37 protein-coding genes and 9 pseudogenes are annotated in these 49,759 nt (G+C 65.2%); 12 read left to right on the forward strand and 34 right to left on the reverse strand.

From position 1 onward, the window contains the following. The 23 genes and pseudogenes from OWR21_RS08990 to OWR21_RS09100 all read right to left on the reverse strand — a co-directional run. Positions 1-1,235: pseudogene (locus tag OWR21_RS08990) on the reverse strand (acyl-CoA dehydrogenase family protein); the annotation flags it as partial. A 51-nt stretch (positions 1,236-1,286) separates the two neighbouring features. Continuing rightward, positions 1,287-1,877 carry a TetR/AcrR family transcriptional regulator gene (locus OWR21_RS08995; RefSeq protein ID WP_021196492.1) on the reverse strand — a complete coding sequence of 197 codons (591 nt, stop codon included), beginning with the start codon at positions 1,875-1,877 and terminating at the stop codon, positions 1,287-1,289. 404 nt (positions 1,878-2,281) lie between these two features. Next, positions 2,282-3,946, reverse strand: a complete 1,665-nt coding sequence (locus tag OWR21_RS09000) for an acyl CoA:acetate/3-ketoacid CoA transferase (RefSeq protein ID WP_332395039.1) — start codon at positions 3,944-3,946, stop codon at positions 2,282-2,284. 45 nt (positions 3,947-3,991) lie between these two features. Further along, a pseudogene (clsB, locus tag OWR21_RS09005) lies at positions 3,992-5,259 on the reverse strand (cardiolipin synthase ClsB). Next, entirely contained in the window at positions 5,256-6,002 is a 747-nt protein-coding gene (locus tag OWR21_RS09010; protein WP_027678228.1) for an endonuclease/exonuclease/phosphatase family protein, read from the reverse strand. Before OWR21_RS09010 ends, clsB begins: the two are co-directional and overlap by 4 nt. 1 nt (position 6,003) lies before the next feature. After that, positions 6,004-6,489: a dihydroneopterin triphosphate diphosphatase gene (gene nudB, locus OWR21_RS09015; RefSeq protein ID WP_027678229.1), complete on the reverse strand. Its 486-nt coding sequence runs from the start codon at positions 6,487-6,489 to the stop codon at positions 6,004-6,006. Positions 6,490-6,590: 101 nt separating this feature from the next. Next, positions 6,591-7,451 (reverse strand): hypothetical protein, encoded by an 861-nt coding sequence (locus OWR21_RS09020; RefSeq protein ID WP_332395040.1) that lies wholly within the window; start codon positions 7,449-7,451, stop codon positions 6,591-6,593. Positions 7,452-7,598: 147 nt separating this feature from the next. Further along, positions 7,599-9,425, reverse strand: a complete 1,827-nt coding sequence (gene aspS / locus OWR21_RS09025) for an aspartate--tRNA ligase (RefSeq protein WP_332395041.1) — start codon at positions 9,423-9,425, stop codon at positions 7,599-7,601. A 94-nt stretch (positions 9,426-9,519) separates the two neighbouring features. Further along, on the reverse strand, positions 9,520-10,257 hold the full coding sequence (locus tag OWR21_RS09030) for a DUF502 domain-containing protein (RefSeq protein ID WP_012761157.1): 738 nt from the start codon (positions 10,255-10,257) through the stop codon (positions 9,520-9,522). A gap of 31 nt (positions 10,258-10,288) precedes the next feature. Continuing rightward, positions 10,289-10,636 carry an FmdB family zinc ribbon protein gene (locus tag OWR21_RS09035; RefSeq protein WP_332395043.1) on the reverse strand — a complete coding sequence of 116 codons (348 nt, stop codon included), beginning with the start codon at positions 10,634-10,636 and terminating at the stop codon, positions 10,289-10,291. 246 nt (positions 10,637-10,882) lie between these two features. Next, the gene (locus OWR21_RS09040) at positions 10,883-12,322 is read right to left on the reverse strand and encodes a sodium:solute symporter family protein (RefSeq protein WP_027678234.1); all 1,440 of its coding nucleotides are present in this window, start codon (positions 12,320-12,322) and stop codon (positions 10,883-10,885) included. A 229-nt stretch (positions 12,323-12,551) separates the two neighbouring features. Next, positions 12,552-13,181 carry an SAM-dependent methyltransferase gene (locus tag OWR21_RS09045; protein ID WP_332395044.1) on the reverse strand — a complete coding sequence of 210 codons (630 nt, stop codon included), beginning with the start codon at positions 13,179-13,181 and terminating at the stop codon, positions 12,552-12,554. A 23-nt stretch (positions 13,182-13,204) separates the two neighbouring features. Next, positions 13,205-14,782: a ubiquinone biosynthesis regulatory protein kinase UbiB gene (ubiB, locus tag OWR21_RS09050; RefSeq protein ID WP_147217245.1), complete on the reverse strand. Its 1,578-nt coding sequence runs from the start codon at positions 14,780-14,782 to the stop codon at positions 13,205-13,207. Beyond that, positions 14,779-15,435, reverse strand: coding sequence for a ubiquinone biosynthesis accessory factor UbiJ (locus OWR21_RS09055; protein WP_332395045.1), 657 nt, complete (start codon positions 15,433-15,435; stop codon positions 14,779-14,781). Before OWR21_RS09055 ends, ubiB begins: the two co-directional genes overlap by 4 nt. Before the next feature lie 146 nt (positions 15,436-15,581). Next, on the reverse strand, positions 15,582-16,631 hold the full coding sequence (locus OWR21_RS09060; protein WP_186829332.1) for a Tim44 domain-containing protein: 1,050 nt from the start codon (positions 16,629-16,631) through the stop codon (positions 15,582-15,584). A gap of 127 nt (positions 16,632-16,758) precedes the next feature. Further along, complete coding sequence (ubiE, locus tag OWR21_RS09065; RefSeq protein WP_012761151.1) at positions 16,759-17,490, reverse strand: bifunctional demethylmenaquinone methyltransferase/2-methoxy-6-polyprenyl-1,4-benzoquinol methylase UbiE; 732 nt, start codon at positions 17,488-17,490, stop codon at positions 16,759-16,761. Between the two features lie 52 nt (positions 17,491-17,542). Continuing rightward, positions 17,543-17,959: a gamma-butyrobetaine hydroxylase-like domain-containing protein gene (locus OWR21_RS09070; protein WP_092973318.1), complete on the reverse strand. Its 417-nt coding sequence runs from the start codon at positions 17,957-17,959 to the stop codon at positions 17,543-17,545. 32 nt (positions 17,960-17,991) lie between these two features. Then, complete coding sequence (locus tag OWR21_RS09075) at positions 17,992-19,836, reverse strand: ABC transporter ATP-binding protein/permease (protein ID WP_332395046.1); 1,845 nt, start codon at positions 19,834-19,836, stop codon at positions 17,992-17,994. A gap of 113 nt (positions 19,837-19,949) precedes the next feature. Continuing rightward, positions 19,950-20,401 (reverse strand): annotated as a pseudogene (locus OWR21_RS09080) (HIT family protein). Beyond that, positions 20,398-24,433, reverse strand: a pseudogene (locus OWR21_RS09085) (DUF3683 domain-containing protein). The pseudogenes OWR21_RS09080 and OWR21_RS09085 overlap by 4 nt, the downstream one beginning before the upstream one ends. Before the next feature lie 200 nt (positions 24,434-24,633). Beyond that, on the reverse strand, positions 24,634-25,215 hold the full coding sequence (locus OWR21_RS09090; RefSeq protein WP_027678243.1) for a YqaA family protein: 582 nt from the start codon (positions 25,213-25,215) through the stop codon (positions 24,634-24,636). A gap of 57 nt (positions 25,216-25,272) precedes the next feature. Further along, on the reverse strand, positions 25,273-26,520 hold the full coding sequence (locus OWR21_RS09095) for a nucleoside recognition domain-containing protein (RefSeq protein WP_332395047.1): 1,248 nt from the start codon (positions 26,518-26,520) through the stop codon (positions 25,273-25,275). 31 nt (positions 26,521-26,551) lie between these two features. Beyond that, positions 26,552-27,469, reverse strand: a complete 918-nt coding sequence (locus tag OWR21_RS09100; RefSeq protein ID WP_332395048.1) for an ion channel — start codon at positions 27,467-27,469, stop codon at positions 26,552-26,554. Positions 27,470-27,619: 150 nt separating this feature from the next. On the opposite strand from OWR21_RS09100, the gene ilvA reads away from it, so the two are divergent. From ilvA to OWR21_RS09115, 3 genes are all read left to right on the forward strand, one after another. After that, a complete protein-coding gene (gene ilvA / locus OWR21_RS09105) occupies positions 27,620-29,140 on the forward strand; it encodes a threonine ammonia-lyase, biosynthetic (protein ID WP_147214029.1) in 1,521 nt (506 codons plus the stop codon). Beyond that, positions 29,140-29,976, forward strand: a complete 837-nt coding sequence (queF, locus tag OWR21_RS09110; RefSeq protein WP_332395049.1) for an NADPH-dependent 7-cyano-7-deazaguanine reductase QueF — start codon at positions 29,140-29,142, stop codon at positions 29,974-29,976. Before ilvA ends, queF begins: the two co-directional genes overlap by 1 nt. Positions 29,977-30,197: 221 nt before the next feature. Next, positions 30,198-31,520, forward strand: a complete 1,323-nt coding sequence (locus OWR21_RS09115; protein ID WP_332395050.1) for a transporter — start codon at positions 30,198-30,200, stop codon at positions 31,518-31,520. A gap of 1 nt (position 31,521) precedes the next feature. Here the strand turns inward: OWR21_RS09115 and OWR21_RS09120 are convergent, their stop codons facing one another. The 5 genes and pseudogenes from OWR21_RS09120 to OWR21_RS09140 all read right to left on the reverse strand — a co-directional run bounded on the left by OWR21_RS09120 (position 31,522) and on the right by OWR21_RS09140 (position 37,059). Next, on the reverse strand, positions 31,522-32,049 hold the full coding sequence (locus OWR21_RS09120) for a hypothetical protein (RefSeq protein ID WP_332395051.1): 528 nt from the start codon (positions 32,047-32,049) through the stop codon (positions 31,522-31,524). A 45-nt stretch (positions 32,050-32,094) separates the two neighbouring features. Next, positions 32,095-32,776: pseudogene (locus OWR21_RS09125) on the reverse strand (C39 family peptidase). A gap of 16 nt (positions 32,777-32,792) precedes the next feature. Then, positions 32,793-33,226: pseudogene (locus tag OWR21_RS09130) on the reverse strand (hypothetical protein). Positions 33,227-33,351: 125 nt separating this feature from the next. Beyond that, complete coding sequence (locus tag OWR21_RS09135; RefSeq protein WP_332395052.1) at positions 33,352-34,641, reverse strand: hypothetical protein; 1,290 nt, start codon at positions 34,639-34,641, stop codon at positions 33,352-33,354. Positions 34,642-35,343: 702 nt separating this feature from the next. Then, a complete protein-coding gene (locus OWR21_RS09140; RefSeq protein WP_332395053.1) occupies positions 35,344-37,059 on the reverse strand; it encodes an AMP-binding protein in 1,716 nt (571 codons plus the stop codon). A gap of 232 nt (positions 37,060-37,291) precedes the next feature. Here OWR21_RS09140 and OWR21_RS09145 point away from each other — a divergent pair, with 232 nt between their 5' ends. Continuing rightward, complete coding sequence (locus OWR21_RS09145) at positions 37,292-37,801, forward strand: gluconokinase (protein WP_332395057.1); 510 nt, start codon at positions 37,292-37,294, stop codon at positions 37,799-37,801. Between the two features lie 16 nt (positions 37,802-37,817). Here the strand turns inward: OWR21_RS09145 and OWR21_RS09150 are convergent, their stop codons facing one another. Together OWR21_RS09150 and OWR21_RS09155 are read right to left on the reverse strand one after the other, a co-directional pair. Next, positions 37,818-38,612 (reverse strand): hypothetical protein, encoded by a 795-nt coding sequence (locus tag OWR21_RS09150; RefSeq protein ID WP_147218574.1) that lies wholly within the window; start codon positions 38,610-38,612, stop codon positions 37,818-37,820. A gap of 54 nt (positions 38,613-38,666) precedes the next feature. Next, positions 38,667-39,638 (reverse strand): alpha/beta hydrolase, encoded by a 972-nt coding sequence (locus OWR21_RS09155; RefSeq protein ID WP_332395054.1) that lies wholly within the window; start codon positions 39,636-39,638, stop codon positions 38,667-38,669. 204 nt (positions 39,639-39,842) lie between these two features. On the opposite strand from OWR21_RS09155, the pseudogene OWR21_RS09160 reads away from it, so the two are divergent. From OWR21_RS09160 to OWR21_RS09170, 3 genes and pseudogenes are all read left to right on the forward strand, one after another. Beyond that, positions 39,843-40,276 (forward strand): annotated as a pseudogene (locus OWR21_RS09160) (YeeE/YedE family protein). 1 nt (position 40,277) lies between these two features. Beyond that, positions 40,278-40,691, forward strand: coding sequence for a DUF6691 family protein (locus OWR21_RS09165; RefSeq protein ID WP_147217153.1), 414 nt, complete (start codon positions 40,278-40,280; stop codon positions 40,689-40,691). A gap of 49 nt (positions 40,692-40,740) precedes the next feature. After that, positions 40,741-41,550 carry a c-type cytochrome gene (locus tag OWR21_RS09170; protein ID WP_147217155.1) on the forward strand — a complete coding sequence of 270 codons (810 nt, stop codon included), beginning with the start codon at positions 40,741-40,743 and terminating at the stop codon, positions 41,548-41,550. Between the two features lie 109 nt (positions 41,551-41,659). Here the strand turns inward: OWR21_RS09170 and OWR21_RS09175 are convergent, their stop codons facing one another. Then, positions 41,660-42,493 (reverse strand): hypothetical protein, encoded by an 834-nt coding sequence (locus tag OWR21_RS09175; protein WP_147217157.1) that lies wholly within the window; start codon positions 42,491-42,493, stop codon positions 41,660-41,662. 151 nt (positions 42,494-42,644) lie between these two features. Then, positions 42,645-43,226: a tetratricopeptide repeat protein gene (locus tag OWR21_RS09180; RefSeq protein ID WP_147217159.1), complete on the reverse strand. Its 582-nt coding sequence runs from the start codon at positions 43,224-43,226 to the stop codon at positions 42,645-42,647. Between the two features lie 330 nt (positions 43,227-43,556). On the opposite strand from OWR21_RS09180, the gene OWR21_RS09185 reads away from it, so the two are divergent. Continuing rightward, positions 43,557-44,135 (forward strand): TetR/AcrR family transcriptional regulator, encoded by a 579-nt coding sequence (locus OWR21_RS09185; RefSeq protein ID WP_147217161.1) that lies wholly within the window; start codon positions 43,557-43,559, stop codon positions 44,133-44,135. 14 nt (positions 44,136-44,149) lie between these two features. Here OWR21_RS09185 and OWR21_RS09190 read toward each other — a convergent pair. Together OWR21_RS09190 and OWR21_RS09195 are read right to left on the reverse strand one after the other, a co-directional pair. Next, a pseudogene (locus OWR21_RS09190) lies at positions 44,150-44,918 on the reverse strand (glycosyltransferase family 2 protein). 54 nt (positions 44,919-44,972) lie between these two features. Then, positions 44,973-45,233: a phosphopantetheine-binding protein gene (locus OWR21_RS09195; RefSeq protein ID WP_147217165.1), complete on the reverse strand. Its 261-nt coding sequence runs from the start codon at positions 45,231-45,233 to the stop codon at positions 44,973-44,975. A gap of 404 nt (positions 45,234-45,637) precedes the next feature. On the opposite strand from OWR21_RS09195, the gene OWR21_RS09200 reads away from it, so the two are divergent. From OWR21_RS09200 to OWR21_RS09215, 4 genes and pseudogenes are all read left to right on the forward strand, one after another. Continuing rightward, complete coding sequence (locus OWR21_RS09200; RefSeq protein WP_316888622.1) at positions 45,638-46,312, forward strand: hypothetical protein; 675 nt, start codon at positions 45,638-45,640, stop codon at positions 46,310-46,312. Between the two features lie 25 nt (positions 46,313-46,337). Next, positions 46,338-48,032: pseudogene (locus OWR21_RS09205) on the forward strand (AMP-binding protein). After that, the gene (locus OWR21_RS09210; protein WP_332395056.1) at positions 48,029-48,991 is read left to right on the forward strand and encodes an LpxL/LpxP family acyltransferase; all 963 of its coding nucleotides are present in this window, start codon (positions 48,029-48,031) and stop codon (positions 48,989-48,991) included. The pseudogene OWR21_RS09205 and the gene OWR21_RS09210 overlap by 4 nt, the downstream one beginning before the upstream one ends. Beyond that, positions 48,988-49,584: a LolA-related protein gene (locus tag OWR21_RS09215; protein WP_442968612.1), complete on the forward strand. Its 597-nt coding sequence runs from the start codon at positions 48,988-48,990 to the stop codon at positions 49,582-49,584. Before OWR21_RS09210 ends, OWR21_RS09215 begins: the two co-directional genes overlap by 4 nt. Positions 49,585-49,759 lie beyond the last annotated feature (175 nt).

A 49,759-nucleotide genomic window follows, 5' to 3' on the forward strand; every position in this document is an offset into this window, starting at 1 on the left:
TGCCTTCGTTGGTGGCGATAAATGCGTTGTCGCTCAGGAAGGCCTTGGCGATCGGCGTCAGCAGCGCCACCAGATCCGCCGCGTCCTTGCGCACGGACTCGTCTTCGTGCGACAGCTCGCGGTCAATCTGCAGGGCGATCCAATAGCTGAATGCGCGGCCGCCTTCGGCAAACGCACGCTGGGTCAGCAGCATGCGACGCACGTCCGGGTGCACGATGATCGGGTCAGCCGGCTTGTCCGGTGCCTTCGGGCCCGAAAGGCTGCGCATCTGCAGGCGTTCCTTGGCGTAGGCAGCGGAATTTTGGTAAGCGACTTCGGTCAGGCCCAGGCTCTGCATGCCGACGCCCAGACGCGCGGCATTCATCATCACGAACATGGCGTTCAAGCCCTTGTTCGGCTCGCCGACCATCCAGCCCTTTGCGCCATCCAGGTTGATCACGCAGGTGGCATTGCCGTGGATGCCCATCTTGTGTTCGATCGAGCCGCACTTCGCCGTTGCGCTCGCCCGGGTTGCCGTTGGCATCGGGAATGAACTTCGGCACCACGAACAGCGAGATGCCCTTCGTGCCGCCCGGCGCGTCCGGCAGACGTGCCAGCACCAGGTGAATGATGTTCTCGGCCAGGTCGTGCTCGCCCGCCGAGATGAAGATCTTCGTGCCGGTGATGGCATACGAGCCATCGGCCAGCGGTTCAGCCTTGGTGCGCAGGATGCCCAGGTCGGTGCCGCAATGCGGCTCGGTCAGACATCGTGCCGGTCCACACGCCCGACACCAGCTTCGGCAGATAACGCTGCTTGAGCTCGTCGGTGCCGTGTGCGTGCAGGCTTCGTACGCGCCATGCGACAGGCCCGGATACATCGTCCAGGCCTGGTTGGCCGAGTTCAGCATCTCGTACAGCGCGTTGTTGATCAGGATGGGCAGGCCCTGACCGCCGTACTCCGGATCGCAGCCCAGCGAAGGCCAGCCGGCCTCGACATACTGTTGATACGCTTCCTTGAAGCCCTTCGGAGCGGTCACCACGCCGTCGCCGTGGTACGTGCAGCCTTCGCGATCGCCGGACTGGTTGAGCGGGAAAATGACTTCGGAGCAGAACTTGCCGGCTTCCTCGATCACCTGGTTGATGGTGTCGGCATCGATCTCCGCGTGCTGCGGCATCTCCTTCAGGTGGTTCTCCACGCCGAGAAGCTCGTGGAGAACAAACTGCATGTCACGCAGCGGTGCGGTGTATTGACCCATCTTGCAACTCCTTGGTGTGTACTGCGCGACCGCTAGGTGTGCGATGCCGCGTCAGGTTCGGTAAGACTGAATGAGTTTGTTGAGCGCCACCATGGCCAGTTCGGCACTGTTCGGCAACCGCAGGAAACGCGCATCGTGATGCAGACCCAGCTCCAGGCTGTACATCTCGAAGAGCATCAATTGCGGGTCCGCTTCTGCACGCAGATGGCCTTCTTCCTTCGCCTGTGCGATCGCGCGGGCCAATGCTGCACGCCAGATCGTCACGCTCTTGACGAGTTCGTCGCGCACCGGGCTTTCGGCACGATCGTCGTACTCCACCGCGCCGCTGATGTAGATGCAGCCCGTGGTGACTTCCTGAATGCGGCGCTCCATCCAGCGTCGCACCATGCTCCACAGGCGCGGCAGACCGCGCGGTTCCGTCAAGCTCGGGTAGAAGACTTCCTGCTCGAACCGTTTGTGATACTCGCGAACCACTTCCACCTGCAGGTCCTCACGCGAGCCGAAGTGCGCGAACACCCCGCTCTTGCTCATCTGCATGCGCTCCGCGAGCACACCGATCGTCAATCCTTCCAGTCCGTCGCGCGAGGCCAGTTCCAGCGCGGCATCGAGAATCGCTGCACGTGTCAGCTCGCCCTTGCGCATTGGCGTAGCTGCTGCGTGATTCGATTCGAGACGAGCGGTCGGGTGACGCATGATGATTTCTCTCCGTTCTTTTCTGGGGCGTGACACGCGAGAAAATTGGCTTGCTGCAGGGCGCCTTTTGCGTGCCGGGCAGGACTGTAAACCAGCCTGCGCGAACACTCTAGCCAAAATCGAACGGTCGTTCAATTATTTACAGGGGCCCTTGGAGCGGCAAGTGTTTTATTAGAAAGCGGCATCTAAATGGCAATGCGGAATCGCCATCTTTCGCGGTGCAGCGCGAATCCCGTAAAGCCTTTAGATAAAAGGCTTAGCGGGGTGTGCGCCGCACCCATAAAACGCGAGCGGCGCAGCATGGTGGAGGGGTTTTCTAGTGCTACCCATCAGTAAATAAACGGGTCAAAAAATCAGGCCGGTGGAATGCCTGTACACATGGCACCACGGCGGAAGATGCGCGCATCCATTTCCCGCAAGTCGGCTGCTACGGCCACCTCGGCAGCGCACTGGTCTAAGACGTCACGCTGCAGGTCGATGCCCGGGGCGATTTCCGTCAGCGTGAGCCGCCGGGCGCCGCGGCCATCGTCGCGCATCTCGAAGACGGCGCGCTCGGTCACATAGCGCACGGGAATGCCCGATTGCGCCGCATATTCACCGTTGAAGGTCAGGTGCGACACGGCAGGCACGATCTTCTTGAGCCGTCCTTCGCGCACGATGCGCAACTTGCCGTCTTCGGCTTCGACTTGGAGGCCCCCGGCGGTGAGCGTGCCCATGAACACGACCGAACGTGCGCTCTGCGTGATGTTGATGAAGCCGCCGACGCCCGCGACGACGGTATCGCCGCCCTCGCCGAACAGGCTGACGTTGACGTTGCCGGCGCCGTCCAGTTCTGCCAGACCGAGGATGGCGAGATCGATACCACCGCCTTCGTAGAAGTCGAACTGCGCGGGTTGATCGACGACCGCTTCGGGATAGGCCGACGCGCCAAAGCTGAGGCCATCTGCCGGGGTGCCGCCAATCGGGCCTGCCTCCACGGTAAGGGTGAAGCCGCGCGCGCCTTCCTGTTCAGCGAGGGCGCCGACGGCCGCGGGCATGCCGACGCCCAGGTTCACAACGCGCGGTTGCTGCGCGATCAGTTCCAGCACGGCGCGGCGTTGCACCAGCGTGCGGGCATCGAGCGCCCCGTGTTGGCTCGTCTCCAGCGCCTCGCTGGCTTCGATGGCGTCTTCCTTGAGCTGGATCGCCTCGCCTTGCCATGGGCGGATGTAAGTCGGGTTGAACGCCTCGCCGAAGGTCATCTGGTGTTCGGCTTCATCGTCGGCAACGACCACGTAATCGACGAGGATGCCTGGCACGTGGACCGCCTGCAGGTTGTCATGCCGATCGACCAGCCGGCGCACCTGCGCGATGACGATGCCGCCCGAGTTGCGGGCGGCCTGCGCCATGGCCAGCAGCTCGTGATGAAAGGCTTCTTCGTGCGTGCTGATGTTGCCGCGCGGGTCAGCAGCGGTGCCGCGCAGGAAGACGCAGTGCAGCGGGAAGCTTGGGTAAAAGAGATAGTCTTCGCCGCGAAAGCGTTCGTACTCGACCCACGAGGCTGTGCCCGCAGCACGCGCCGCCTTGGCGCGGGCGTTGATGGCGGCGCCGTGGTAACGCGCGTCAAGCTCGGTGCGGGGGTCGACGAAGGTGTGCAGGCCCATCTTCGTCAGCACGCCGGGCTTGCCGCCTGCGATGGCCCGGTACAGATGCGTGAGCACACCTTGCGGCAGGTTGAACGCGTCGCACTGCTCGGCAAGCGCCATGTCTGCGAGCCGCGTGGCCGAACGCCAATGGCCACCGACCACACAGCGCGTCATCCCGGGATTGCCGAAGTGGTTGACACCGCGCGTGGCGCGATCGCCCTGTCCGGCGGAGTAGACCAGCGTCAGATCGCGCGGCTCGCCCGTGGCCAGGAAGCGGCGCTCCAGCGCATGCGTGACGGCCTCCGCATGCCCGGCGCCGACAAACCCCGCGCATGCCACCGTCCATCCCGGCTGTACCAACCGCGCGGCCTCATCCGCTGTGATGACTTGCATGTCTCCTCCGTCTTGTTGTCTCTTGTAGGTATTAGATGTGTGCCGCTAATACTGCGCTGCGCGCCCGCTGATGACCACGCCAAGGCGCACGAGGCGATAGGCGCACCAATCTGCCAGGCGCCACCACCACCGGCGTGCAGCATGCGCGTCGGCCAGAACGCGGCGTGCGTGATGGGCGATGGCATCTTCCAATGCGGCGCGCAATTCGTTGGCCACGGTTGCGTCCCACGCGACCACGTTGGCTTCGCGCGCCAGCAGCAGGCTGAATGGATCGATGTTGCTGGAGCCCACCGTCGCCCAGCGGTCATCCACCACGGCCACCTTGGCATGCAGGAAGCTGGCGGTGTATTCGTAGATCTCGACGTTGTCGCGCAGCAGCATGTGATACAGCGAACGCGTCGCGTAGTGCTGCAACCGGTATTCGACCTGGCCCTGCAGCAACAGCCGCACGCGCACACCGCGCCGTCTGCATGCGGCCAGTGCGCGCATGAAACGCACGCCCGGCAAGAAGTACGCATTGGCGATGATCACCTCGTGTCGTGCGGCGCCCAGCGCGCGCAGATATTCGCGTTCGATCGCACGCCGGTTGCGGACGTTGTCGCGCAGCACCAGCGAGGCCAACACGGTGCCCGGCGCACGCTCGCTTTCTCGCCCCGACGCTCCGCGATGTCGAGGCCGCGGCGTATCCGTCATCACCGGAAACTCGGCGGCGACGCCGGTGACGCCCACCTCCCGCATGCCGGCGCGCACGCCCATCTGCCACCAGAGCCGGTCGACGGTCAGCGCAATCTGCGCGACCAGCGGCCCGCGGACCCGCACGGCGAAGTCGTAGCGCGGCCCCAGGGCGGTGTCGTTAAACGGCGCGTGGTTCAGGTCGTCGATGATGTTGATGCCGCCCACGAACGCCACATCGTCATCAATGACGGCGATCTTGCGATGCAGCCGTCGCAAATGGCGGCGTTGCAGGCGGAAACCCCGCAACGGACGATAGATGCGCAGACGCACACCGGCCGCTTCCAGCATCGCGGCGATGTTGGCTGGCAGCAGGCCCGTGCCAAAACCGTCAATGGTCAGGTGGACATCCACGCCGCGCTGTGCAGCGCGGGCAAGCGCTTCCGTCACGCTGTGGGCGGTGGCGTCGTCGGTGTAGATGTAGGTTTCGAGTGCGACGCGGCGTTGCGCGGCGTCGATGGCTTCGATCAGGGCGGGGAAGAACTCGGCACCGCCGCACAGCAGATCGACGTCGTTGCCCGGCAGGGCTTACCCCGCCGCCACTCGGAGCGCAGCGGACCCGCATCGCGCGCGACCTTCATGGATGTGCCAGTTCAGCCAGCAGGGGCACATGGTCGGAGCGCTGTGCCCACTCGCGACCGGTCAGCGCGTGCGCACGTTCGATATCGAAACCGCGCACATAGATGCGGTCCAGCCGCAGCCACGGCATATGGCTGGGGAAGGTGCGGACCGGGCGCGCATCGGCAGCCTTGTCGGCCACTTCGGTCGCACCCAGCGCCTGGCAAATCATGCGATCGAGGCGATTGTTCCAATCGTTGAAATCGCCCGCCACCACGAGGGGCGCATCCGGTGGTACGACGGAACGCACGCGATCGACGAGTGCCTCCGCCTGCCGCTGCCGGCTGCGTGCAAACAAGCCGAAGTGTGCGCACAGCAAATGCACCTCGCCAAAACCGAGGTCGGTCACGGCGTGGAGCAGGCCGCGCTGCTCGAAACGGTGGTCGGAGATATCGAGATTTTCCGACAGCAGGATCGGAAACCGCGACAGGATGGCATTGCCGTGATGCCCATGCTCGTACACGGCGTTGCGGCCATAGACCGTGTGCGGATAGACGTCCGTCGCGAGATAGCGCAGCTGCGTGTAATTCGGGTCGAACAGTTCTGCGGCGACGAGGCGGTCGTTGCGGTCCTGCACCTCCTGCAGGAAGACGATGTCGGCGTCCATGGTGTGCAGACCCTGCCGCACGTCATGCACGCGCACACGCCGCGCAATGCCGGTCACGCCCTTGTGGATGTTGTAGGTGGCAACGCGCAAACGCAGCATGTCAGGCCTGGTCCTTTGTCAGCGCCGCTTGACGCGCGTGATAGGCAGCAAGGCGTTCGGGCAACTGCAGAATGGCCTCGGCGTTGCTGCGCGAGAAGCACCGCGCGGCGGCCTCTTGGTAAGGCAGCCATTCGGCCTGCACATGCTCGCGCGGGGACATCCGCACCGGTACCTTGCCGCTCACCAGCAGGCCGAACCAGTGCTCCGTGTTGCGCGTCACGCCCGGCGCGTAGCGATGGCGCCAGCGCGGGTAGATTTCGTATTCGATGTGGTGGCCCCAGTCGATCAGATGATGCTGGGCCGCGTCGATACCGGTTTCTTCCAGCGCCTCGCGGCGGGCCGTATCGGCCAGGGGCTCGTCGAGTGTGTCGCAACTGCCCGTCACGGATTGCCAAAAGCCCGGATGATCGGCCCGCTCCATCACCAACACATGCAAATCGGGCGTGTGAATGACGACGAGAACGGAGACGGGAATCTTGTGCGGCATGGGTGCGTCTTCAATGGGCGGCGCGATCGCGCTGCAAGGCAATAGCTTACCGCAGCCAGAAGCGTGCCACCGTGAGGCTCGCTGCGCTGCCGTGACAGCAATCATGCCGCGCGCAGCGGCCCTTGTCCGGCGCGGGTGCGGGCGAGCCACAGTGCCGTCTCGTCGGTCGCCGTTTCGTGACCCAGCTCTCGGCGAGCCACCGCCAGCAGCGGATCGAGCATCGCAGCATAGTCGTCGGCCGCACGCTGCGATTGCGCCCACAACGCTTCCGTACGCTCGGCGAGCTGTTGGCGCAGCGCAGCGAGCTGCGCGGTCAACTCGCGTTCGCGATTGCCAAGCGTGTTGAATTTCTGGATGAGGAAACGCTGCACATCGGTCTGCTCCGACTGCGCATTGGCCTGATCGAAGCGCTCGACAATGGCCGAAGTTTCACGCTCGATGCGATGCAATTCGCTGGTGCCCTCACGCTCTGCAGTTTCCAGCGCTTGGAGGGCGCGGCGTTCCGCCTGCAGAACGCGCGCGTGATCGGCAAAACTGCGTTCTGCCGCCAAGTGGGCTTCGGCCAACGGACGCGGTGTGTCGTAGACGAGCGGATGCACCGGCACGCCCGGTGCGGCTGGCGGCAGTGCCGCCTCGGGCAAACGCAGGTTGGCAACCGCATGCAGCCATTGCATCCGCTCCGCGGCGAGGTGGCCCAGTGCGCGCATCGCCTCGGCCAAACCGGCAGACGCCGCCGATGCGGGTGCGCCGAGATGTGCGCTCTGCGCCGCTGCCGCAATTTCAGGCACGCAGGCCGCAACCGTGGTGGCGACAGCCTCGGTCATCGCCATGGCAGCGCGCCGGGTGGCACGGCGAATCTCGATCCACGCCAGCAGTATCACCACCAGCGCGGCGATCAGCCACGTCAGCAGGAACTCCGCGTGGGCGACGACCCATGTGCGCGCAAAGTCGATGTAGTCCATCTAAACACTCCTCCTTCGTTGTCACACCACGTGACAGAAACGAAAGATTCGGATTAGCACGCAATGTTCCCAATGGAGGCGCCCAAAAACAAACCGCGCCGCCCTTATCAGGCGGCGCGGTTTGTCGTGGAGCGTCAGCGCGGGCGCTTAGGCGGTCGTTGCAGCCGTCGGTGCGGCAACCTTTGCCTCGGCAGCGCGCAGGCGGATGTGCAGCTCGCGCAATTGCTTTTCGTCGACCGGGCTCGGTGCCTGCGTTAGCAGATCCTGCGCACGCTGCGTCTTCGGGAAGGCGATCACGTCGCGGATCGAATCGGCACCGGCCATCATCGTGACAACGCGGTCCAGACCGAACGCGATACCGCCGTGCGGGGGCGCGCCGTACTGCAGTGCATCGAGCAGGAAGCCGAACTTGGCGCGTGCTTCCTCATCGTTGATCTTCAGCGCGCGGAAGACCTTGCTCTGCACTTCTTCGCGGTAGATCCGCACCGAGCCGCCGCCGATTTCCCAGCCGTTGAGCACCATGTCGTAAGCCTTGGCGATGCACTTGCCCGGGTCCGTTTCCAGGTATTCCAGGTGCTCGTCCTTCGGGCTCGTGAACGGATGGTGCATGGCCACCCAGCGCGCGTCTTCCTCGTCGTACTCGAACATCGGGAAGTCGATCACCCACAGCGGCTTCCAGGCGTCTTCGAACAGGCCGGTGTTCTTGGCGAAGTCCGAATGGCCGACCTTCAGGCGCAGCGCACCCATCGCGTCGTTAACGACCTTGGCACGGTCGGCACCGAAGAACAGGATGTCGCCATCCTGTGCGCCGCTGCGCTTCAGGATCTCAGCGATGGCCGCGTCGTGCAGGTTCTTCACGATCGGAGATTGCAGGCCGTCGCGGCCCTTGGCCACTTCGTTGACCTTGATCCAGGCCAGGCCCTTGGCACCGTAGATTTCGACGAACTTGGTGTACGCGTCGATATCGCCACGCGACAGCGAAGCACCGCCCGGCACGCGCAGTGCGACCACGCGGCCGCCTTCAGCGTTGGCCGGGCCCGAGAACACCTTGAAGTCGACGTCCTTCATGGCGTCGGTCAGCTCGGTGAATTCCAGCTTGACGCGCAGGTCCGGCTTGTCCGAGCCGAAGCGGGCCATCGCCTCGCGGAACTCCATCACCGGGAACTTGGCATCCAGCTCGACCGACATGGTGTTCTTGAACACCGTGCGGATCATTTCTTCAAACAGGTCGCGGATTTCCTGCTCGCTCAGGAACGACGTTTCGCAGTCGATCTGGGTGAATTCGGGCTGGCGGTCAGCACGCAGGTCTTCGTCGCGGAAGCACTTGGTGATCTGGTAGTAACGGTCGAAGCCCGACACCATCAGCATCTGCTTGAAGAGCTGCGGCGACTGCGGCAGCGCGAAGAACTGGCCGGCGTTCACGCGCGACGGCACCAGGTAGTCGCGCGCGCCTTCCGGCGTGCTCTTGGTCAGCATCGGCGTTTCGATGTCGATGAAGCCCTTGTCGTCCAGGTACTTGCGCACTTCCATCGCGACCTTGTAGCGCAGGCGCAGGTTGTACTGCATCTGCGGGCGGCGCAGGTCCAGCACGCGGTGCGTCAGGCGCGTGGTTTCCGACAGGTTGTCGTCGTCCAGCTGGAACGGCGGCGTGACGGAGGCGTTGAGCACGGTCAGCTCGTGGCACAGCACTTCGACCTTGCCGCTGGTCAGGTTGGCGTTGGTGGTGCCTTCCGGACGGGCGCGCACAACGCCCTTCACCTGGAGGCAGAACTCGTTGCGCACGCCTTCGGCCACCTTGAACATCTCCGGGCGGTCCGGGTCGCAGACGACCTGCACCAGGCCTTCACGGTCGCGCAGATCGATGAAGATCACGCCACCGTGGTCACGACGACGATGGGCCCAGCCCGACAGCGTAACGCTCTGGCCGAGCAGTTGTTCGGTGACCTGACCGCAGTATTGAGTACGCATTTGCATGTTGTGGTTTTCCGCGAAGCGCGCCGCCACTACAGCGTCGCGCGTGAAAGTTGATTGGGGAGCCGGCGTCGGTTCGACTTGGTTCGGTCGCCGGCTAGGGTGCCGCGATGGCGCCGCCCTCTGCAGGCAGCGCGGTCGGATTCGAAGGGTCGCGCGGCCCTTGAGCCGGCGACCGGTCCTCCGTCTGTTGAGAGGCATCGGGCGGGTCCATGCGGCGCGGCAGCGCTTCAGGCGCCACCACACCCATCGACACGATGTACTTGAGCGCCGCGTCCACCGTCATGTCCAGCTCGATGGTGTCGGCCTTGGGCATCATCAGGAAGAAACCCGACGTCGGGTTGGGCGTGGTCGGCACGTACACGCTGACGTACTCGCCTTGCAGGTGGTTCTCGACATCACCGCCAGGGCGGCCGGTCAGGAAGGCGATCGTCCAGGAGCCCTCGCGCGGGTACTGCACCAGCAGCGCCTTGCGGAACGCATTGCCGTTGGACGACAGCAGCGTGTCCGACACCTGCTTCACGCTCGAATAGATCGGGCCGACCACGGGAATGCGGCCCACGAGCGCTTCCCACCACAGCACCAGCTTCTGGCCGATGAAGTTGTGCGCCAGAACGCCGACGATCAGGATGAACGCCAGCGTGAGAATCGCGCCGACGCCAGGAATGCGCCGGCCAAACAGCTGATCCGGCTGCCATGCCGACGGCAGCAGCGCCAGGCTCTGGTCCATCGTGCCGATGATGAGCGACAGCACCCACAGCGTGATCGCAAGCGGGACAAGCACCAGAAGACCGGTCAGGAACCATGTCTTGAGTGCGCTGGTTTTCTGTTTCATGAGGCGATGGACCGAAAGGTGAGCGATGCGATCAGTGGCAAGCGCACGACGTGCCGCAACCACCGGACGCCGCCGGGGTGCTGGCGCTGGACGACGCACTGTCCGACGACGCGGCCGGTGCAGCAGCGGCTGGTGCTGCGGCATCTGCCTTGGCCGCCGTACCGGTGCCGGCCGTGGTAGCCGATGCGCCACCCGAGCCGCCACGGAAGTCCGTCACGTACCAGCCTGAACCCTTGAGCTGGAAGCCGGCAGCAGTGAGCTGCTTCTTGAACGCCGGCGCGCCGCATGCGGGGCAATCCGTCAGCGGGGCGTCGCTCATCTTCTGCAGCACATCTTTGGCGTGGCCGCAGGCGTCGCATCGATAAGCATAGATCGGCATGGTGTCCTCACCCTGGAACAAACAAATGACAAGAAAGCGATGGATTGCCCGCGCAGGCCGCGAACGCGGTGCGAGAAACGCGCACGACAGGCTCGCGGAAGATTGGGGCAACTGCGCGCCGTACAAGTGCTGGCGCGCAAAGCCTTGAATTATAAACCCTTTTGAGGGAATTCCCGACCGCAGATTCGGGGCGGCCGATGGTGATGCGCGACAAAGTGGCACACCGCGCACGCCCTCACAAGACGCTCAGGCTTGCGTAGCCGCCTTCGTGGTCGGCGCGCGGTTCTCGATCCATTGGGGGCCGAGCGAGCCCAGGACCATGGCGCCAAAGCTGGCCAGCAGGCCAACCAATTGTGGCGGAAGCATCGCACCCGACAGGAAGACCTCGCACCAGATCCACGCCGCCAGACCGAAGATGATGGCCAGCAGACCGCCCTGCTTCGTCGCGCGCTTCCAGAACAGGCCGAAGGCCAGCGGCACGAACGCCGCCACCAGCGTCACCTTGTAGGCGCTTTCGACCATGTGGAAGATCGACAGATGCGAGTTCAGCGCAAACAGCGTCACCAAGACCGTGAATGTCAGCACCACCGCCTGCATCACGCGCAGGAAACGCTTGTCATCCATGTTGGGCAGCAGCGGACGCAGCACATTTTCGGCGAACGTCACGGAGGGCGCGAGCAGCGTTGCGCTCGCGCAGCTCTTGATGGCGGAAAGCAGCGCGCCGAAGAACATCACCTGCGCGAAGATCGGCGCATGCTGCAGCACCAGGTTCGGCAGAATCATCTGCGAATCGGTATCGATGTACTTGGCCACCATCTGCGGGTCGATGAGCGTGGCGGAATACGCCAGGAACATCGGCACGAACGCAAACATGAAGTACAGCACGCCGCCCAGCACCGACGCCGTGCCGGCGATGCGCTCGGTGCGCGACGACGTCACTCGCTGGAACACGTCCTGCTGCGGAATCGAGCCGAGCATCATCGTGATCCACGCCGTCACGAAGCCAATGATCTCGATCGGATTGAACGCCGGCCAGAACGAGAACTTGCCCGAAGCCGCCGCGTGCGCCACCACCGTGCCGACGCCGCCGGCCTGCCCTGACACTTCCCAGCCGATGTACAGCATGCCGATCACGATGATGATCATCTGGATGAAATCCGTCACCGCCACCGACCACATGCCGCCGAACAACGTGTAGACGAGCACGCTCCCCGCGCCGATCATCATCCCCAGGTCTTGCGAAACCGCGCCGTCAGACACGGTGTAGAACACTAGGCCCAGCGCCTTGATCTGCGCCGCCACCCAGCCGAGGTACGACACGACGATGCACAGGGTGGTCAGCGTTTCGGCCACGCGGCCAAAGCGGTTGCGATAGAAGTCGCCAATGGTGAGCAGGTTCATCCGGTACAGCGGCTTGGCGAAGAACAGACCCACCAACACCAGGCACAAGGACGAACCAAACGGATCGGCCACCACACCGTGCAGGCCGTCCTTGAGAAATTCCGCGGGAATCCCGAGCACCGCCTCGGAGCCGAACCAGGTGGCGAACACCGTGGCGGTCACGACATAGAACGGCAGGCTGCGGCCAGCCACGGCGAAATCGGCGGTATTGCGCACGCGCAGTGCAGCCCACAGGCCGATCCCGACGGAAATCACCCAGTAAACAATGACGAACCAGATCAGCATGGCAGCGCGGAAGGAAGCTGGAAAACCCATGGCGACCCGGTTTGGGCCCAGAGGCGCCGGGCAAAGTGGCCGGATTATAGCGATGGGACTGGGCGTCGGGGCATCGGTGCCAGCACGAATGCCGCCCCATTTGCCAGATTTTTGGGCGACGGCCCGCAACGGGCGTCAGCAGGCTTTTTGTTGACCGGGGCCCATGTTGCTTCGCACCAACACTGGCCAGGAAAACAGCTCAATCGGCGTGGCGGCGCCAGACTTGCCAGCGCTCGCGCCCGGCGAACACCGGAATCGAGTCCGTTTCCGCGATCGGCATATCGCTGATGCGCTCAAACGCGGGCGACAGCAGCGCGTCCAGTTCGGGCTGCGTGGTCTCGAACGGCGGTCCCTTGGGCACCGCCTCGCGGCCTTCCACGACGGCAAAGAAACCCGCCAGCAACCCGCCCGCCGGAAGCAGTTTCGCCACTTGGTCAGCGTAGTCGGGCCACAGTCGCCGAGGCATCGCACACAGGAATGCACGCTCGTAGATCCACTGCACCGGCCGAGGCGGCGAAAAGCGGAAGAAATCGGCCAATTCCACCACGTCGGCGTGCGGGCCCAGCACCGCCCTGGCCGATGCCACGGCACTCGGCGCAAAGTCGATCGCCGTGACGGGCCAACCGCGCTCGGCCAGCCAGCCGGCCTCGTACGCGTTGCCGCAGCCGGGAATCAGCGTGGAAAGCGGCGCAGGCTGCGCTTCGCAGAATTGCCGGAAGGCCACGGGCACGCCGGCCGCATCCCAGGGCGTGTGCTCGCGGCTGAACCGCTCGTCCCAGAAGGCGGGATCGGCGGCGTCACGGGATTGGAAGGCGGGCGGTTCGGCCATGGCGCTCGAAAGTTGACAGCGGATCAGTAGCGGCCCATCCAGGCCAGCACATGCGTCGCGATGATGCCGACGGCGAAGCCGCCGACGAACAACAGCGCAGCAGACAACAGCCGGTTCGTGCGCTTTTGCTCGGCAAGCAGTGCGGTCAGCGCGGCGGTCTGCGCGTTGCCGTCCTCGCGGGAGCGGCGATCCAGGATCTGGTGCAGCAGGCGAGGGAAGTCCGGCAGCTTGTTGGCCCACTGCGGTGCCTCCACCTTCAGGCGCTCGACAAAACCGCGCCAGCCGATCTGTTCGTGCATCCAGCGCTCCAGGAAGGGCTTCGCCGTCTTCCACAAGTCCAGATCCGGATCGAGCTGGCGGCCAAGACCTTCCACGTTGAGCAGCGTCTTTTGCAGCAGCACCAACTGCGGCTGCACTTCCACGTTGAAGCGGCGCGAGGTCTGGAACAGCCGCATCAGCACCAGGCCGAGCGAGATCTCGCCCAGCGGCCGATCGAAATACGGCTCGCAGCACGCGCGGATGGCGCCTTCGAGCTCTTCGACGCGCGTCTCTTCGGGCGCCCAGCCGGACTCGATATGCAGCACGGCCACGCGGTGGTAGTCGCGCTGGAAAAACGCGAGGAAGTTTTGCGCGAGGTAGTTCTTGTCGAACTCCGACAGCGCCCCGACGATGCCGAAATCCAGCGCGATATAGCGACCCAGCGTCTCGGGTGCCACGCTCACCAGGATGTTGCCGGGGTGCATGTCAGCGTGGAAAAAGCCGTCGCGAAAGACCTGCGTGAAGAAGATCTCCACGCCGTCGCGGGCCAGTTTGTGCATGTCGACGCCGGCAGCGCGCAACTCTTCGGTGTGCGAGATCCGCATGCCGTGCATGCGCTCCATCACGAACACTTCAGACGTGCACCAATCCCAGAACACTTCGGGCACCAGCAGCAGGTCGGACTTGGCAAAATTGCGGCGCAGTTGGCTGGCGTTGGCCGCTTCGCGCATCAGGTCAAGCTCGTCGTGCAGGTACTTGTCGAACTCGGCGACCACCTCGCGCGGCTTCAGGCGCTTGGCATCGGCCCACAGCTTTTCCATCCACGTGGCGAGGTCCCGCATGAGCGCGAGGTCACTGTCGATCACGGGCAGCATGCCCGGGCGCAGCACCTTCACGGCCACCTCGCGGCCGTCGTCGGGGCCGCCGCGCAACGTAGCGAAATGCACCTGGGCAATCGACGCGCTCGCCACGGGGTGATGATCGAAACGATGGAACAGCGCCGAGAGCGGCTTGCCGAGCGATTTCTCCACGATGGCCGCCGCCACCTTCGGGTCGAACGGCGGCACGCGGTCCTGCAGCTTGGCGAGTTCGTCGGCCACATCGGGCGGCAGCAGATCGCGGCGCGTCGACAGCACCTGCCCGAACTTCACGAAGATGGGCCCAAGCTGCTCCAGCGCCAGGCGCAAGCGCACCCCGCGGGGCAGCTTCGGCTTGCGGCCCAGCGTCAGCAGCCAGACCAACGCGCGAATGCGGCGGCTCTTGAAGCCCGACAACGCAAGCTGGTCCAGCCCGTAATAGAGGATGACGAAAACGATCTTGCCCAGCCGGAAGAAGCGCGTCATGCCGATTCACCCTGACGTGCGGTCCGGGTGGCCGGCTGCGGGCGTTTTTCGAGCCGCTCCAGCCGCTTGACCAGACGCGCTTCGGCGTCACGCAATGCCGCCACATCGGCGGCGAACTGCGCAAGGCGCGCGTGGCGCACGAGCGTGGGTTGCTCATCGGTCAGGTAAGACGCCACCGATTCCGCCAGCGAACGGCCCACGCGCGTGGCTTCGGTGCGGGCAGCCTGCGCACCGCTCACCATGCGCTGCGCGATCACATCGCCAAACACGCGCGAAAGATCTTCCGCCGCATCCCAGCGCAGGTTGCGCAGCAGCGTCGATAGCACGTTGGCAAATTCGGCCTCGCCCTCGATGCGCACGTGCTTGAGCACGGCGGCCTGCCCGCCTGCGGCGTAATCGGCAGCAGCGGCCGCAAGCGGCACGACAACGGTCACGGCCGGTTCAACGTCAGGCTCGGGAGCGGTCACCAGGCCGGCGGCGTCCACCTGCAACGTCATCGACATCGGCGCCAGGTCAAAGCGCGCCACGCGGCCCGCAAACGGGCGCAGCGTCTCTTGCGCCCAGGGCTCCTGGCGCAGCAGATGGTTGAGCGCGAGCAGCAGCGGCTGCATCAGCACAAGCGGAAATGAAGACGAAGTGGCTGTCGAAGACATGCGGTGATGGTGCGCTGAAACAGCAAGAGAGCAGCAAAAAGCGGGCTAGCGGCAGGCAACAAAAAGGGCCCGCACCAGACGGTCGGGCCCCATTTTACGGGGAATGCTGAAACAGCCGTTTTGCGCCGCTTCAAGTTGCTACAGCATCACTGCAACTGCTGAATACCCGCCAACACCCAGCCGCCCGCGCCCTGCGTCGGCTTGGTCAGGTTCCACACCTCGGCAAACGGCTGGGCGGGCGCATTGGCTTCTTCGCGAATCATGCCCGAGAAGCGGACGCTCGCCAGGTACTCGGCGGCCTGCGTTTCGATACCCAGCATTTCGGCTTCAACCGAGACCACGTCGGTCTTGTTGGGCGAGGTGCCGCGGTCAGCCAGGTCCATCTTGATCTCGGCGAACATCTCCGGCGTGGTGAACTCGCGGATGTCGTTGAGATTGCCGGCATCCCAGGCGGCCTGCAGGCGGATGAAGTAGACCTTGGCGTTGCGCAGGAACGCTTGCGTGTCGAAATCTGCGGGCACACCCCACGGCTGCTGCGGCGCAGCCGCAGCAGGTTGCGCGTGGGCATCGGGCGCGCCCGATGCGGCCGGACCGCCCAGGTTCCACGATTGTGCAGCCGTTGCGGCGCCAGCGCCCAAGCCCGACGTGTTGCCGGTGTTCAGCGATGCGGCCGCCGACGCAGAAGCCTGCGGGGCCGGCGCGGCAGGTTGCGGCACGTAGGGCTCACGATCGCCACCCAGCGACGGGCCGCCCGTGGCGTAGGCCGGACCTTGCGGACGGCTGCCTCGCACCTTGCGGATGATCCACATCACCACGAACGCGACAAGCGCGATCAGGATCAGGTTCGACAGCAACGAGGCAAGGCCCGCGCCCAGACCGAACTTCGACAGGAGATAACCGAGGCCCAGGCCGGCAGCCAGGCCACCCAGCATGCCGCCCCAGTTACGTCCGGGCTTTGCGGCCGGCGCGGCCGGAGCTGGTGCGGCCGGCGATGGTTGCGCGGCGGGCGCGGCCTGCTGCGTGGGCGACGGCGTTGTGGCCGGCGGCGTCTGCTGGCGTTGCGTCACCGTGGACGACTGCTTGCCGATGCTGCGGCTGCCGCCCATGCGCTTGGCGTTGGCGTCGATTGCCGTGCCCAGTGCGAGCGTCGCGACCAGCGCGCCCGCCATCAATTTTCCACCCCAATGCAAACTCATCGCTGTCTTCTCTCCAATGGCAGTGACGCCATTAGATGAAGACGTCAATGCCGAAATTCAATGTGAAGGATCGTGGCATATCGCCGCAGCGCGCTGCATCGCCCATCTGGCGGAACGACGGAAACACTTAGAGGCGACGGCCGACGTGCAGAGCCACGACACCTGCTGTCAGATTGAAGTATTCGACCGAGTCCAATCCGGCCTGTTCCATCATCTGCTTGAGCGTTTCCTGATCCGGGTGCATGCGGATGGATTCGGCCAAGTAGCGGTAGCTTTCGGGGTCGCCCGCCACTTTGCTGCCCAACCACGGCAGCACCTTGAACGAGTACAGGTCGTAAGCCTTCTCCAACGGCTGCCACACCTTGGAGAACTCCAGCACCATGACCTTGCCGCCTGGCTTCACCACGCGACGCATTTCGGCAAGCGCGCGATCCTTGTGCGTCATGTTGCGCAAGCCGAATGCCACTGTCACCACGTCGAAGTAAGCATTCGGAAAGGGAATGTGCTCGGCGTCGCACAGCGCGGTGGGGGTGAGCACGCCGGCATCGAGCAGGCGATCACGGCCGACGCGCAGCATCGACTCGTTGATGTCAGTCAGCCACACCTCGCCGGTGGGGCCGGCCTGGCGGGCGAACGCCTTGGCCAGGTCGCCCGTGCCGCCCGCGATGTCGAGCACCTTGTAGCCCGGGCGGACCGCTGCCTGGGCGATGGTGAACATCTTCCACACGCGGTGCAGGCCGCCGGACATCAGGTCGTTCATCACGTCGTACTTGCTCGCGACGGAATGGAACACGCCGGCGACCTTGCCGGCCTTCTCCTGCTCATCGACCTGCTGGAATCCGAAGTGGGTTTGGCTCATGACAGAAAAGGATGCGGATGCAGCGCACAGGCGCCGCAAAGTGAATCGGGAATCAGTGGCTGTGGCCGCAAGCGTGGCCAGCGTTCTCGGCCATCGGGGCGTCGCGGTCGACGCCGGCAGCGGCCAGGCGATCGAGATACGCCTGCCAGAGCGTGGCCTGCTCAACGCCGAGGCGGTACAGGTAGGCCCAGTCGAAGATGCCGGAATCGTGACCGTCGGAGAACAGCGGCCGGATCGCGTAATTGCCCACCGGCTCGACGCCGACAATGCCGACCTCGCGCTTGCCGGTCTGCAGCACTTCCTGGCCGGGCCCGTGCCCCTGCACTTCAGCCGACGGCGACAGCACGCGCAGATATTCGAACGGCAGGCTGAACTGTTTGCCATCGGCAAAGGCGATCTCCAGCACGCGCGATTGCGTGTGGACGGTAATGCCGGTCGGGTGCGGCGTGTCGGCGGAAAGTCCGGCCATGAAAACGTCTCGTCGAGTCAGAAAACGGTGTTTCAGGAAGCTGCCAGCGCAACGTGCGCGGGCTCTTCCACCACCCGATAGCTTACCGCAGTCAACGGGTCGCCTTCGGGGACGTAGCGCAGGCGGCGATGGTGGAATCGTGCCACGGTGCTGCGGTGCGCCACGCTCACGATGGTCACATCGGGCATCGATTCGAGCATCAGGCTGTACATGAACGCCTCGGTGTCTTCGTCGAGTGCGCTGGTGGCCTCGTCGAGGAAGAGGTAATCGGGGCGCTGCAGCAAAGCCCGTGCAAAAGCCAGCCGCTGCTGCTCGCCGGGCGACAGGCGCAGGCTCCAGTTGCTCACCTCGTCCAAGAGGCCGGCCAGCGCGGGCAAGCGGCAGGCGATGAGCACCTGGGTCAGACGCTCCGCGGTGTATTGGGTCGCCAAATCCGGATACGAAAGCGCGTCAGCCAGCGTGCCGGATGGCAGATAGCTGCGCTGCGGCAGGAACAGCACGCGGGCGTCCTCCGGGACTTCGATGCGGCCGCTGCCATAGGGCCAGATACCGGCCACGGCACGCACCAGCGTGCTTTTGCCGCAGCCCGACGGACCGTTGACAAGCACCCGCTCACCACGTGCGAGCGTCATGTCGAAGGGCTCGACCAGCACGTCTTCGGGCTTGCGGTTCGGCAGGTTCAGCGCGAGACCGCGCGCTTCGATGGCAGGTACGGCGGCAGTTTCCACCTCGACATCGCGGACACCGGCGCGGTGCTCTTCTTCACGCTCGGCGGCGCGGATGGCGCGCTGGAATTCGATCAGACGGTTGGTGGAGGCTTTCCACGTGACCAGCGTGCGGTAGTTGGTGACAAACCACGACATCGCATCCTGCACCTGACCGAACGCGGTGGCGACCTGCATCATTCCGCCCAGCGTGAGCGTGCCGCCAAAGTAGCGCGGCGCCGACACCAAGAACGGGAAGATGATGGCGAACTGTCCATAGCCGGAACTGGCAAAGGTCAGGCGCCGCGTATAGTCCATCAACTGGTTCCAGTTGGTGCGGATGCGCTCGAAGCGCCCGCGCAGGATGGCTTTCTCGGTCGGCTCGCCGCGGTACAGAGCGATGCTCTCGCTGTTCTCGCGCACGCGCACGAGCAGGAAGCGGAAGTACGCCTCGTAACGCTCCTGCTGGAACGACAGCCCGATCAGTGGCCGCCCCACAAAGTGGATGATCACCGAGCCCACGATCGAGTACAGCAGCGCAAACCACACCATGTAGCCGGGAATCACAAAGTCGTGGCCACCCAGGCTGAACGCCAGCGGCCCCGACACCGCCCACAGAATCCCGAAGAACGACACCAGCGTGACAGCCGAATTCAGGAAGCCCAGCGCCAAGGTGAGCGTTGCATCGGTAAACGTGCGCAGGTCGTCGGCGATCCGTTGGTCGGGGTTGTCGGCGCTGTGCGTCTGCTCCAGTCGATAGAACGCCTGCTTGCTAAGCCAGTCGTCGAGGAAGCTGCCGGTAATCCAGGTCCGCCACCGCATCTGCAGCATCATCGAGTAGTACAACCGCATGATGGAGCCAAAGATCAGCAATGCGGCGATCCATGAAAAGCGGCCCAGTTGCGTCCAGAATTCGCCGTAGTTCTTCTGCTCGAGCGCATTGTAGAAAAGCCGATTCCAGTCCGTGAACAGCACGTTCATGTAGACCAGAAACAGGTTCAGGGCGATCACCAGCGCGAGCAGCCCCCAGGCCTTGTGACGATCTTCCGAAAACCAGTACGGACGAATCAGTTGCCAGGTTTCCGACAAATTCAGCCGCCCATGGTGGACGGTCAGTTCGGAGATGGAATCCTTGTGGGAATCGGGCGTGGCGGCGGTGCGCGGTGTCGTCATGGCGAGGGCGTTGGCGCAACAGAAGAGAATCAGACGCCGTGCGCGTCACAGGGGTTCCGCGCACGACGGGGCGATGCGTTACCAGGCGTTACCCACCGTATCGCCGAGGGGGCTCAGGCGTCGGCCAGCGCCGCTTGCAGCGCGTACGACAGCGCCGGCAACTTGGCCGTGATCTCGGCCATGCGCGCGGTATCGGGCGCGCGTTGCTCGGGGCCCCACACGGCTTCCGGGAAATGCGTGTCCCACCGATAGCGCGGGATGACATGCCAATGCAAATGCGGCACGAAATTGCCGAAGCTGGCGAGGTTGATCTTGTCGGGCGCCAGTTCGGCGCGCAGCACGCGCTCAACCCGGGTGACGACGTCCATCAGCCAGTGGCGATCGGCATCGGACAGATCGGTCTGCTCGGCCACGTGGTCGTTCCAGATGACGCGGCAAAGCCCGGAAAGCGCGCGTGCTCGACCAGCACCACGCGCGCGCGGCCATTGCGCCAGACGGGCTCGCCGCCGTCCGTCTCGCACAGCGCGCAGCCGGGTGCCCGCTCGCCGGTCGTCGCAGTCGTCACACCAGAACCCGCTCGATGCCGCCGGCGTTGGCCTGCGCGACGTAGTCCTGCAGCCAGGTTTCGCCGAGCACGTGACGCGCCATCTCGACCACGATGTAGTCGGCCTGCACCGAAACATCTTCGGTGTAGCGCGACAGGCCCTGCAGACATGCCGGGCAGCTCGTGAGGATCTTCACGTCGCCGTTGAACGCCTCGCCGCCTTGGCCGCTGGTCTGGCCCAGACTGCGCAGCTTGTCGGCGCCCTTCTGCATCTCTTCTTCCTTGCGGAAGCGGACCTGCGTGGAAATGTCGGGGCGCGAAATCGCCAGCGTGCCCGACTCGCCGCAGCAGCGGTCATTCTTCTCGATCGCGCGAGTCTGGCCATCGGCGCCGATGTTGCCGCCCATCAGCTGGTTGACCAGCTTGGTCGGGTCCATCGTCTTGATCGGGGTGTGGCAGGGGTCGTGGTACATGTACCGCGTGCCCTGCACACCGTCGATCTTCACGCCCTTCTCCAGCAGGTATTCGTGAATGTCGATGATCCGGCAGCCCGGGAAGATCTTGTCGAATTCATACCCCGCGAGCTGGTCGTAGCAGGTGCCGCAGCTCACCACCACCGTCTTGATGTCGAGGTAGTTGAGCGTGTTGGCCACGCGGTGGAACAGCACACGGTTGTCGGTGACGATCTTCTCGGCCTTGTCGAACTGGCCCGCGCCGCGCTGCGGATACCCGCAGCACAGGTAGCCCGGCGGCAGCACCGTCTGCACACCGGCGTGCCACAGCATTGCCTGCGTGGCCAGCCCCACCTGCGAGAACAGGCGCTCCGAGCCGCAGCCCGGGAAGTAGAAGACCGCCTCGCTGTCGGGCGTGGTCGCCTTGGGATTGCGGATGATCGGGACGATCTCGTTGTCCTCGATGTCCAGCAACGCGCGCGCGGTCTTCTTGGGCAGGTTGCCCGGCATCTTCTTGTTGATGAAGTGAATCACCTGCTCGCGCACGGGCGGCTTGCCTACCGTCGCGGGCGGCCGGGCGGTCTGCTTCGGCGAACTTCTTCAGGATGTCGTTGCCCAGACGCTGCGCCTTGTAGCCCCAGTCGAACATCACCTTGCGGGTGAGGTTGATCGTCTCGGGGTTGGTCGCGTTCAGGTAGAACATCGCTGCTGCGGTGCCGGGGTTGAACTTCTTCTGCCCCATCTTGCCCAGCAGGTTGCGCATGTTCATCGACACATCGCCGAAGTCGATCTTGACCGGGCACGGCGTCACGCACTTGTGGCAGACCGTGCAATGGTCGCCCACGTCGGCAAACTCTTCCCAGTGCTTGACCGACACGCCGCGGCGCGTCTGTTCTTCGTACAGGAAGGCCTCGATGAGCAGCGACGTGGCGAGGATCTTGTTGCGCGGGCTGTACAGCAGGTTGGCGCGCGGCACGTGCGTGGCGCACACCGGCTTGCACTTGCCGCAGCGCAGGCAGTCCTTGATCGACTCCGAAATGGCGCCAATGTCGCTCTGCTGCATGATGATCGACTCGTGCCCCATCAGGCCGAACGACGGCGTATAGGCGTTGCGCAGATCCGCGGCCAGGCCTTGCGGGTCGTTGATGTCGCGCAGCAGCTTGCCCTTGTTGAAGCGGCCGTTCGGATCGACGCGGCGCTTGTAGGCAGCGAAATCGGCGATCTCTTCGTCGGTCAGGAATTCCAGCTTGGTGATGCCGATGCCGTGCTCGCCCGAAATCACACCGTCCAGCGAACGCGCCAGCGTCATGATGCGGGCCACCGCCTTGTGGGCGTCCTGCAGCATGTCGTAGTCATCCGAGTTGACGGGGATGTTGGTGTGCACGTTGCCGTCACCGGCGTGCATGTGCAGGGCCACGAACACGCGGCCGCGCAGCACTTTCTTGTGGATCGCCTGGGCCTCGTCGAGGATCGGCTTGAACTCGCCGCCGTTGAAGATCTTGCGCAGCTCGGCGCGAATCTCAGCCTTCCACGACACGCGGATCGTCCGATCCTGCAGCAGGTGGAACAGGTTGGCGTCAGGTTGATTCACCAGACGGTCGTCGATGGTCTGCGCGAGATAGCCCAGGCCAAGGCCGATGAGGCTCGCGCGCGCCGTGGTGACCGGCGTGTCGAGATGGTCCAGCAGATATTGCCAACGTGCGCGCGTGGCACGCAGCAGTTGCTGCGCCTGTTGCACGCGGTCTTCCAGCAGTTCAGCGCTGGGGATTTCGTTGGCGTCGTCGGTGCGGCCCAGCGGCAGGTTGCTGCCGGCAAAGAAGTCGAGCAGCGCGTCGGTCAGCTTGAGCTTGCTCTTGATCGACAGCTCGATGTTGATGCGCTCGATGCCGTCGGTGTACTCGCCCATGCGATTGAGCGGGATCACCACGTCTTCGTTGATCTTGAAGGCGTTGGTGTGCTTCGCAATCGCGGCCGTGCGCGAGCGGTCCAGCCAGAACTTCTTGCGGGCCTCGGGGCTCACGGCCACGAAACCTTCGCCGCTCTTGCCGTTGGCCAGGCGGATCACTTCCGAGGTGGCGCGCGCCACGGCGTCATCGTCGTCGCCGACGATGTCACCGATCAGCACCATCTTCGGGAACGCGTTGCGCTTGCTCTTGGTGGCGTAGCCGACCGCGCGCAGGTAGCGCTCGTCCAGGTGTTCCAGGCCCGCGAGGATCGCGCCGCCGGGCTTCTTGGTCTCGGCGTCGAGGTAATCCTTGATCTCGACGATGCTCGGGATCGCGTCACGCGCCTGGCCGAAGAACTCCAGGCACACGGTGCGGATCGACTTCGGCATACGGTGCAGGATCCAGCGCGCGCTGGTGATGATGCCGTCGCAGCCTTCCTTCTGCACGCCGGGCAGACCGGCCAGGAACTTGTCGGTGACGTCCTTGCCGAGGCCTTCCTTGCGGAACTTGCGGCCTTCGATGGTGAGCGTCTCGGTGCGCAGCAGCTTGGCGCCGAGGGGCGCATTGCCGTCGAACCACTTCAGCTCGAAGGTGACGACCGGCGCATCGTGAATCTTGCCGAGGTTGTGATTCAGGCGCTGGACTTCGAGCCAGTTGCCGTCCGGGTCAACCATGCGCCACCAGGCGAGGTTGTCCAGCGCGGTGCCCCACAGCACGGCCTTCTTGCCGCCCGCGTTCATGGCGACGTTGCCGCCGATGCACGACGCGTCGATCGAAGTCGGGTCCACAGCGAAGACGAGGCCGGCCTTGTCCGCCGCATCCGCCACGCGACGCGTGACTACGCCCGCGCCCGAATAGATCGTCGCCACGGGATGGTCAACGCCCGGCAGGTCGGTCATCTCGACCGCATCCAGACGCTCCAGCTTTTCCGTATTGATAACGGCCGAGAACGGCGTGAGCGGCACGGCGCCGCCGGTGTAGCCGGTGCCGCCTCCGCGCGGAATGATGGTCAGACCCAGCTCGAAGCAGCCCTTGACGATGCCGGCGATCTCTTCTTCCGTGTCGGGCGTGAGCACCACGAACGGGTATTCGACGCGCCAGTCGGTGGCGTCCGTCACGTGCGACACGCGCGACAGGCCGTCGAACTTGATGTTGTCCTTCGCGGTGACGCGGCCGAGCACTTTCTGGGCGCGGCGGCGCAGGTCATACACCTGGGCGAACTCTTCCTGGAAGGCCTTGACGGCGCGGCGGGCATGCACGACCAGTTGCTCGACCTTGGTGGCGCGCTCGTCGCCCACGGGGTCGTGATGCGAATCGTGGTCGGCCACACGGCGCTTCTCGATCTCCGCCAGGCGGTGATTGAGTGCGTCGATCAGCATCTGGCGCCGCTTCGGGTTGTCGAGCAGGTCGTCCTGCAGATACGGGTTGCGACGAACCACCCAGATGTCGCCCAGCACTTCGTACAGCATGCGTGCCGATCGGCCGGTGCGACGCTCGGCGCGCAGTTCGTCCAGGATCTGCCACGCAGACTCGCCCAGCAGACGGATGACGATTTCCCGATCCGAGAACGAGGTGTAGTTGTAGGGAATCTCGCGCAGCCGGGGCGCAGCGTCCTGCGCCGTGAGTTTGGCGTCGATCAGAAGTGGGGCATTCATGGCGTGCCGCTGGGGAGGAGGTCGCGGCAAGGAGGACAAGAGCCGCGCGGTCTTTAAAGGGCGATTGTACTGCAACGCGCGCCGTTGATGCGTTGCAGCAACGGTATCCCTGCGGCTGATATGGGCGGGAAAAGCGTCGCGTTTTCAATGGCTTGCGAAAAGCGCGGAGGCCTGCGAGTGCGCCCAACGCCACGCAAACGTCAGATCATCACAGCCTTGATCCAGCCAAAGATGCCGTGCCAGAAGCCATCGGGCAAGGTCATGAGCGCCGCGGTCATCGCCAGATAGCGCAGGAATTTGCCGATGGCCATGTACATGACGCTGGGCCAGAACTTCAGGCGCAGCCAGCCGGCCAGCGTGCAGAGCGGGTCGCCGATGCCCGGCAGCCACGACACGAGCAGCGACACCGGCCCGATGCGGCGCATCCAGCGGAAGTACTTCTTGTCGAGCGGAGGCTCGCGGTGGCGCTTGGGGTGCGGCACGTGCTGGGCGTGCTCGGCGTTGTGCTGGCGGCGGCGGCGCGCCAGGTGGTAGCGCACCAGCGCCAGCTTGGCCGCATAGCCCATCCACCAGTCGACCATGCCGCCCAGCGTGTTGCCGAGCGTAGCCACCACGATGGCCGGCCAGAACATGTCGGGATTGAGCTTGATGTACGCAAAGACCGCCGGCTCGGAGCCCAGCGGCAGGAGCGTCGCCGAAATGAAACTGACGACGAAGATGGCAGGCAGCCCGACCTTGGGCAGGGCGAGCGTGGCAAAAAGCGTGTCGATCCACTGTTCCATGCGATCGATTGTAGAGGGCGGGCGGCCGCGGCGTCGCTTGGGGGCCGCCCTAGCCGGTCAGGCGAAGAACAGGTAGGCGACAAGCACGGCGCCGATGAGCCCGATGAGGTCGGCCCACAGCCCGCAAGCCAGCGCGTACCGCGTGTCCTTGATGCCGACGCTGCCGAAGTACACGGCCAGCACGTAAAACGTGGTCTCAGTCGACCCCTGGATGATGGCGGCCAGCTTGCCCTGGAAGGAATCGACGCCGTAAGTGGTCATCACGTCGACCATCAGGCCGCGCGCGCCGGCGCCCGACAACGTCTTCATCAGCCCCACGGGCAGCGCCGGCACAAAGCGCGTATCGATGCCCAGGTGCGTAAACAGCGCAGAAAGCCCCTGCATCAAAACATCCATGCACCCCGCCGCGCGAAACACGGCAATGCCCACCAGCACCGCGACGAGATACGGAACGATGCCGATGGCGACCTGGAAGCCGTCCTTGGCGCCATCGACGAAGGTTTCGTACACATTGATGCGACGAAATGCCCCACAGACCAGGAACGCCACGACGATGGTGAGGATGGCGCCCGCGCCGATCAGGCCGATCCACGCCGCCATCTGGTGCGGCGGAAACTGGCGCAGCCACGCAAACAGCAGCCCCATCGCCGCGACAAAGCCGCCGAAATACGCCAGCAGCGCCGGCTTGAACAGATTGATGCGTTGGTACCACGCCACCGCGGCAATGCCCGCGCAGAAGCCGATGAACGTGGACAGCAAGGTCGGCAGGAAGATGTCCGCCGCGTTGAAACCCACCAGCCCCTGTTTGACAGCCATGGCCTGGCGGATGGCGATGACGGACGTCGGTACCAGCGTCACGCCCGCGGTGTTGAGCACCACAAACATCAGCTGCGCATCGCTGGCGCGCTGCGGCTGCGGGTTGATCTGCTGCAGCTCGCGCATGGCTTGGAGGCCGAGCGGCGTGGCGGCGTTGTCCAGACCGAGGACGTTGGCCGACACGTTCATCATCATCGCGCCGTTGGCGGGGTGGCCGGCCGGCACGGAGGGAAACAAGTGCCGCATCACCGGGTTCACGAGCCTCGCAAACAGATCGACCACGCCGGCGCGCTCGCCCACGCGCATGATGCCGAGCCACAGCGCCATCATGCCGGTCAGGCCGATGGCGATTTCGAAGCCGGTGCGCGCGGCATCGAACATACCGGTCAACATGCGCGAGAAGACTTCCATGTCGCCCTGCACCACCTGCACGCAGGCGGTGACGAAGGCGACGAGAAAGAAGGCGAGCCAGACGAGGTTCAGGGCCACGGGGGTTGCGCGTTGGAATCGGACAAGCCGCTCATTGTGCCTGCGGGGGCGTCTCGATCGGGTGGATCAGGTGGAAGTTGTCGTAGTCGACCGACGTGACGCCGCCCTCGTCGCGGATGAGGTCGGCATAGCGATAGTTCCAGCGGATCTCGTCGTGCCGCCAGGAATAGCGCGCCTGCACAGTCTGCGCGGCCGTCTCGTCGGCGCCCTCGATGGTCAGCAGCAGCAAGGCGTCACCGGCGGCGAGCGATTCTGCGGTGGCGCGATGCAGCGGGCTGGTCTCGTCGATGACGTGCATCATCACCCAGCCCAGCAGGAAGATCGGGTGCTCGCTGCGCTCCAGCTTCAGGTCGTGAATCTTGTAGATCGAGTAGCCCTCGGGCGAGACCTCGTCCTGCATCAGGCGCAGCCGGGCGGTGGCCTCCGCGATGACGTTCTGGCGCGCATTGGCGGCGCGCAGCATCAGCGTGGACTTGCCGTTGAGCGGCCGTACGACAACGTTGCGGGCAAACATGATCTTGGCGCGCGGGCGCGAGAACCGCGCAAACACCAGCCCCGTCGCCATGGCAATGCCCGACATGCCGATGAAGATTTCCAGCGTGGCGATGACGTGGGCGTAGAGCGTTTGCGGGTGCATGTCGCCGTAGCCGACCGTGGCTAGCGTCTCGACGCTGAAGAAGAAGGCCCCGACGAAGCCGGGCGGCGACTGGTTCGCGATCGCGCCGTCACCGAGCGAATACAGCCCCGCGAATACCGCATTCAGCGCCAGGAACATCGTCGCCAGCAGCGCGAAGAAGGTCGGCCAGTTGACCTCCAGCGCATGGTGATAAACGTCGCGCCAGCCCAGCGGTGGCATGCCGTAGGCGATGACGTGCTGCGTTCCGGACCAGACTTTGCGGCCCCGGCGCGCGCGTCCGGCACGCTCGGAGGAAGACGACGGGGTGTTCATGGAGGCCTCGCCGAGGATGCGCCGCGCCCGCCCGGACGCGGCCGGGACAGTGTACCGACCGGCACGCCGGTCCAGCAAGGCGGGCCAGGCAGGCCAGGCGCCGCGTGATAGGCTTACGGGCTCTGTTCACGCCCAACCCCGGTCCGCACCATGGCCATCGATTACCTCAAGAAAATCCTGACTGCGAAGGTCTATGACGTCGCGGTGGAAACCGAGCTGAAGTTCGCGCCGAACCTGTCGGCGCGCACCGGCAACCGCGTCTACCTCAAGCGCGAGGATGACCAGCCGGTGTTCTCGTTCAAGCTGCGCGGCGCCTACAACAAGATGGCCTCGCTCACGCCGGCCGAGCGCAAGCGCGGGGTGATTACGGCATCGGCGGGCAATCACGCGCAGGGCGTGGCGTTCAGCGCAGCGCGCATGGAATGCAAGGCCGTGATCTGCATGCCGGTGACGACGCCGCAGTTGAAAATTGACGGCGTGCGCTCGCGCGGCGGCGAATGGGTCGAGGTCGTGCTGCACGGGGAAAGCTATTCCGACGCCTACAACCACGCCGCCAAGCTGCAAGAGAAGCATGGCTACACCTTCGTCCACCCGTTCGACGATCCGGAAGTGATTGCCGGCCAGGGCACCATCGCCATGGAGATCCTGCGCCAGCATCCGCAGCCGATCCATGCGATTTTCTGCTCGATCGGTGGGGGCGGGCTGATCTCGGGCATTGCGGCCTACGTGAAGGCCGTGCGACCGGACGTCAAGGTCATCGGCGTGCAAAGCGTGGATTCCGACGCGATGGCGCGCTCGGTGGCCGCCGGCAAGCGCGTCGAACTGAAGGAAGTCGGCCTGTTTGCGGATGGCACGGCGGTCAAGCTGGTCGGCAAGGAGACGTTCCGCCTCACGCGCGAACTCGTCGACGAGATCATTACCGTGGATACGGATGCCATCTGCGCGGCGCTCAAGGACGTGTTCCAGGACACGCGCAGCCTGCTGGAGCCGTCGGGCGCGCTGGCGCTGGCCGGCCTCAAGCAGTATGCCGAGACGCACAAGCTGAAGAACGAATCGCTCGTGGCCGTGGCCAGCGGCGCCAACATGAACTTCGACCGCCTGCGCTTCGTGGCCGAGCGCGCCGAAGTGGGCGAGGCGCGCGAAGCCGTGTTTGCCGTGACGATTCCCGAAGAGCGCGGCAGCTTCAAGCGCTTCTGCGAACTGGTCGGCTGGTCGCGCAACGTGACGGAGTTCAACTACCGCATTGCCAGCAAGGACGCCGCGCATATCTTTGTGGGCGTGCAAATTGCGTCGCGCGCAGAGGGCGACAAGATTGCCGAGAACTTCCGCAAGCACGGTTTCCCGACGCTGGACCTGTCAAACGACGAACTGGCCAAGCAGCACATCCGCTACATGGTGGGCGGCCGTTCGCCGCTGGCGGAAAACGAGCATCTCTACCGCTTCGAGTTTCCCGAGCGGCCGGGCGCGCTGATGAAGTTCCTCTCGAGCATGAGCCCGAACTGGAACATCAGCCTGTTCCACTACCGGAATCAGGGCGCGGATTCGAGCAACATCCTCGTCGGCATCCAGGTACCGAAGAACGAGAAGCGCGAGTTCAAGGCGTTCCTCGCAACGCTGGGCTATACCTATTGGGACGAAAGCGAGAACCCCGTCTACAGCCTGTTTTTGTGATGAGCAACCAACCCGAACATTCGCCGCTCGGTAAGACGTCCGCCTACAAGACGGAATACGACCCGAGCCTGCTGTTTCCGATTCCGCGCCAGGCCAAGCGCGACGAAATCGGCCTGGCCGCCGGCACGGCCCTGCCCTTCTTCGGCGTGGATCTCTGGAACCTGTACGAGCTGTCGTGGCTGAACCTGCGCGGCAAGCCGCAGGTGGCGCTGGGCACCGTGATCGTGCCGGCCGATTCGCCCAACATCGTTGAATCGAAGTCGTTCAAGCTGTATCTGAATTCGTTCAACCAGACGAAGGTGGCGTCGCACGAAGCGCTGCAGCAGTTGATCCACCACGATCTGTCGGAGGCGTGCGGCGCGCCGGTGCAGGTCCGCATCGTCACGCACGAAGAGTTTGCCCGGCAACGCATGGGCGAACTCGACGGCCTGCTGCTCGATCGGCTGGACATCGAAACGGATGTCTACCAGCCCACGCCCGAGCTGCTGCATGCCGACGAGGAAGAAAGCCCGGTCGAAGAAACGCTGGTGTCGCACCTGCTGAAGTCCAACTGCCTGGTGACGGGTCAGCCTGACTGGGGCAGCGTGCAGATCCGCTACGTGGGTGCGCCGATCAACCAGGAGGCGCTGCTCAAGTATCTGATCTCGTTCCGCGAGCACAACGAGTTTCACGAGCAATGCGTGGAGCGGATCTTTACCGACATCCTCCGCCAGTGCCGGCCGGTCAAGCTTGCCGTCTATGCGCGCTACACGCGACGCGGCGGGCTCGACATCAACCCGTTCCGCACCAACTACAACACGCCGTGGCCGGATAACCTGCGCAACGCTCGTCAGTAAGCGCTGACGCTGCGCAAGACACACGAGGCGCCTTCGGGCGCCTTTTTCTTGCCTGGGCGATCCGCCAAACGGGCATGCGCCCCTCGTCCATTTTGTGGACGCCAACGCCCTGTCGTTTCACGTTCGCTCGCCTATAGTGGTATCCGCAGTACGCCACCCGGGGGAATCGTGAAGGGTCCGTCCGCGCAAGCGGGCCGGGCGCTCTCGACGGGGGACATGCCATGACGAAAACGCCATGGAAGCCGCAAGGTGGGTCAACCCACGCGGTTACGTGCGCATGCCTGCTGCTCTGCGGCGGGCCGGTCCTTGCACAGACCAACGAGCCGGTGGACGACAAGCCACCCAGCCTGGAAGCGCTGCGGCGCGAGCTTGCCGATACGCAGGCGCGCCTGCAGGAACTCAAGCGCTCGATCCAGCAACAGGAAGCGCATCTTCGGCGCATGCGGCGCGCGCTCGGCATGAGCGAGGGCCGACTCGATACCGTGCGCGGTGCCGGTGCTCCCGGCGCGGCGGCCGAGGCATCGCAGATTGCGCAGAACGACGAGTCCGGCACCACGCCAGTCGGCAAACCGCCGGAGCCGCCTGACCGACCGCCACGCATCGCGCAGATCTTCGACGAGCCCAGCGCGCTGACACCACCGGGCAAGGTGGTCGTCGAGCCGTCATTGCAGATGGCGTATTCGTCGTCAGACCGCGTGGCGCTGGTGGGCTACACCATCATCCCGGCGCTGCTGATCGGGCTGATCGACGTGCGGCAGGTGAAAACGACCACGCTGACCGGCACGGTGGCGGTGCGCTACGGCCTGGCACGGCGTTGGGAACTGGAAGCGCGCGTGCCCTATGTCTACAGCGCGAGCGACACCGTCAGCCGCGAGCTGTTCACCGGCACGGCGACGGACAACGCTTTCAGCTCGCACGGCCGCGGCATCGGCGATGTGGAGTTGACCGCGCGGTACCAGATCAATGCGGGTGGCGTCGACAAGCCGTTCTACATCGGCTGGCTGCGTGTCAAAACGCGCACCGGCAAGGATCCGTTTGAAGTCACCACCGATTGCGTGACGCGCTGCGTGAGCAATACCACGGGCACCGGCCTGCCGCTGCAGCAGCCGACAGGCTCAGGCTTCTTCGCTGTACAGCCGGGGCTGACGTGGCTGTTCCCCACGGACCCGGCCGTGTTCTTCGGCAGCATCAGCTACCTGCACAACTTCGAGCGCAAGGATGTCAGCCTAAACCTGGTGGACGGCTCGAAGCAGTTCCTGGGCGACGTGAAGGCCGGCGACATCATCGGCCTGAACTTCGGCATGGGGTTGGCGCTGAACGAGAAGGCGTCGTTCTCCATCGGCTACGACCAGAGCATCATCGCGCCGACCAAGCAGAACGGCCAACGCGTGCCGGGCTCGGTGCGAACCATTCTCGGTACGTTGCTGGTCGGCTATTCGTACCGGCTCTCGCCCAAGATGACGCTGAACCTGTCGGTGGGTGCAGGCCTCACGCGCGACACACCGGACCTGACCGTCACGCTGCGTCTGCCGATCCAGTTTTAGCTCAGTGCAGCAGGGTGACGACGTTGGCCAGGGCGCCCTGCAGCACGTTGGAGAGATTCAGCTGACGGAACTGCGGCAGGCTGTTGACCGCTGCGTTGATGGTCGTTACGGCTTGCAGCGTCTGGTTGTTCAGACTGTTCTGGATGACCGTGGCCGCTGCAGCCGCGCCGGCCGCCACATCGGGCGGCGCGACATTGTTCGGGCCGTTCTGCACAAGGTTGACCGTATTGACCACCGAGGCCAGTTGCTGCGCCTGGCTGGCCGTCATGCGTGCCACATCGGGGATGTTGACCGATGCGCTCGCCACCAGATCGCCGTTGATGTAGACCGCACGGTCGATGCCGAACGAGATGTGCAGCCCTGCAAGCGCGGGCACATCGAAGCCGCCGCGCATGTCGTCGAGCTTGTCTTCGGACACGGCTTGCCAGGCATGGACGGGATTGTTGTCCATGCCGGCCGCACACGCATGCCCGGCCGCAGCGAACGCGAGCCATCCCGCAGCCCGCGCCACCTTGCCAAACCGCTTCATGATGCCCTCCTGCCCATCCACCGGACGGCAACGCGCAAACTACGCTCAAAAGTCGGACGGACCATGCTTGGGAACAACGATGTTTCCCAGGCCGCTGCGGTCCATGCCTTCCTCCAGCGGCGCACGCGGTGCCACGCGCCAGTCCGATGAAGCGTTGAACGTCGCCCCCGCCTCGCGGTTGTGGACGACGAACAGCAAATGGTTGTCCCACATGCTCTCGAAGCTCGCACGCGGAATCGCACGCGTGCCCATGGCCGGATCGCCCACGAGCACGCGCCCTTCCTGCACGCCCTTGACCACCACGAAGTGGTGATAGCCGTTCTCGGTCAACAGCACGATGGCCGGCAAGTGGGCGTCCTTCAATGCATCCAGCGGCTGCTCGAAACCGTCGGCCTCAAAGCCCAGAGAGGCCAGATAGCGTTTGATGTCGAGCAGCGAAAAGCCTTCGCCGGATCTTCTCCTGATTGCCATGCTCGTACATGGCCTGGAACACGGTCTGCTCGCTCACCGGGTAGCCGTACTGATACGTGAGCAGCGTCGCCACCGCGGCCGACCCGCAACTGAAGTCGAAACGCTGATGCACGGTGCGCAGGTAGCGCGCGGCCTTCATGCTCGTCACCGGCACGGCATAGGTGCCGCCGCCCGTGCCGAGCATGTCGATCGCGCCCGCCCACGCAGGCCCGCACGCCAGCGCCATCAGCACCGCACCCAACGTCTTGCGCATCATTCGGTCCTTCACAAGCTCAAGGCCGGAACTGCACGTTGACGATGGTGGCGTTCTGGATCAGCACGTTCGCTCCGCTGTTCTGGATGACCGTGGGGATCCCGCTGGCATTGGCAAACGAGCCGTCGCGCACGATGTTCGACCCGTCGCCACGTTGACGGCGGCGTTGTCGCTCACGGTGCCCGACAGGCGCGCGTCATTGACGGTCTGGTAGAGATCCTGCGTGCCGCCGCGATAACTGTCGAGCCGATCGGCGCCCACCGCATGACCGAACCCAGGCACCGACACGGCCGCGGCGACCGGGGGACGCACCGCTTCCGTGTCGGCGACCTGCGCACCGTCTGCGATCGGCACATCGTCCGACGCCATCGTTGCTGCCGCTGGCCACACTGCCAGGCCGCATGCCAACCACCATGCCGCCCATCCTGCTGTGGTTCTTCTGTCGGATCGCATCGAAAGTCTCCTATACGCTCCAACTGCGGGCCGGACCGCCGATGCAGTCCGGCCCCATCCACCGTCATGCGCGAAGCTTTATCGCCGCGCGCCGCGGCACTTCCCCGCTCATGCCCGAGACCGGGCTACTTGCCCACATTCAGGTTGGCCTGCACGTTGATGCTTTGCTGGATGAGGGAAGCGAAGCCGCTGTTCTGGTTCGCCACCATCACGCCTGCTGCAGACTGGCCGACGCTGGTCATGGCGTTGGACATGTTGAACGTGCCTGCGTCCACCATGACCGTGCCGCCGGCACCGCCCGTGCCACCCACCGCGCCGTTGCCGACACCGCCGTTGCCAACGCCACCTGCGCCGCCGGCCGCACCGACTGCGCCCACAGCGCCATTGCCCGCCGTGGACGACGCTGCGCCGTTGGTTGCGCTGCCATTGGTCGCGCTGCCGCCTGCGCCGCCGTTGCCTGCCACGTTGGTCGCTGCGCCGCCAGCAGCTCCGGCCCCGCCCGTGCTCGTGCCCGTGGCAGCGCTCGTGCCCGTGCCCGCACCGGCCGATGCCGTCGACGTGCCGCTGGTGGTAGCGCCTCCAGCGCCGCCTGCCCCGCCTGCCGAGGCACTGCCGCCGCCGGTGGCCGAGCCGCTGCCGCGATGACGGTTAGCATCGCCGCCGCTGGCGCTGGACGTGCCGCCTGCCCCGCCGCCACCGCCGCCCGCTGCGCTCGTGCTGCCCGCTGCGCCGCCCAGGCCCGCGCCCAGGCTGGCAGACAGCGTGCCGGAGCTGCCGCCGTTACCGCCACCGCCCGCATCGCCGCCGGCGGCTCCGCCGTTACCGCCGTTACCGGCCACGGCCCCGCCGTTGGTTGCGCTGCCATGCGTCACGCTGCCCGAGCTGCCACCAGCGCCGCCGCTGCCGCCCGCGCCGCCCGCGCCGCCATTACCGCCAGAGCCCGTGCCGCCGTAGCCGTATCCGCCACGTCCGCCGCTGCCGCCATTCGCTGTGCCGCCATTGTTGGTGGCGACATTGCCGATGCCCGACACGCTGATGTTGGTGACGGTGCCGTCCAGCTTGGAAACCGCAATCGCCTTGCTGGTGTTGAAGGAGTTGGTGAATGTTGCCGTTGCCGTGCCGCCGTTGTTGGCTGCAGCGGTGCCATAGCCATCGGCATTGGCCCAGCCGCTGTTGTCGCGGTTGCTGCCCTGGCTTTGGTTGTTGTGCTGATTCGAGTTGTCGGTTGCCGTTGTCGTTGTGGTGGTTGCGGTGTTCGTCGTCGTGTCTGTGCTGGTATTGGTTCTGGTGATGGTCGACGTGTTGGTTTGGGTCTTGTCACCCGCGCCAGACGCCGTATTCCCGATATCGGCCAATGCAACGCCAGAGACCCCCAATCCCATGGCGATCGCGGTGGCCAGTAAGGTCTTCTTCATAACGCACTCCATAAAGGTGAGAGGGACGGCTGGAAACGCAGCCAGTCAGGCCGGCGCGCTCTGCCTGTGGGAACAACATGACCCACCCCGGGGCGGCTCGTTTGCATAATCGGTGCCAACTTCCGGGTCCGCCCGACACCGCGGTTCTAAGCAATTGAAAACGCAAAAGTTTCACCGGCACGCGCGCACATAAGCGCGGGCCGTGCCGCGCAATCGTGTCGAGATGTGCAACGTTCGAGGGGTTGTTTGGGCCCTTCCGGTTGCAGCGCCGATACAACGCCATGGAACGCACGGCGGCCACGGCATGCATGACCTTCGCGCCAAGACGCAAACCACACGCACGGATGGGCGCAGCGCCGGTGTTTGAGACGGGCGATTGGCTGGGTGTTTCAGCCGTGATACATCGGCGCATCGGCGCTCACATTGCGTGAGCGGCAGGCCTGCGCCGACAGAGCATCCCGTGGCGCACGTTGCGTCGGGTTGCGTGTCTCGACGACGTTTGTATCGTGAGCAGGGGCCTCTTGCGGCCGCTTGACTGCGAGCGCCCCCTATCAGCAAGACGCATGCGGGAAACGTGTCTCGGTTTTTACCTCGCGGCTTGCCCGGGCAGGCAAACAAGATTGCGCGCGGCAAGCATCGTCATGGCAACGAAAAGCCGCGCGCAACCGGTTCGCATTTCAACTGCGAAACTGCGAGCTCGCTTCAGGCCGTGGCGGCCACCGTCAGCTTGAGCTCTTCGATCATGCGATCGCGCATGACGAATTTCTGCACCTTGCCCGTCACCGTCATCGGCATCTCGGTGACGAAGCGGATGTAGCGCGGAATCTTGTAGTGCGCGATCTGGCCCTGGCAGAACGTACGGATTTCGTCTTCCGTGGCCTGCTGGCCGGGCTTGAGGACGATCCACGCGCAGACCTCTTCGCCGTACTTCGGGTCGGGCACGCCAAACACGTTGACGGCCTGCACCTTCGGATGCCGGAAGAGGAATTCTTCGATCTCGCGCGGGTAAACGTTCTCGCCACCGCGGATCAGCATGTCCTTCACGCGGCCGACGATGTTGCAGTAGCCCTCGGCATCGAACGTTGCCAGATCGCCCGTGCGCATCCAGCCGTCGTGGATGGCGTCGGCGGTCTTGGCCTCGTCGTCCCAATAGCCGAGCATGACCGAATAGCCCTTCGTGCACAGCTCGCCCTTTTCGCCCACCGGCACCACCTCGCCCGCACCGTCCACGAGCTTGACCTGCAGATGCGGCTGGATGCGGCCGACCGTGGTCACGCGCTTGTCGAGCGGGTCCGTCACGGCGCTCTGGAACGACACGGGACTCGTCTCCGTCATGCCGTATGCGATGGTGACCTCGCGCAGGTTCAGCTCCGACACCACGCGCTTCATCACCTCGATGGGGCACGGCGATCCGGCCATGATGCCGCCGCGCAGGGTGGATACGTCAAAGCTCTTGAAGTCCGGATGATCGAGCTGCGCGATGAACATGGTCGGCACGCCGTGCAGCTGCGTGCAGCGCTCTTCCGCCACCGTGCGCAGCGTGGCCAGCGGATCGAATGCCTCGCCCGGAAACACCATGCACGCGCCCGTGGCCGTGCAGGTCAGCACCGACATGACCATGCCAAAGCAGTGATACAGCGGCACCGGAATGCACAGCCGATCGCCGCCCCGCAGGTTCATCGCCATGGCAACGAAGCGCGCGTTGTTGACGACGTTCACATGCGTCAGCGTGGCGCCCTTCGGCGCGCCTGTCGTGCCGCTGGTGAACTGGATGTTGATGGCGTCGTCAGGCGACAGCGTGGCCGTGATGGCATCGAGCGCATCAACGGGTACGCTTTTTCCGCGCGCAATCACCTCGGCAAAGTTGAGCATGCCGGGCGTATTGGCCTCGCCCATGCGGATGACCCAGCGCAGCGCCGGCAGCTTGGCGGCATTCAATGCGCCGGGCTGCGCGGTCGCCAGCTCGGGCGCGAGCGTCTGCAGCATTTCCAGGTAGCGCGAAGTCTTGAACGCTTCGGCCGCCACGATGGCCTTGCAGCCGACCTTGTTGAGCGCGTATTCCAGCTCTGAAAGCCGATACGCAGGGTTGATGTTGACGAGGATGAGCCCCAGGCGCGCCGTCGCGAATTGCGTGAGCACCCATTCGACGCGGTTGGGCGACCAGATGCCGATGCGATCTCCCCGCTCCAGTCCCAGCGCGTGCAGGCCGGCGGCCAGCGCGTCGACCTGTTCGGCAAAGGCGCGCCACGTCCAGCGCACGTTCTGCTCGCGGAACACGACCGCCTCGTCGTCGGGGCAGCGGCCCACGGTATCCGCCAGCAACGCCGAGACCGTGACATGTGCGAGCGGTACCGACGTATCGCCCACCACATACGACACACCGTTGCGCGGTCGCGCGTCGAAAACCTCACCAGCCATGGATGTCTCCTCCAATCAACGTTGGCCTTTTTGGGGCCTTGTTCTGAATGATTTGTAACCACTGCTTCAAACGCAATTTGACGCAGGTTGACGTATTTGGCAATCCGTTGCCCGACGAACAATGACGCGGAACAATTGCTGCGCTGCAGCAGCAAAAATCGGTGGGCGTCGTCTTCAACGCGCTAACATGCCGGCCTGATGTTTTGCGCTTTCTTGCTCGTAGGGAATGACGATGATCGTAGTAGTGATGGGTGTTTCGGGTTGCGGCAAATCCACGGTGGGCCAGAAGATCGCCGAGCGGCTGGGCTGCGCTTTCCGTGATGGCGACGAGTTCCACTCCGAGGCCAACCGCGCCAAGATGCACGCCGGCATTCCCCTGAACGACGACGACCGCAAGCCCTGGCTCGAATCCATCCGCGCCTACATGGACGAGAAGACAAGCAACGGGCAATCGCTGGTGGTGGCGTGCTCAGCGCTGAAGCAGCGCTACCGCGACGTGCTGCGCGGCCCCGCCGGCAACGCTGAATTCGTCTATCTGAAGGGCGATTTCGATCTGCTGCAAGGCCGCCTTGCTGCACGGAAAGACCACTTCTTCAACCCGAACCTGCTGCGCAGCCGGTTCGACGCACTGGAAGAGCCGACCGACGCCGTCGTCGTCGACATCGCGCTGCCGCCCGAAGCCATCGTCGACGAGGCTGTCGCGCAACTGCAGGCACGCGCCGCGCACCGCCCGGCCGCCTGAACCTGCCCGATCAGCGCTAGCTGCGCGTAAGTTGCTGCAACACGGCCTGCACCTCGCCGTTGCACACGCGGCTCATGCGCTCCTGCTCACGCGGCGTATCGATCTGCTCGTGCGCCTGCAAGCCCAGTTCGATCAGCGATTGCGCACGCGGCAGCCAATGGCGCGTGAGCGCTGCCTGCAAATCGGCGGCAATGCGGTCCGGGTCTCCAAAGTAGAGCCGGCCGCCGTATTCGCTCTCGATCTCCTTGCGGATGACCTCGGCAGCGTGCGGCAGCACGGCGCGGTTGACGGCCACATGCCGCAATTCGTGCTCGCGGATGGCGTTGTACGCGCACGTGCCCGGCGCAAATTCGCGCGCGACGGTCACCCGAAAATTGTTCAGCACCAGCTCCACCGAAATGGACGGCCGCAGGCAGGTCGTGGCCGGCTGCGTGGCGATCGCCATGTATCGGCTCGTCACGTCGAAGCGCGCCAGCAGCGTCGCATACGTCTTGCCCAGCACGCGCGCTGAGCGATCGTACGGTGGCGCTTCGGCAGTGAGCTGCTCGACCGAGCGGTCGTTGGAAAAGGACAGCGGCGTTTCGGTGGCACGCACCTCCACGCGCATCGGGCCCAACGCCTGGTCGCACGCCTTGAGCCAGTGCGATTTGTTGGCATTGAAGGCGTGGGCGCCCGTTGTTCCGGTCGCGGCCGCGACGTTTTCGATCGGCGCAAAGCGCACATCCGCCAGCCTCAGCCGATGCAGCCGACTCCACTGCCAGGCACCGGCCGCCACGGCCAGCACCACACCCAATACCACCACCCGACGCATGCTGGGCTCCCCGTTTGCGCATCCCGACCGGGCTACGCAGGGGCGCCGGTTGGGTCATGCCGGTGTCAGTTCCACCGGTTCTCGGTTCTCATGCTGGGCGGCAACCAGTCGCCTGATCTGCTCGCCCGATCGTTTGAGCGCTACGCGCGCCTCTGGAAGGAAAGGATAGAAGATCGGCCACACGTGCGGAAGCCGCCGCCCCATTTCTACCGAAACGGATACCCCGGCGGCCCGCGCACGCTCGGCCATTCGGAGGGTGTCGTCGCGCAGCACTTCGCTCGTGCTGACATAGCAGTGCAGCGTGGGCAAGCCCCTGAAATCGGCATACAGCGGCGACGCGAGCGGATGGTCCGTCGGTGCGCCCGAATCACCCAGGTACAACGCGGCACCGTGCGCCATCCACGCGCCGCGAAACATCACGTCGGATTCATCGTTGTCGATCAGGCTTTGGCCGGTGGCGGCAAGATCGGTCCACGGCGAATACAGCACGGCGCCAGCCGGCAGCGGATCCGCCGCATCGCGCAAGGCCACTAGGAGCGCCAACGCCAGTCCGCCGCCAGCGGAATCGCCCGCCACCACAATGCGCGATGGGGGGACGCCTTGCGCCAGCAGCGTGCGATACGTCAACAGCGCATCTTCAACCGGCGCTGGAAACGGATGCTCGGGTGCCAACCGGTAGTCCGGCACGCATACACGCGCCCGCGCATGTGTGGCGAGGCCAATGGTGATCGGACGGTGGGTGCGCGGGCTGCAGAAAAAGTAGCCGCCGCCATGCAGGTAAAGCACGACCGGCGCGTCGTCGTGCAGGTCCGGATCGGCGGGTTCGATCCATTCGCCGGTGAGGCCATCGCCGTGGGCTCCAATGGCCGGCACGATGCACCAGTCCGGCGGCAGCTCCACCGGCAAAGGCATCTTGCGCTTCTCGGCATGCAGGCGCGTGGCGATGGGATCGAAGGGCTCCCGCTCGGTCGGCTTCTTGATCTGGTTGCGCACCATTCGTGAGACGACCCAGTTCTGCCAGCTCATCGCGCAACCCTCCGCTGCAAAACCCCAGCCTAGCGAGGAAGCACTGCCCAGACAATCGGTTCCCGCCCTGTTTTGGCGCGAGTGTCCCCATCGGGCAACGCCCGGATGGCTTGGCCCTTACTTGCCCCGGCACATGACAAACAGTCTATAAATTTATATATTATGGAAATCTAGATTGTTTTCCGCCCCGCGCCCCTTTTTCCCATGTCGATCGACTTCGCACATTTCACTCCCGGCGCTGCCCTCGTCGGCGGCCTGATCATCGGGCTGGCGGCAGCCGTGCTGGTGCTGGGCGCAGGCCGCATTGCGGGCATCAGCGGCATCGTCGGTGGGCTGCTGCTGCGCCGCGCGGCGATATGGACTGGCGCATCGCCTTCCTGATCGGCCTGATGGGCGCGCCGGTGATTGCCGCACTGCTCGGCCACCCCGTGGTTCCGGAAATCGCCGCAGGTTGGGGCGAGGTGTTGGCGGCCGGGTTCCTGGTCGGCATCGGAACGCGCTACGCAGGCGGCTGCACCAGCGGCCACGGCGTGTGCGGGTTGTCGCGCGGCTCGGTGCGCTCGCTGGTGGCCACGCTCACCTTCATGACGGCCGGCATCGTGACCGTCTTCGTGGTGCGCCACGTGGTCGGAGGCTGACATGGCCATCGTGATCGCGCTCGTTGCGGGCCTGCTGTTTGGCGCGGGGCTCATCGTGTCGGGCATGGCCAATCCAGCCAAGGTGCTCGGCTTTCTGGATCTGTTCGGTCAATGGGACCCTTCATTGGCGTTCGTGATGGCCGGAGCCATTGCCGTCGGCACGATCGCCTTTTTTGTGGCGCGGCGGCGCGGTCGCTCGTGGCTGGGCACGCTGATCCAATTGCCGTCAGCCACTGGCGTGACGACGCGGCTCGTGCTCGGCAGCGCCGTCTTCGGCATCGGCTGGGGGCTGGCAGGTTTCTGCCCGGGGCCGGCATTGGTGGCGCTGGGCGCGGGCGTGCCAAAGGCTGTCGGCTTTGTCGCCGCCATGCTGGTGGGCATGGCCGTCTTCACGTGGCTGCAACGCAAGCGCTAGCCAGGCGGCACTGCCGCATATCAACCACAACAAACCTACAGGGGACAACATGACGCTCCGCACACTCGGCGCTGCATTGGCGCTGGCCATCGGCACATCCGCCTTCGCACAAACAACGCCGGCGACGCTGCCGGTACCGGACGAAGCCACCATCCCCGCCGGCCCCATGGGCGACGCCATCAAGCGCGGCAAGCTGATCCTCACCGACACCAAGCGCCAGCTGCCGCACAACGTCGGCAACGGCCTGAACTGCACGAGCTGCCACCTCAATGGCGGCACGACGCCCTACGCATCACCATGGGTGGGGCTGACTGCCGCGTTTCCGGAGTACCGCTCGCGCAGCGGCGCAGTCATCTCGCTGCAGCAGCGCGTGAATGATTGCTTCCAGCGCTCGATGAACGGCAAGCCCATCGCCTTCGACGGCGAAGACATGAACGCCATCCTCGCCTACATGAAATGGCTCTCCAGCGGCGTGCCCGTGGGCACCAACGTGACGGGGCGCGGCTTTGAAAAGATCGACACCGCGCTCGCCCCGAACCGCGACAACGGCAAAGCGATCTACGCCCAGCGCTGCGCCGCCTGCCATGGCGTCGAGGGCCAGGGGCTGCCCAACCCGCAAGGCGGCTACCTGATGCCGCCGCTATGGGGCAAGGATTCGTTCAACGTAGGCGCGGGCATGGCCCGCATGTACACCGCCGCGGCCTTCGTGAAGCACAACATGCCGCTGGGTCAGGGCGGCACGCTGACCGCGCAGGAGGCCGTGGACGTGGCAGCCTTCTTTACCCAGCAGCCCCGCCCCGACTATGCCGCGCGCGCCAAGGACTGGCCCAAGGGCGACAAGCCCAAAGACGCGCGCTGAGCGCCGCCCGATTCAAAAACAAAAAGCCTGCGACGCAACCGCCGCAGGCTTTGCTTTCGCACTTCGGGGCGCTGAACGCCCTCGCAGTGCTTTCCCCGTTCAATCCTGATCAGTTGACCTTCAGCTGACCGCCGCGGCCCAGGCCGCCCTTGACGTCTTGCGCCTTGTAGCTGCGCAGGGCGACGACCATCTTGTTCCATGCGTCGATGAAGGCGACCACCGTGGCCTTGCCTTCCGGCGTCGCCGAGAAGCCTGCCAGGCCACCGCCCACGCCACCGCCAAAACCGGCCAGCACGGCGCCGTAGTTCGTCGCGGTCGAGCTGCCTTCGGCGGCGGCGATCTGCACGGCCGAGCGCACGTCGAACAGGGTCAGCGTCACGACCGAAGCCTTCGACTTCACGCTGCCGGCCAGCGCGGCGATGGCGCTGTTGCCGAGCAGGCCGCCCACGGCACCTGCCACCCCGCCGATCGGCGAGTCGTTGATGATGATCTGCGGCTCCATGTAGTAATCAGCCGCCACGCGCTGGCCCTTCTGCTGCTTCGAGCCGGCGCGGTATTCGCCGGAGTTGCGCTGCAGATCGGTGATGCGCGACAGGCGCGCGTCCGTCTTCTGGTTGCCGATCGACGTGATCACGAAGCAGTTCGATTGCTGCACGGCCATGCGCAGCAGCGGATCGATCGTCGTCACCTTGGTGGCGCTGCCGAACTGGCCGTACCAGTCGGCGTTGCGGCCGTCGTCCATGGCGATGGTGCCCAGCGGCGAGGCGCAGCGCTCGAGCGTCGGGTCGGCGCCCACGCTGGAGCCGCCGGCCGCAGCGCCGCTCACGCCGGCGTTCTGGCCGCCCGGAGTGACCATGCCGCCACCAGCGCAGGCGGTCAGGGAAGCGGTGATCAGTGCTACGCCTGCGGCCTTGGCAGTGCGGCTGAGAAGATTGGTGTTCATATTGTTGTGTGGCTCACATTGAGTCGATGTTCGGCTTATGCGTCCTGCGACTCAATAAGCCCCCTTGATCAGGCGTGCGAGGTGTGCAACAGGCTTTCCCCCTCCCCGAACTGCCTTGAAACGCTTTGAAACGGATGACTGCGGCGTCTGCTCAATACCAGTACCAGCTCGTCTGACGCCAGACGCCGAGGTACGGATAGCCCGAATACCAATAGCCGTAATAGGTGCTGCGCCATTGCGCGCGCCACTTGTAGTCGTCTTCGTCGGATTTCTTGGCGGCGCGGGCTTGCTCAAGCAGCTTCTTCGATTCCTTGTCGCCGCGGCTCACGGCAATCGAGAGCCATTTTTCGGCTTCGCGCGGGTCGGAGCCCATCTCTTCCAGCCCGAACAGGTAGAACGCGCCGAGCGCCTTCTGCGCCTGCAGGTTGCCGTGCTCGGCCGCCTCGCGCATCCAGTTCAGTGCCTGGTAGCTGTCCTGGCGGACGCCGTCGCCGCGGAAATAGCGCAGGCCCAGGTCGTAGGCGGCCTTCGGCTCTCGCTTGGCAACTTCCTTGAGGGCGGTCATGCGCGGATCTTCGTCGGGGATATTCGCCTGGTCAAACGACACCTGGGCTTTCGGCCGATCGGCACAGCCGCGGTCGTCGCATACCCGCACCACATCGCTGGGCGGCTGCGGCTGGGCACACGCGGCCAGCAGTGACACGACCCCCAACATCAGCAAACGATTCCGCATTCGCCTGACCCTCTTTTTATTGTTGCTGTTGATTGGAGAGAAAGTCCGTTGAGCGCCTGGCGAGTGCCGGTCGTCTTTTGCGATCCCGTTCGCAAAACCGGCGCCGCCAGATCGGCCGCACAATGCTTTCCCTTCCGCGTCCCCGCACGGTGTGCGGGCACATGATATAGATCGGTCTACTTTAGCGGGAAGCCGGCGCCGTTGTGTTACCAAAGCGTAAAGCTGACATGGCAACAACACTTTGCGGCCAATCGGGTTCGGGGCAGATCCCCCAAGGTCGCAACAAAGCGCCGATGCTAAGATGCGGCACAGCAATCAAGAGAGGTGGCAATGCGCGCAAGCAAGCGCCAACAGGTGGTGGACAAGGCCGGCGAGCTGTTTTCCCAGCACGGCTTTCACCCCGTGGGCGTCGATTGGATCATCGATGAGTCCGGCGTTGCTCGTATGACGCTGTACCGGCACTTCGCCGGCAAGGAAGATCTGATCAAGGAAGTGCTGGAGCAGCGCTATACGTTCGTCATGGGCAGCATTGCAGAGAAGCTCAGCCCCATGCCCGACGCCACCGCCCGCCTCAAGGGCATCTTCGACTGGTACGGCACGTGGTTCCGCACCCCCGAGTTTGCGGGCTGCCTGTTCGAACGCGCGCTGGCGGAGTTTGGCGCCACCTGCCCCAAGGTGACCGACGTGGCGGTGCGCTACCGCGACGATCTGCTCGCCATGATGGAAACGCTGCTCAAGGATGTGGTGCCCGCCAAGACGGCACGGCAACTTGCGGGGGTCTACGTGATGCTGCTGTCGGGCGCCACGGCCGACGCCCGCGCGATCGGCGATCCGTCCGCCGCGTCGCAAGCCTGGCACGCCGCCGAAACCCTGCTGAACCAGGCCAGGGCCGCCACGGAAGCGGTCTGATCCCGCCGCGCAAGCTACCAACCGCGCTGCACCCGACGCGCAATCATCGACGGCAACCGCAGCATGCCCTCCGCCGTCAGGCGCAGATGCATCCCGAAGAGCAGGACGTTGTCCCGCAGATACCGGAAATGCGACACCCCGCCCTCGTGCGCACGGAAGTAGCGCACCGGCGCCGCCAGCCGGATCGGGCGCACGCCCGCCCAACATAGGCGTACCGCCGCTTCCGGATCGAAATCGAAACCGCGCATCCATGTGTGCCGACGCATGATCTCCGCGAGCGGCGCTATCGGATAGACGCGAAAGCCGAACAACGTATCGCCAATACCGGCCCACAGGGTCTCAATGTCTGCGCAGCCATTGGAGAGGCGCCGGCCGTGCACGCGAATCTGCGGCGCCGTCGCGTCGAACACCGGTTGGCCGAGGATCATCGCGTCGGGCGCAGCCTGCGAAGCGGCCATGAATTCGGGGATGAGGTCTGCGGGATGCTGGCCATCGGCGTCCATGGTCAGCACGTAGGAAAAGCCTGCCGAGGCAGCGGCTTCCAGCCCGGCCAGCACGGCCACGCCTTTGCCGCGATTGCGCGGCAGCACGATCACGCGCAGCCCCGGGTCTTGCGCGGCCATGGCCTGCAGGCGTTCGGTGCTGCCGTCGGTGCTGCCGTCTGCCACGACCCAGACAGGGTTCCACTGCGCACGCGCTGCGTACGGTGTCGTCAACCTTGGGGCCAGGGTTGTAGCTGGGAATCAGAACGAGGTGCGTGGTGGAAGCGCCGGTCATCGGCATGGCGTCGGTCCGGCCAAACGTTGAAAGCGGAATGCGTCGGGCGCTGGCGCGAGCCTATCGCGTGCGGTGCGCTGCCACGTAGGCCGCGAGCGAGCCCAGCGAGGCGAAGATCTTCTGGTTGTCGGGATCGCCCGAGCGCAGCTCGAAGCCGTATTTCTTGGAGATCAGCAGCGCAACTTCGAGGATATCGATGGAATCGAGCCCGAACCCTTCGCCATACAGCGGTGTGTCGGCGGTCAGGGCATCGAGTTGAATGTCTTCGAGATTCAGTTCGCCGATCATGAGCGCGGCGAGCTCTTTTTCCAGGTCGTTCATCGGTCTTGCAACCACAGGCGGCATGCGGTGGGGATTGCGGCAGAGCCAACGACGATCTCCTTGCCCGAAGCCCCTGCCTTGTCCAGCCCAGCCTGTGAAAGGGGTCGTTTAAGCTAGGCGGATTCTAGACGAAGGGTCACACCCCGTATAGCGCGAAACCGTGACAAAGACCGCATATCGCGACGATGACACGAAGTGACGCAAACGATTCAACGGCTTGTCTGGCACCGCAAAGCGGCAAGGGGCACGCGGAAGGCTCTGTCAAGCGCCGTACATCCGGTTACAAACACATCGCCAAGGGATCCGGCAAGACAGGCCCGGGGCCCTAGAATGTGCCCGCCCCATGATCGATTTGCCCGCTCACTGACAACCATGCAGTGCCACTCCTGCCACCTCGTCCCGCCATGCACCCACTGACCAGCTTTGCGCGCGGCGCTGCCGGCGTGGGCGCCGTGGTGGCGTATCAGGTCGGCGCGCATTACGCAGCGGCCACGCCGGGCGCGCATGGCGTGGGCCTTGCGATGGCGCTGGTGCCGCCGTTGGCAGTTGCGCTGGTGGCAGCCGCACGTTCGACGCATCGCACATGGCTGGTGCCGCTGTGGCTGCTCGTCTGTGGAGTGCTGTGGATGGTGCGCGCGCCGCTGGCCATGCATTTCGACTGGGGCCTGTACGCAGAACATGCAAGCTTCAACCTGATGATGGCCTACGTGTTCGGCCGCACGCTGGTGGCGGGGCGCGAGCCGCTGTGCACGCGCTTTGCCCACATCGTGCACGGCACGCTCACGCCGCGCATTGCGCGCTACTCGCGGCAGGTCACGCTCGCATGGACGCTGTTCTTCCTCGCAACCGCGGCCGTGTCCACCGTGTTGTTTGCCACGGCATCGACCGTAACGTGGTCGACGTTCGCGAACTACCTTTCGCTGCCGTTGGTGGGCATGATGTTCGTGGCGGAATACCTCTGCCGCCGCATCGTGCTGCGCGGCGAGCCGCGCTCCAGCCTGTTCGATGCGGTACGCGCCTATCGGCAATCGCAGCAATCGGGGCACGCCACACCCATCGCCACAGAGCGGTCCCGCTGAACCCACACGCCTCAAGATTTGCTTCATGCCGACTTACCCGCTGGTCTCTCATTCAACGCTCGACCAAACGCTCGCGTGGCGTGACGGCGCGCCCGTTTCAGCGCGCGCGTTCCTGGCCGACGTGGTGGCGCTGGCCCCGATGCTGCCGCCCGGCGGCCACGTGTTCAACGCCTGCGCAGACCGCTACCGCTTTGCCGTCGGCCTGTGCGCGACGCTGGTGGCCGGCAAGGTCAGCCTGCTGCCGCCCATGCTGACGCCGCAGATGGTGCGTCAGCTCTCCGCATTCGCGCCGGACGTGTTCTGCCTGCACGACGCGGCTGCATGCCCCGTCGACCTGCCGGGCTTCCGTTATCCCGACGCGTTAACCGGCGACGCATCGCCCATCGACGTGCCGCAGATCGACGCGTCACAGGTCATGGCGGTGTTGTTCACGTCCGGATCCACCGGTACGCCGGTGCCGCATCGCAAGACGTGGGGCGCGCTGGTGCGCTGCATGCGCACGGCAGTCGACCACCTCGGCCTGAGCGACGGGCGCGCTTTCACGCTGGTCGGCACCGTGCCGGCGCAGCATATGTACGGCTTTGAGGTGACGGTCCTGCTGGCCCTGCAGGGCGGCTTGGCGTTCAGCAACCGGCAGCCGTTCTATCCGGCGGACATTCGGGAGGCGCTGGAAGCCGTACCGCAGCCGCGCGTGCTGGTGACCTCGCCGGTGCATCTGCGGGCGCTGTTGGCATCGGAGCCTGCGTTGCCGAGCGCATCGCTCGTGCTGTCGGCGACTGCGCCGCTGTCGGAGGCGCTGGCGCGGGAGGCCGAGACGCGCTTGTCCGCGCCGCTCCTGGAGATTTACGGCAGCACCGAAACCGGCCAGGTGGCGACGCGCCGCACCGCACAGCAAACCGCGTGGCGCCTGTACCCCGATGTCCGCATGGAGACGCGCCCCGGCACGCCGGAAGACGACGGCCCGACGGTGTGGGTCTACGGCGGACACGTCGAAACCGCGGTGCCGATGGGAGATGTAATCGAGCTGATCGACGAGACGCACTTTCTGCTGCACGGGCGCAAGGCTGACTTGATCAACATTGCCGGCAAGCGGTCGTCGCTGGCGTACCTGAACCATCAACTCAACGCGATTCCGGGTGTGGAGGATGGCGTTTTCTACATGCCGGACGATGCGCCCGCCGCGCCACACGCACGGCGGCGCGGCGGTCACGCGCCTCGTGGCGCTGGTTGTAGCGCCGGGGCTGAGCGCGGCGGACGTACTGCGCGCGCTGCACGACCGCATCGATGCAGCATTTCTACCGCGCCCGCTGCTGCTCGTGGACGCGCTGCCGCGCAACGAGACCGGCAAACTGCCCCGCGATGCGCTGGCCGCGCTGGTCGCACAGCATTCGAATCGCAGCCCAGACAAGCCCGCCATGCGCTTCACCATTCCCGCTGATCACCCGGCGCTGCCGGGCATTTTCCCGGTCACCCGATCGTGCCGGGGGTGGTGCTGCTCGACCATGCGCTCCACACGATCGGTGCGGCGCTGGGCCGCCCGTTGGATGCCTGCAAAATCAGCTCGGCCAAGTTTCTCAGTCCTGCCGCACCCGCGGAATGGCTCGACCTCGCGTTCGAAACGACAGCCAGCAACGCCGTGCGCTTCACCATCCGCGCGGGCGAGCGTGAGGTGGCCAGCGGCGTGCTGTCCGCATCGGCGCCGGAGGGCGTTGCCGCATGAAGCGCACCGACTGGGCCGAGCGTCCGGAGCGCAGCAACCTCGCGCTGCTGCGGGTGATGACGTGGCTGTCTCTTCGGCTGGGGCGGCCGTTTGGCCGCGTCCTGCTGTGGCTGATTGCGTTGTATTTCGTCGCAGCGTCGCCGGAGGCGCGGCGTGCTTCGCGTGATTATCTGCAGCGCGCGCTCGGGCGGCCGGCCACGCTGCGTGAGGTGTTCAGCCACATGTTCACCTTCGCCACGACCATCCATGACCGCATCTACCTGATCAGCGGTCGCTTCGATCTGTTCGACATCCAGTTGCAGGGCCAGCACCACGTGCACGACGTGCTGGCGCAGGGGCGCGGCGCGTTCCTGCTGGGCGCGCACCTGGGCAGCTTCGAGGTGGTGCGCGCGCTCGGCCGCACGGTGCCGGACCTGCGCGTGGCCGTCGCCATGTACGAAGAGAACGCACGCAACATCAACGCTGCGGTTGCCGCCATCAACCCGGCAGCGGCGCCGGAGGTCATTCCGCTGGGCCGGGTAGACGCCATGCTGCAAGTGCGCGAAGCGCTGGATGACAACCGGCTCGTCGGCATGCTGGCCGATCGCACGCTGCTGCGCGACGCGGGGCCGTCCGTTCAGCAGATGGATTTTCTGGGCAGCCCTGCAGCGTTTCCGCTGGGGCCGTTGCACATGGCGGCCATGCTGAAGCGCCCCGTGCTGTTCATGACGGGGCTGCACCTTGGCGGCAATCGCTACGCCGTACATTTCGATCCGTTGGCGGACTTCACCGATGTGCGCCGCGAAGACCGCACCGCCGCCGTGCAAGCCGCCCTCGCCCGCTATGTGGAACGCGTTGAGCACTACTGCCGCGTCGCGCCCTACAACTGGTTCAACTACTTCGACTTCTGGCAGGATGCCGACGCGGCCGGCGGGCGGGATCACGCCCCGGCCGAGCGCCAGACCACACAAACGCCATGACTGCAACGCGCCTATTCCTCCGCGCCTTTCTGGCCATGCTCGCAGCCAGCATGTTGGCTGCGACCGCCCACGCCGCGGATGCCGCCTGGACGCTTGACCGCCTGATGTCGACGCTCGCCCGCAACAAGTCGGGGCGCGCGACGTTCACGGAAACCAAGACGCTCTCGATCGCAGCGCAGCCCATCGAATCCTCCGGCGAGCTGGTGTTCGTCGCGCCCGACCATCTGGAAAAGCGCACCCTGGCGCCGAAGCCCGAGCACCTCGTGATTGACGGCGACAAGCTGACCGTGGAGCGCAACCAGCGCAAGTTCACGATGCCGCTGTCGCAGTACCCCGAGCTGGGCGCCTTTATCGAGAGCATCCGCGCGACGCTGGCCGGCAACCGCTACGCGCTCGAGGCGATCTACAAGGTCGCCATCGCGGGCCACGGCGATGACTGGACGCTCACGCTTTCGCCGCTCGACGCACGCATGCAGAAGGTGGTCAGCACCATCACGCTGGAAGGCACGCGCGATGTACTGCGCAGCGTCGCCATCCGCCAGGCCGACGGCGATCATTCGCTGATGCGCCTGCAACGCGTGCCCGGCAACTGAAGACGGCGCGCACATGAAACGCTTGTACGCCCTGCGTCGGCCTGCGGTGCTGGTCTGGTTGACCGGCCTGCTGCTGTGCGCGGTCGTGATCGGGCGTACCAGCTTTACAGCGGACTTGTCGGCGTTTCTGCCGCGATCGCCGAGTGCGGAGCAGCGCGTGCTGGTCGACCAGTTG

Source organism: Ralstonia sp. 1B3, from assembly GCF_036631435.1.

Bases quoted from the DNA above. Each gene is read 5' to 3' on its own strand.
- ilvA (WP_147214029.1), top strand. From the start codon at position 27,620: ATGGCCATCGATTACCTCAAGAAAATCCTGACTGCGAAGGTCTATGAC.
- OWR21_RS09195 (WP_147217165.1), bottom strand. From the start codon at position 45,233: ATGAACGACCTGGAAAAAGAGCTCGCCGCGCTCATGATCGGCGAACTG.
- queF (WP_332395049.1), top strand. From the start codon at position 29,140: ATGAGCAACCAACCCGAACATTCGCCGCTCGGTAAGACGTCCGCCTAC.
- OWR21_RS09010 (WP_027678228.1), bottom strand. From the start codon at position 6,002: ATGCTGCGTTTGCGCGTTGCCACCTACAACATCCACAAGGGCGTGACC.
- OWR21_RS09165 (WP_147217153.1), top strand. From the start codon at position 40,278: ATGGCCATCGTGATCGCGCTCGTTGCGGGCCTGCTGTTTGGCGCGGGG.
- OWR21_RS09060 (WP_186829332.1), bottom strand. From the start codon at position 16,631: ATGAGTTTGCATTGGGGTGGAAAATTGATGGCGGGCGCGCTGGTCGCG.
- OWR21_RS09070 (WP_092973318.1), bottom strand. From the start codon at position 17,959: ATGGCCGGACTTTCCGCCGACACGCCGCACCCGACCGGCATTACCGTC.
- OWR21_RS09155 (WP_332395054.1), bottom strand. From the start codon at position 39,638: ATGAGCTGGCAGAACTGGGTCGTCTCACGAATGGTGCGCAACCAGATC.
- OWR21_RS09200 (WP_316888622.1), top strand. From the start codon at position 45,638: ATGCACCCACTGACCAGCTTTGCGCGCGGCGCTGCCGGCGTGGGCGCC.
- OWR21_RS09120 (WP_332395051.1), bottom strand. From the start codon at position 32,049: ATGAAGCGGTTTGGCAAGGTGGCGCGGGCTGCGGGATGGCTCGCGTTC.
- OWR21_RS09090 (WP_027678243.1), bottom strand. From the start codon at position 25,215: ATGGAACAGTGGATCGACACGCTTTTTGCCACGCTCGCCCTGCCCAAG.
- OWR21_RS09035 (WP_332395043.1), bottom strand. From the start codon at position 10,636: ATGCCGATCTATGCTTATCGATGCGACGCCTGCGGCCACGCCAAAGAT.
- OWR21_RS09140 (WP_332395053.1), bottom strand. From the start codon at position 37,059: ATGGCTGGTGAGGTTTTCGACGCGCGACCGCGCAACGGTGTGTCGTAT.
- OWR21_RS09135 (WP_332395052.1), bottom strand. From the start codon at position 34,641: ATGAAGAAGACCTTACTGGCCACCGCGATCGCCATGGGATTGGGGGTC.
- ubiB (WP_147217245.1), bottom strand. From the start codon at position 14,782: ATGACGCGCTTCTTCCGGCTGGGCAAGATCGTTTTCGTCATCCTCTAT.
- OWR21_RS09040 (WP_027678234.1), bottom strand. From the start codon at position 12,322: ATGCTGATCTGGTTCGTCATTGTTTACTGGGTGATTTCCGTCGGGATC.
- ubiE (WP_012761151.1), bottom strand. From the start codon at position 17,490: ATGAGCCAAACCCACTTCGGATTCCAGCAGGTCGATGAGCAGGAGAAG.
- OWR21_RS09115 (WP_332395050.1), top strand. From the start codon at position 30,198: ATGACGAAAACGCCATGGAAGCCGCAAGGTGGGTCAACCCACGCGGTT.
- OWR21_RS08995 (WP_021196492.1), bottom strand. From the start codon at position 1,877: ATGCGCAAGGGCGAGCTGACACGTGCAGCGATTCTCGATGCCGCGCTG.
- OWR21_RS09170 (WP_147217155.1), top strand. From the start codon at position 40,741: ATGACGCTCCGCACACTCGGCGCTGCATTGGCGCTGGCCATCGGCACA.
- OWR21_RS09150 (WP_147218574.1), bottom strand. From the start codon at position 38,612: ATGCGTCGGGTGGTGGTATTGGGTGTGGTGCTGGCCGTGGCGGCCGGT.
- OWR21_RS09045 (WP_332395044.1), bottom strand. From the start codon at position 13,181: ATGGCCGAACCGCCCGCCTTCCAATCCCGTGACGCCGCCGATCCCGCC.
- OWR21_RS09030 (WP_012761157.1), bottom strand. From the start codon at position 10,257: ATGAAACAGAAAACCAGCGCACTCAAGACATGGTTCCTGACCGGTCTT.
- aspS (WP_332395041.1), bottom strand. From the start codon at position 9,425: ATGCAAATGCGTACTCAATACTGCGGTCAGGTCACCGAACAACTGCTC.
- OWR21_RS09180 (WP_147217159.1), bottom strand. From the start codon at position 43,226: ATGCGGAATCGTTTGCTGATGTTGGGGGTCGTGTCACTGCTGGCCGCG.
- nudB (WP_027678229.1), bottom strand. From the start codon at position 6,489: ATGCCGCACAAGATTCCCGTCTCCGTTCTCGTCGTCATTCACACGCCC.
- OWR21_RS09020 (WP_332395040.1), bottom strand. From the start codon at position 7,451: ATGGACTACATCGACTTTGCGCGCACATGGGTCGTCGCCCACGCGGAG.
- OWR21_RS09175 (WP_147217157.1), bottom strand. From the start codon at position 42,493: ATGAACACCAATCTTCTCAGCCGCACTGCCAAGGCCGCAGGCGTAGCA.
- OWR21_RS09210 (WP_332395056.1), top strand. From the start codon at position 48,029: ATGAAGCGCACCGACTGGGCCGAGCGTCCGGAGCGCAGCAACCTCGCG.
- OWR21_RS09185 (WP_147217161.1), top strand. From the start codon at position 43,557: ATGCGCGCAAGCAAGCGCCAACAGGTGGTGGACAAGGCCGGCGAGCTG.
- OWR21_RS09215 (WP_442968612.1), top strand. From the start codon at position 48,988: ATGACTGCAACGCGCCTATTCCTCCGCGCCTTTCTGGCCATGCTCGCA.
- OWR21_RS09145 (WP_332395057.1), top strand. From the start codon at position 37,292: ATGATCGTAGTAGTGATGGGTGTTTCGGGTTGCGGCAAATCCACGGTG.
- OWR21_RS09000 (WP_332395039.1), bottom strand. From the start codon at position 3,946: ATGCAAGTCATCACAGCGGATGAGGCCGCGCGGTTGGTACAGCCGGGA.
- OWR21_RS09100 (WP_332395048.1), bottom strand. From the start codon at position 27,469: ATGAACACCCCGTCGTCTTCCTCCGAGCGTGCCGGACGCGCGCGCCGG.
- OWR21_RS09075 (WP_332395046.1), bottom strand. From the start codon at position 19,836: ATGACGACACCGCGCACCGCCGCCACGCCCGATTCCCACAAGGATTCC.
- OWR21_RS09055 (WP_332395045.1), bottom strand. From the start codon at position 15,435: ATGTCTTCGACAGCCACTTCGTCTTCATTTCCGCTTGTGCTGATGCAG.